Origin of the sequence: Amycolatopsis sp. WAC 01375 (assembly GCF_003947325.1) — a bacterium.
In the GTDB taxonomy this organism is placed as follows: domain Bacteria; phylum Actinomycetota; class Actinomycetes; order Mycobacteriales; family Pseudonocardiaceae; genus Amycolatopsis.
Genome location: NZ_QHHW01000025.1, coordinates 1 through 56263, shown reverse-complemented (window position 1 = coordinate 56263; position 56263 = coordinate 1). Strand labels below are relative to the sequence as shown.

Genomic DNA, 56263 nt, shown 5'->3' with positions numbered 1-56263 from the left:
CCTCGCCGCCGACGACGCCGATCTCGACCTCGAGGATGATGTTCGCGGCCGCGGCCTTGGCGAGCAGTTCCTGCGCGATCTCGAGGTTCTCGTCGAGGTCGATCGCGGAGCCGTCCCACATGTGGCTCTGGAACAGCGGGTGCTGACCGTTCTTGACGCGCTCCGCCGAGATCTCGATCAGCGGGCGGACGAAGCCGTCGAGCTTGTCCTTCGGGCAGTGGTCGGTGTGCAGCGCGACGTTCACGTCGTACTTGGCGGCGACGACCTGGGCGAACTCGGCGAGCGCGACCGAACCGGTCACCATGTCCTTGACCTTCTGGCCGGACGCGAACTCCGCGCCGCCGGTGGAGAACTGGATGATCCCGTCGCTCTCCGCCTCGGCGAACCCGCGGATGGCGGCGTTCAGGGTCTCCGACGAGGTCACGTTGATGGCCGGGTAGGCGAATTCGTTCGCCTTCGCCCGGTCGAGCATCTCCGCGTAGACCTCGGGGGTGGCGATGGGCATCGTTTACTCCTCCTCGAAGCAGGCTGGTGCACCTCTCGGCCGCATCGTACGAGGTCGGCCGGGAGGTGCCTACAGCCGTCGCGTCAGAGGAGGACGCCGGCGAGCGCCCGGTAGACCGGCAGGGGGTCTTGGTTCAGTACCTGGATGTTGACGTGGTCCGCCCCGGCTTCGAGATGCGCGGTGACGCCGCGGGCGACCGTCTCGGCGTCGCCGTGGACGGCCAGCGCGTCGACCAGCTTGTCGCTGCCCTCGCCCGCCAGGTCCTCATCGGTGAAACCGAGTTTCCGCAGGGAGTTCGTGTAGTTGACGAGGCCGAGGTAGAACTTGACGGTGCCCCGCCCGATCTCGCGGGCCTTCGCCGGATCGGTCTCGAGGACGACCTTCTGCTCGGGTGCGAGCAGCGGTCCTTCGCCGAGGATCTCGCGCGCCTGGCGGGTGTGCTCGGAGGTCATCAGGTACGGGTGGGCTCCCGCTGTGCGGTCTCCTGCGAGTTTGATCACCTTCGGGCCGAGAGCGGCCAGCGCGAGGCCCTCGACGGGCACTCCGGCGGCGTCGAGCGCGTCGAGGTACTCGACCAGCGCGGCGTACGGCTTCTTGAACTCCGCGGTGTGCTCCCGGTGCCCCGCGCCGATACCGAGCAAGAACCGGTCCGGGTGCTTCGCGGCGACGCGCTTGTACGACTCGGCGACCGTGGCCGCGTCGTCCTTCCAGATGTTGACGATGCCGGTGGCCACCTTGATCGTCTCCGTCGCGTCGAGGATTTCCTCCGCCTTCGCGAGGTCGCCCGACGGCGAGCCGCCGAGCCAGATCGCGCCATAGCCGAGTTTCTCCAGCTCACGGGCCAGCGCCGGGGTGAAAACGGATTCGTGCTGCCAGATGCCGATCCGGCCGAGTTCGATTCCCATGTACCGGGCCAACGCCGCGGACGGCCGATGTCTTCCCTTAAGTTCGGGGTATGGCGAAACTCGGCAACACCGACCTCGACGTCCGGGGGATCAACCTGGGCGGGAACGTTTTCGGCTGGACCGCGGACCAGGAGCAGTCCTTCGCCGTCCTCGACGCCTACACGGCGGCGGGCGGCAACTTCATCGACACCGCCGACCTGTACTCCAAGGGTGGCTCCGAGACGATCATCGGCGACTGGCTGGCCCGCCGCGGCCGCCGTGACGACATCGTCATCGCGACCAAGACCGGCATGTGGGACGAGCGGAAGGGGCTGTCCGCGGCGAATATCGCGGCGGCCGCCGAAGACTCGCTGCGCCGGCTCCGTACCGGCCACATCGACCTCTACTACGCGCACATCGACGATCCGGAGACCCCGATCGAGGAGACTTTGCGTGCCTTCGACGCGCTCGTGCGCGCGGGCAAGGTCCGCTACGTCGCGGCGTCGAACTACTCGGCCGAACGGCTGAGCGAGGCACTGTCCATTTCGGACCGTGAGGGGCTGGCGAAGTACGTCGCGCTGCAACCGCACTACAACCTCGTCGAGCGGGACTACGAGCGGGACCTGGCGCCGACGGTCGAACGCGAGAACCTGGCCGTCCTGCCGTATTTCTCGCTGGCCAAGGGTTTTCTCGCCGGGAAGTACCGGTCGAAGGACGATCTCGGCGACAGTCCGCGCGCTGCCCGCGCATCGTCCTATTTGGACGAACGTGGCGAGCGGGTGCTCTCGGCGCTCGACGAGATCGCGGCCGCCCGCGGCGTCTCGGTCGCGGCCGTCTCGCTCGCGTGGCTGTTCGCCCGGCCGACCGTCACCGCGCCCATCGCGAGCGCCCGCTCGGTCGAGCAGCTGAACGACCTCCTGCCCGCGGCCGACCTGGACCTCACCCCTGCCGAAGTCGACGCCCTCACCACTGCGTCGCGCTGACAACCCCCGCAATTCGTCACCTACTTGCGCGCACCCCCTATCGCAAGCAGGTGACGAATTGCGTACTTACTTGTGGGTAGCTTACTCCGGGTAGGTTGAGGTACCGTCCGAAAGCCTTAGGGCTCGGACGAGGAGGCAACGTGGCCAAGAACAGCGTGAACGGCAAGGTCGTCCTGATCACCGGCGCCGCGAGGGGCATCGGCGCGGGACTCGCCGAACGCCTGGCCGCGCAGGGCGCGAAGGTCGCATTGGTCGGCATCGAAGCCAAGGAACAGCAGGCGGTCGCCGACAAGATCGGCCCGAGCGCGCACGCGTGGGAAGCCGACGTCACCAGCTGGGACGACCTCGAGCGGGCCACCGCCGGCGTCGTCGAGCACTTCGGCGGGATCGACATCGTCATCGCGAACGCCGGCATCGCGACCTCCGGTTTCGTCCGGTCGGTGGATCCGGCGGCCTTCGAGAAGGTCATCGAAGTCGACCTCCTCGGCGTCTGGCGCACCTTCCGCGTCACCCTTCCGCATGTCCTCGACCGCAAGGGCTACCTGCTCGCGATCTCCTCGCTGGCCGCGATCACCCACGCGCCCGGCATGGCCAACTACGCCGCCGCGAAGGCGGGCGTCGAGGCGTTCTGCAACAGCTTCCGCGCCGAAGTCGCCCACCTCGGCGTGAAGGTCGGCGTCGCGCACCCGACCTGGATCCGCACCGACCTCGTCGAGAGCGCCGACCAGCACCCCGTCTTCGGCAAGCTCCGCACCGGCATGCCCGGCCTGCTCGGCAAGACCTATCCGCTGTCCGTCGCACTCGACCACCTCCAGGCCGGGGTCAACAAACGCGCCCGCACCGTGCACGTGCCGCGCTGGGTCGGCGGGCTCAAGCTGATCCGCGCGTTCCTGCCGCCGATCATCGAGATCGGCGCGAAGAGCCGGATCAAGAAGGCGGACGCGGCCGCACTCGTGGACATCGAGGAGCGCGGCGCGTACGAATCTTCAATAACCGGTCAGGCAGGCCGGGCCGCCACACGGAAGGGCTGACGTATGTCCCGTCGCGACCAGATCCGCATGACCCCCGACGAACTCACCGCGTTCTTCGACGAGCAGAAGGTCATCAACGTCGCGACGATCGGCCCGAACGGCCGCCCGCATCTGGCGCCGCTCTGGTACTACCCGCACGAGTCCGGCGTCGCGACCTGGACGTATGGCACCTCCCAGAAGGCGAAGAACCTGGAGCGCGACCCGCGCGCCACCGTGCTCATCGAGGACGGCGAAAGCTACGACAAGCTCCGCGGGATCTCCCTCGAAGCCGATGTCGAGGTCATCACCGATACGGCCGTGGTCACCCAGATGGGTATCAAGCTCATGCAGCGGTACGCGGGTGCGAAGCCGGGCGATCCCGTTCCGGACGAGCTCACGGGCTTCATCGGCAAGCAGGCCCCGAAGCGGATCGGGCTGATTTTCCGGCCGACGAAGATCGTGAGCTGGGATCACACGAAGCTCGGCGGCACATACTGACGGGTAGGTAGTACTAGCAAGTAACTGTTACTTGAGGTAACGTCATCTGGGCACGAACGCCTCGAAGTGGAGGATTGCCAGATGACCGAGCGATTCAAGGTCGTGATCGTGGGCACCGGTTTCTCCGGGCTCGGCCAGGCCATCCAGCTCGAAAAGGCCGGGATCTCCGACTACGTGATCCTGGAGAAGGCGGACGAAGTCGGCGGTACGTGGCGCGACAACTCGTACCCCGGCTGCGCCTGCGACGTGCAGTCCCACATGTACTCGTTCTCGTACGAGCAGAACCCGGACTGGTCGCGGTCGTTCTCGCCCGCCCCGGAGATCTTCCAGTACCTCAAGGACGTCACCGACAAGTACCGGCTGCGGCGCAAGATCCGGTTCGGCGTCGAGCTCACCGGCGCCACCTGGGACGACACCGCGCGCCGCTGGCACGTCCACACCAAATCCGGCGAGGACATCGAGGCTCAGTTCGTCGTCTCGGGCGTCGGCGGCCTGCACATCCCGCAGGTGCCCAAGCTGCCGGGGATCGAGAAGTTCAAGGGCCAGACCTGGCATTCCGCGCAGTGGAACCACGAATACGACCTGCGCGGCAAGAAGGTCGCCGTCGTCGGCACCGGCGCGAGCGCGATCCAGTTCGTCCCGAAGATCGCCCCCGAGGTCGACGAGCTGACGTTGTTCCAGCGCACGCCGCCGTGGATCATGCCGAAGCCCGACCACGCCATGCCCGGCTGGGCCAAGACCGCGTTCCGCCGCATCCCCGGCGTGCAACGGCTTTACCGCAACGCGCTCTACTGGTTCCTCGAAGTGCGTGCCGTCGGCTTCAACGGCCACCCCGCGATCATGAAGGCGGGCGAGGCGATCGCGAAGCGCCACATCGGCAAGGCCATCAAGGATCCGAAGCTGCGCAAGAAGGTCACCCCGGACTACACCATGGGCTGCAAGCGGGTGCTGATCTCCAACGACTACTACCCGGCGATCAATCGGTCCAATGTGGACGTCAACACCGAAGGCGTGCGCGAGGTCAAGGCGCACAGCGTCGTCGATGGCGACGGCGTCGAGCACGAGGTCGACGCGATCATCTACGGCACCGGCTTCAAGGTCACGGATGCCTTGGAATACCTGGACGTCACCGGGGTCGACGGCCGCAACCTCGCCAAGGAATGGGCCACCGAGGGGATGCACACGCACAAGGGCATCACCGTTTCCGGCTTCCCCAACCTGTTCTTCCTCCTCGGCCCGAACACCGCGCTGGGCCACAACTCCGTGGTCTTCATGATCGAGTCGCAGGCGCGGTACGTCGTCGACGCGATCGAACTCGCCGATTCGCGTGGTGCGGCCGCGCTCGACGTCCGCGCCGGCGTGCAGGAGAAGTTCCAGCGCGAGATCCAGGACAAACTCGTCAAGGGCGTGTGGACCCAGGGCGGCTGCAAGAGCTGGTACCTCGACGCGAAGGGCGTCAACCGGACGATCTGGCCCGGGTTCACCTGGCGCTACTGGCTCGAAACCCGCAAGGTCGACCCGAGCGACTACGAGCTCAGCGGGAGGTCGTCGTGACCGACCACGAACAGGTCGTCCTGCACGCGCGTGACGTCGAGTTCGACTGGGCGTCGCTGCCGATGCACTGGATCCCGGGCGAACCGCAGGCGACGCATACGATCAACGTGCTGCATCTGGCGCTGCCGGAGGGCGAACGCTGGTTCGTCGAGGTGTTCAAGCAGGCCGTGCCGCTGATCCGCGACGAGCGGCTCAAGGAGGACGTCCTCGGCTTCATCGGCCAGGAGGCCATGCACGCCGAGGCGCACGACGGCGCCGCGGAACACCTCGAAGCGGCGGGCGTCCATGTGCGGCCGTACATCGCGCAGATGGAGTGGATGTTCCGCCGCCTGCTCGGCGATCGCGAGCTTTCCGCCAAGCGGCGGGAGGAATGGCTGATCGAGCGGCTCGCCATCATCGCCGCGATCGAGCACTACACCGCTTTCCTCGGCCAGTGGATCCTCGACGCCGAAGCGCTCGACAAGGCGGGCGCCGACCCGACGATGCTGGATCTCCTGCGCTGGCACGGTGCCGAAGAGGTCGAACACCGCTCGGTCGCCTTCGATCTGTTCATGCACCTCGACGGTCGCTACACCCGCCGCGTGCGCAGCATGCTCGTGGTGACGCCGGTGCTCGCGTGGGTCTTCTTGCGGGGCACCAGGTTCCTCATGAAGAACGACCCGACGCGGCCGGGCAAGACGAGTTTCCGGACCTACCTGCGCGTCGCGAAGCTCGGTCTGCTGCCCTCGGGCAGGCAGCTGCGGCGCGAGATCCGGCCTTACTTCCGGAAGTCCTATCACCCCACCGAAACCGGCAACACCGATCAGGCCGTCGCGTACCTCGCGAGTTCCCCGGCCGCGCGGGCCGCCGACGAACCACAGTGACGCCGCCGACGCCGCCGACGCGGCCGACGCGGCCGCTGCGGCTCGACGGCAGCGGGCGGACCGACCGCGCGATGGCGTCGCTGACCGGTGTCGTCGCGCTGTACCGCAGGCTCAGCGGGGTGAGCGGGCGCCGTCGTCCGCCGGTGTCCACGGTCGACCGTGATCTTCCGCTGGTCGTCGACGATGTCCGTGCCGAAGCCGACGGCGTGGCCGGGCTGCGGTTGGTGCATGAACGCGGCGAACCGCTGCCGCGATGGCGGCCCGGCGCGCATATCGACCTCGCGCCGCGGCCGGGGCTGGTCCGGCAGTACTCCTTGTGCGGCGACCCGGAAGACCGCTCTGCCTACCGCGTCGGCGTCCGGTCGCTCGGCGAGGGATCGACAGCGGTGCACGCGCTGAAGAAGGGCGCTCGGATCACCGCGCGGGGCCCGCGCAACGCGTTCCCGTTCGTCGCGAGCCCGGCGTACCTGTTCGTCGCGGGCGGTATCGGGATCACGCCGATCCTGCCGATGGTGCGGCAAGCCGCCGCGGCGGGCGCGGACTGGCGACTGGTCTACACCGGTCGCGACGAGGCCTCGATGCCGTTCCTGGACGAATTGTCCCGCTTCGGCGACCGTGTCCGGATTCGTCCGGACACGGACTACGGAATCCCCGCTTCCGGCGCGGAACTCCTCGAAGGGGCACCGGAAGGCGCGCCGATCTACTGCTGCGGCCCGGTTCCGATGATCATCGGTGTCCGGACGGACGCGGCGCTGCGTGCTTCGGGGCCGGTGTTCTTCGAACGGTTTTCGCCGCCGCCGATCGTCGGCGGCGAGCCGTTCCGCGTCGAACTGGCCCGCAGCGGCCGGATTTTGGACGTGCCCGCCGACCGGACGACGCTCGACGTCCTGCGCGAAACCGTGCCCGGCATCGCTTATTCGTGCCGTCAGGGGTTTTGCGGGACGTGTGAACTGCCGACGGTGACCGGCGACCGCGTCCGGGTCTGCGTCGAACGCGAGCCGGTCATCCTCGATCTCTGAGCTGTCAGGCTTCCTTGGGGATCCAGGAGCCGATCACCGGCTTGAACTCGCGGACGGTCCGCTCCGCGACGACACCTTCGAGGTGGTACGGGTCCTTGTCGATGATCTCGAGCAACGCCGCTTCGTCGGCCGCCTGGTACATCGAGATACCGCCGGAGCCGTCGCCCAGCGGGCCGCCGAGCGCGACGACGCCCTGGTCGGCGAGGGCGGACAGGAATTCCCGGTGCCGGGGGCGCACATCCGCCAGCTTCTCCTGCACGTACGTGATCTCCACCAGGAACCAGGCCATCGACATCTCCAAGGTCGCTCCAACAGACGCCCCAGCTTCTCAGGAACCGATCAGGCAGGACGCCCGCCCCACCCGATACGCTGACCTGGCGCCACGCACAGGTTGTGCATCAAAGGGGTAAATGAACAGGTAGGGGCACATGCTCGAGGGCAATGCGGAACGCAGTGTCGAGGCGACCCTCGGCCATCTGCGCACCATGGACGGACCGGTCACGCCACCGCCGCCTGCGGCACCGCTGACCCTTGAGGATCTCTATCGCCAGCACCGGATGCGGCTCGTCCGGCTGGCCATCCTGCTCGTGGACGAACCGGCGACCGCCGAAGACGTCGTCCAGGAGGCCTTCACCGGGCTGCACCGCAACTGGGGGCGCCTGCGCGACGCCGCCGCGGCCGTCGGATACCTGCGCACGGCCGTGGTCAACGGATCACGCAGTGTGCTGCGCCGCCGCAAGACCGCCCGCGAGTACGTCGCGCCGCACGCCGTCAACGCGCGTTCGGCCGAAAGCCTCGCCATGCTGTCGAGTGAACATCAGGCCGTGGTGAGCGCTTTGTCCAAACTGCCCCCTCGCCAGCGCGAGGTTTTGGTCCTCCGTTACTACGGTGGGCTGAGTGAGGCCGAAATCTCCGAGGCCGCCGGGATTTCGAAAGGTACCGTTAAGTCAACCGCCAGCCGGGCGCTGGAGGCACTGCAGAAAGCGATGCAGTCGCCGAACTGACACCCGGCCTTAATCTCGAGCGCTGGGTTGTGCCGCCATGCTTGGTCCAGACCAATATATGCTGGGGGGCGTGAGAGGCGCCGGAGATTTCGTGATCGTGGGCGGCCGGGTCGTCGCCCCGGACCGTGTACTCGACGACGGCTGGCTGGCTATCGCCGGCGGCAGGATCGTCCAAGTCGGTTCCGGGGCACCCCCGGACATCGATCGCGTCGATGTCGACGGGTGCCTGGTCGTGCCCGGCTTCGTCGACACCCACTGCCACGGCGGTGGGGGCGGGTCGTTCTCCAGTGCGAACCCCGAGGAGCTGTTCCGCGCCATCCGCGCGCACCGGCGCCACGGGACCACGACCATGCTCGGCAGTCTGGTCTCGGACCCGGTCCCGGTGCTCAGGGACCAGATCGCGGCCCTGCGTGAGCTGGTCCAAGAGGGTGAACTTGCCGGAATTCACCTTGAAGGACCCTTCATCTCGAAGGCTCGTTGCGGAGCGCACGACCCGGCGACGCTGATCGAGCCGGACACGGCCACGGTCGACGCGCTGCTCGGCGCCGGCCGCGGCGACATCCGGATGGTCACCCTCGCCCCCGAACTGCACGGCGGGATCAAGGCGGTCCGGCAACTGGCCGAATCGGGCGTCATCGCCGCCATCGGGCACACCGACGGCGTCGAGGACCAGATCGTCCCCGCGATCGACGCGGGCGCCTCCGTCGCGACCCACCTCTTCAACGCCATGCGGCCCCTCCACCATCGCGAGCCGGGCCCGATCGGCGCCCTCCTCGACGACGAGCGGATCACCGTCGAGCTGATCTGCGACCTCGTCCACGTGCACCCGACCGTGCTGCGGCTCGCCGCACATCACGCGGGCAAGGGCCGGACGGTGCTCATCACCGACGCCATGTCGGCCACCGACGCCGCCGACGGCAGTTACATCCTCGGCCGCCTCGAGGTCGACGTCCGGGACGGCGTCGCCACCCTCGCCGGGAACGGTTCGCTGGCCGGCAGCACGCTGACCATGGACGCGGCCTTCCGCAATCTGGTCCGCGGCGCGGGCATCGACCTGCTCGACGCCGTCCGCGCGACCTCCGGACGGCCCGCCGAACTGCTCGGCCTCGCCGACCGGACCGGGTCGCTGCGCGCCGGGCTCGCGGCCGACGTCGTCGTGCTCGATCGCGACCTCCGGCCGGTCAAGGTGCTGCGCCAGGGCGAATGGGTCAAGGACGACGCTGCGGCTACATTGAGCGCCACGGCCCCGCTGAGCGGCGCGGTCGAAGGCGGTGTGTCGGTCAGCGACGGGTAGCGGCGAAGGGAGTCCGGATGAGCGAGCCCAAGGACCCGGAGAAGCTCCTGGCCGACGCCTTGCGCGCACAGGCGGTCTTCGCTCCTTCGGCGGAACGCATCTCCGAATCGACTACGGACAAACCAGTCGAAACGGACACGAAGAGTAGCGTTCCGGACGTCCCTTCCGGCAAGAGCGAACTGCCCCCTCAGTACGGACTGCTCTCGGGTGCCGGAGCCGACTCGCTCGAACGGGAACGCGTCGCGCTCGAGGACGCCGAAACGGCCAGGCTGGCGGAGCGGCCGACGCCGCCTCCAGCGCCTTCGCCGAGCAGCCCGCCTCTGCCCGCGTACTGGGTGCTGCTGCTCGCCGTGCTGCTGGGGCTGGCCGCCGGTTCGGTGATCGGGCTGCTCACGCTGATCTGAGCCGCCTCTCCCGTCGGGTCAAAGCACTCAGCGTCACCCTGTACCGTTTTGGTGTGATCCTGGCGCAGAACAACGTGACGACGATGGGCCTCCTGCCGGAGTGGCTGGACCCGCAGCACCTGCTGAGCGGGCTGACCGTTCCGGTCATCACCGTGCTCTGCCTGATCATCTTCATCGAGAGCAGCATCTTCCCGGTGCTGCCCGGTGACTCACTCCTGTTCACCGCGGGCCTGTTCATCGCGAACGGTTCGATCGAGGCGCCGCTGTGGCTGGTGTGCGTCCTGGTCACCGTCGCCGCACTGGTCGGCAACGCGGTCGGCTACGGCCTCGGCTGGAAGGTCGGTCCCTGGCTGTTCCGCAAGCCGGATTCGAAGTTCTTCAACAAGAAGTACGTCGACCAGACCCACGCCTTCCTGGAGAAACACGGGCCGAAGGCGGTCGTGCTGGCGCGGTTCGTGCCGTTCGTGCGGACGTTCATCACCTGGATCGCCGGCATCGGCAAGATGGACCCGAAGAAGTACTTCACCTACACCGTCATCGGCGGCATCCTGTGGGCCGCCGGGATCACCGCGCTCGGCCACCTGCTCGGCGGCGTCGCGTTCATCCGCGACAACGTCGACGCGATCTTCATCCTGATCGTGCTGGTCTCGGTGGTGCCGATCGTGATCGAATACCTCAAGGCCCGCCGCGAGAAGAAGCACGCGGACACCGCGACCGGCCTCGTCGCCGAGGCCGCCGAGGACATCACGCAGCAGATCCCGCGCATCCGCGACTGACCCCTCCGGACGCATCGCCCCGTGCAATGAAGGGGCCTTTCATCGCAAATTTTGCAATGAAAGGCCCCTTCATTGCGACTAGAGGGAGAACATCGAACCGGGGTTGAAGAGGTTCCCCGGGTCGAGGGCCCGCTTGATCTGGCGATGCACCCGAAGGCCGACTTCGCCGATCTCCTTGACGAGCCACTCGCGTTTGATCCGGCCGATGCCGTGCTCGCCGGTGACCGTGCCGCCCAGCGACAGGCTGACGTCGAGGATCGCGTCGAAGGCCGTCCGCGCGCGGGCGAACTCCTCCTCGGAATCCTGCGCGTAGACGATCGTCGGGTGCATGTTGCCGTCACCCGCGTGGCCGACGACGGCGATCCGCAAGCCCACTTCTTCGCTGATCCGCTCGCAGCCGGCGATCAGTTCGGCGATGCGCGTGCGCGGCACGCAGACGTCGTCGGTCAGCCAGACGCCGTACATCTCCAGCGCGGTGAGCACGACCCGCCGCGCCTGCAGCAGCATCTTGCCCTCTTCGATGTCCTCGGTGGCGTAGGCCAGATCCGCGCCGCAGTCGACGCAGATCTGTTCCAGCGCGGCGAGTTCCCGGCGCGCGACCTCGCCGCCGGAGTCGGATTGCGCGAGCAGCAAGGCTTTGCAGTCCGAGCTCGTGCCGAGGTCGGTTTTGAGGTAGGCCTCGGCGGCCTTGATCGACGTCGCGTCCATGATCTCCAGCAGCGACGGCACCAGCCCTTCGCGCACCACCCGCGCGACGGCCTCGCCCGCGGCCTCCGTGCTGTTGAAGGCGGCGACGAGGGTCGCGGGTAACTGCGGCAACGGTTTCAACGCGACGGTCGCCTGGGTGATCACGCCGAGCGTGCCCTCGCTGCCGACGAAGAGCCGCGCGAGGTCATAGCCCGCGACACCCTTCACCGTGCGGCGCCCGGTCTTCAGCAGTGAGCCGTCGGCGAGCACGACTTCCAGTCCCAGCACGGAATCCGTGGTGACGCCGTACTTCACGCAGCACAGCCCACCGGCGTTGGTGGACAGGTTCCCGCCGATGGTGCACCAGTCGTAGCTGGACGGATCCGGCGGGTAGAACAGGCCGTGCTTCTCCACCGCGTTGCGGAAATCGAGGTTCACCACGCCGGGCTGCACGACGGCGAGCCGGTTGCCTTCGTCGATCTCGACGATCTGGTCGAGTTTGGTCAGCACCAGCACGACACAGCCGTCGATCGCGTTCGCGGCGCCGGACAGACCACTGCCGGCGCCGCGGGGCACGATCGGCACCTCGAACTCCGCGCACGCCTTCACCACGGCCTGCACACCCTCCGTGTCGGACGGCAGCACCACCGCGAGGGGTTTGCCGCTGGCGGCCAGCGGCATCATGTCGCGCGAGTAGGCGTCCGTGACGTCGGTGTCGGTGAGCACCGCGGCGTCGCCGAGATGCTCGCGGAGCCGGGTGACCAGGGCATGGTTGTTCATGCCCTCATCGTAGGCGCCATTACGTCCGCACTGCGGAAATTTTTTTCCGATCGAGCAGGATGAACGCCTGAATACCTGTATAGACGAGCACGGCCACACCCGCCCATGCGGTCACGTGCACCCCCTGGGTGAAGGCCTCGCGAGCCGATTCCAGGAGCGCCCGTCCCGCGACAGGGTCGAGCTGCTGCGCGGTGGCGACGGCGCCGCCGAGCGTGTCCCGGGCGGCGTCGGCCGTCCCTTCCGGCAGACCGGACCGGTAGACCGCGGTCGCGACACTGCCGAGGATGGCCGTGCCGAGCGCGCCGCCCAGCTCGAACCCGGTCTCGGAGATCGCCGACGCGGCTCCGGCCCGTTCGGCCGGAGCGGCCGAGATGACCAGGTCGTTCGTCAGCGTTTCGGACAGGGCGACACCACCGCCGAGCAGCGTGAACGACACCACGACGTACGCGAGCCCGCCGCCGGAAGACACCTGGGTCAACGCCAGGAACCCGATCGCGGCGACCAAAAGACCGGCACTGACCAGCACGGATACCCGGATCCGCTTCGCGAGCCAGGCCGCGAGAAGCGCGCCGGCGACACCGGCGACCGTCGCCGGGAGCATCCACAGCGCGGCGACGACCGGGGTCAGCCCGAGCACCAGCTGCAGGTACTGCGGCACCAGGAACAGCAGGCCGACCATGGCGAACACGCCGAGCATGTTCGTCACCACGGAACCACTGAAGGCCCGGTTCGAGAACAGCTTCAGGTCGAGCATCGGCTCGTCGAGGCTGTTCTGCCTGCGGACGAACACGACACCGAGCGCGAACCCGATCAGCATGCTGACCGCGGCCTTCCAGGTTAAGCCGTGTTCGGCGACCAGCTTGATGCCGTAGACCACCGGCAGCATCGCGGCCAGCGACAACAGCGCCGACAACGGATCGAAGCGGCCCGGCTTCGGGTCACGCGCCTCCGGCAGCAGGAACGGGCCGACGACCAGCAGGATCACCATCACCGGGACGTTGATGAGGAAGACCGAACCCCACCAGAAGTGCTCCAGCAACCAGCCGCCGAGCACCGGCCCGAGCGCCATCCCGCCGGAGAACCCGGCGCTCCAGACGGCGATCGCGGTCCGGCGCTGTTTGGCGTCGACGAAGATGCTGCGGATCAGCGACAGCGTCGACGGCATCAGCGTCGCGCCACCCACACCGAGCAGCGCCCGCGCGATGATCAGCATGAACGCGCTGGTCGAGAAGGCCGCGAGCACCGACGCGGCACCGAACGCGGCGGCCCCCATGAGCAGCAGCTTGCGACGGCCGATGCGGTCGCCGAGCGTGCCCATCAGGACCAGCAGGCCGGCCAGCATGAACGAATAGATGTCGACGATCCACAGCTGCTCCGCACCGGTGGGCGCCAGATCCTCGGACAGGAACGGCAGCGCGAACCCGAGCACCGTCATGTCCACGCTGATCAGCAGCACCGGAAGCACCAGTACCGCCAACGCCCACCACTGCTTGCGCCCCGCCATGGCGCACTCTCCTCAGTTAGATAAACCGTCCGGACGGTACAGTTACCGCCCTGGATCGAAGGTAAACCGTCCAGACGGTATAGTCAACTGATATGGCGAAGACCTCGGCGAAGGAACACATCCTCGACTCGTACGAGGAAATACTCATCGAACAGGGCCCCGGCGGGGTCACCCTGGAAGCCGTCGCCGCCCGCGCCGGAGTGTCGAAGGGCGGCCTGCTCTACCACTTCGGCTCGAAGGACGCCCTGGTCGAAGGCCTGATGGAACGTCTCGCAACCCTGTCGGACGAAGACCTCGAACAGGCACGGACGGCGCCTGAAGGCGTTGTTTCCTGGTACCTGCGCACGGCCATCACCGACGTGACCCAGCGCAAGCCACTGCACCGCACGACCATGGCGACGATCCGGATCATGCTCAACGAGCCGAGGGTCGCCGAGGTCGTCCAGGTCTACAACCAGAAGATCCACGACCTGATCAGCGAGCACGTCAGCGACCCGCTGTCCGCCGAACTGATCATCCTGGTCGGCGACGGCCTCTACCTGCGCGCGGCACTCGGCCGGGACGACGCGAGCTCCCTGCTCGACCGGATCGACGAGATCAAGGCCCGCATCCAGCGCGATTAGTCACCTACTTGCGCCGGATGCGAGCACGCGGATCCCGCCCTCTTCCGCAAGCAGGTGACTAATTGCGGGAGAGGCCGTAGACGCGCTCGATCGGGATGGTGAGCAGAACGCGCTGGTCGGCGACCATGGCGTCGCGGAACTCGGCCCAGTCCGGATGCTCGCCCCGCGCCCGCCGGTAGTGGTCCACCAGCGCGTCCACGGTCGCGTCATCGCGCGAAGCGGCGGTCGGTGTCAGCACCGCGGGCCCCTCGACGACGACGTAGCCGTCACCGCTCTCGGTCGAGACGTGGAACGTCGCCCGCGGGTCGCGCTGCAGGTTCTTCGTCTTGGCGCGCGGCGCGGTGATCGAGATCAGGATCGCGCCGGCGTCCGCGTCGTAGAGGTAATTGACGGTCGACAGCTGAGGCCTGCCGTCGCGCTTGATGGTGGCGAGGGTGCCGAAGTTTCGGTCGGCGAGGATCGCGTAGAGCGCGGAGTCGGTCATGCCTCCATCAAAGCAAAAGCGCAGCTCAGCGACCCAAGCCGGGCGAACCGGACAAACATGCACGAATAAATGTGCTTGCATACGGCAACTAAAGTGTTGTCCGACACACAACGTCACTTTCTTCTTGCGAAGCTCTCTTGAGAGGAACATCCTTGCTCTAGGCAACTAGTTGCAGTGACCAAGCAACCGGCGAGAGAGACGGCGATGACACCCACGACACCCGGCACCAGGTCGAAGGCCGACCTCGACCTGGCCGACACCCTCGGGCACGAGCTCGTGCGGCTCGTCCGCCTGGTCAACCGGGCCAAGTCCCAGGTGTCCAAGCAGGGACCGGACGGCATCGAGCGGGCCGCGTACGCGATCCTCTTCTGCCTCATCCACGTCGGCCCCCAGCGGACCAGCAAACTCGCCGAATTCCTGCACTCCGAGATCTCGACCATCAGCAGGCAGTCGAGCTCTCTCGTCCAGCACGGGCTGGTCGAGCGCCTGGCCGACCCCGAAGACGGCCGCGCCTGCCTGCTCGCACCGACCGCCGAAGGGCATCGGGTGTTCGAGGAGAACCGCAAGCAGCGGAACCAGTGGCTCGCCGAGGTGCTCGGCGACTGGTCCGACGACGACCGGAAAACCCTCAACTCGCTGTTCCACCGGCTGAACGACGACCTCGAAAAAACATCTCCACAGTTCGCCGACCCCGCGTCGGCGTCGAAGGCCAAGGGGGCCTGAAGCAATGAGTTCCACCGTAGAAAGTCCACCAGCCGTCGAAGAAGACGGACCCCGGCTCAGTCACCGTCAGATCGTCACGATCCTGATCGGCCTGATGTCGGGTATGTTCCTGGCGGCGCTCGACCAGACGATCGTTGGCACCTCGATCGTCCGCATCGCGAATGACCTCAACGGGTTCGACCTGCAGGCCTGGATCACCACGGCCTACCTGATCACCTCGACGATCGTCACGCCGATCTACGGCAAGCTGTCCGACATCTACGGGCGCAAGCCGTTCTACATCGCGGCGATCTCGATCTTCCTCATCGGCTCGATCGCCTCGGCGTTCGCGACGTCGATGTACGAACTGGCCGCGTTCCGCGCGATCCAGGGCCTCGGCGCCGGCGGTCTGATGTCGCTGGCGATGACGATCATGGGCGACATCGTGCCGCCGCGGGAACGTGCCCGCTACCAGGGTTACTTCCTCGCCGTGTTCGGTATCTCCACGGTGCTCGGCCCGGTGCTCGGCGGGTTCTTCGCCGACTTCGACAAGCTCGGCAGCGTCTTCGGCTACGACATCGCCGGCTGGCGCTGGGTGTTCCTGATCAACGTGCCGATCGCGATCGTCGCGCTGTTCGTCGTCGCCCGCGTGCTCAACGTGCCGCATCAGCGCCACGACCACAAGATCGACTGGTGGGGCGGGCTCGCGCTCGTCGTCGCCGTGGTGCCGTTCCTGATCGTCGCCGAGCAGGGCAACAAGTGGGGCTGGGGCTCGCAGAACGCCATCATCTGCTACGTCATCGGCGCCATCGGCGTGGTCGCCTTCATCTTCATCGAGAAGCTGATGAAGGACGCGGCGCTGATCCCGTTGCGGCTGTTCAAGAACTCGACCTTCACGGTCGCGATCGTCGGCGGCGTCATCGTCGGTGTCGCGATGTTCGGCGCGATCATGATGATCCCGCAGTACATGCAGGTGGTTCTGGAGTTCTCGCCGACCGAGTCGGGGCTGCTGATGATCCCGCTGATGGCGGGCATCATGAGCGGTTCGATCATCTCGGGCCAGATCACCAGCAAAACCGGTCGCTACAAGGTGTTCCCGGTGGTCGGCACGCTGCTGATCGCGGCGGGCTCGTTCTTCTTCGCGCAGGTCGAGTACAACAGCCCGCTGTGGCACCCGCTGGTCGCGGCCGCGATCATCGGTCTCGGCCTCGGTGCCTGCATGCAGACGCTGATCATCGCGGTGCAGAACGCGGGCCCGCGCAGCGACATGGGCGTCTCCACCGCTTCGGCGACGTTCTTCCGCCAGATCGGTGGTACCGCGGGTGTCGCGGTGTTCCTGACGATCCTGTTCAACGTCCTGCCGGGCAACATCACCAAGGCGTTCGGCGGCAACGCGCCGACCGGTGAAGGCGCCGCGGCGCTGGGTGACATCACCACGAACACGAGCGGTATCGCGAACCTGCCCGAGGCCATCAAGACCCCGGTGCTGATCGGCTTCACCGAGTCGATCACCACGGTGTTCTACGTGGCGGGCGCGGTCGCGCTGCTGGCGACGCTGGTCCTGATGTTCATGAAGGAGATCCCGCTGCTCGGCGGCTCGGCTCCTTCGGCGGCTTCGGCTCTCGAAGGCGGCGAAGCACTCCTCGAGGAGGACGACGCGCCTGTCGAAACGGCCTCCGAGAAGACGATCGTGACCGCGCCCGTCGAACCGGGCAAGCACGCGATGACCAACGGGAACGGGGCATACCGGGCCGGATCCGCGCAGATCAGCGGGCATGTCCGCCGGGACGACGCCACGAACGTCGCGGGTGCGGCGCTGACCCTGATCGACCACAACGGCAATCAGGTGGCCAGGACGCACACGAACGAGAACGGCGTCTATTCGTTCGCCGGCATCGTGGGCGGGCGGTACACGCTCGTCGCCAGCGGCCGCTGGTTCCGGCCGATCGCGGCGACGCTGACCGCCACCGGGGCCGGGGTGCTGCGCCACGACTTCGAACTGGTCAGCACGATCCTGCTGAGCGGCGTCGCCCGCACCGACGGCGACCGGGTGGTACCGGACGCGCGGATCACCGTGCTCGACTCCTCGGGCGGCGTCGCCGCCGTGGCGAGGACCGACGCCGAGGGCAACTACACGGTCAGCGACCTGCCCGCCGGGACCTACACGGTGATCGCGAGCGGCTACCCGCCCGCGACCAGCCGGGTGGAACTGCTGGGCGGTGACCAGGCCGAACACGACGTCCGGCTGAGCTACGACCAGGCGCTCGACGAGCTCGTCGAGCACTAGTCAGGCTGAGATGAAGGGGCCTTTCATTGCAAATTTTGCAATGAAAGGCCCCTTCATTGCGCTTGCGGGGCTGGCGGGCGCCGGTGTGGGTCCGAACGTCGCCGACCGCGAAGAACGGACCGTCCTGGCGTATCCGGAGCAGGTGACCGGGCCGCTGACACTCCGATTCCATGGTTCGGCCGCGTGCGGTTCTCGAAGTACACGTAGGCTCGCGTCGTGACTGAGGTGTACACCGAGGCCGCGGGCATCGGCGTGAGCTGGCTCGACACCGCCGGGCCGGTGCTCGTCTGGGTGATCGTGCTGAGCTTCATCTTCGTGGAGTGCGCGCTGATCATCGGGCTGTTCCTGCCCGGAGACTCCCTGCTGTTCGCGGCCGGGGTCGTCCTCGCACAGCACGGCTCGGACCTGAACGCGTGGCTGTTGTCGGCCGCCGCGCTGCTCGTCGCGATCCTCGGCAACCAGGTGGGGTACTACATCGGCCGGTCGACGGGCACGAAACTGATCGCGCGCCGCGGCGGCAAGGTGCTGAACCGGCACAATCTCGATCGTGCCAGGACATTCCTGGATCGCAGGGGTTTCTTCGCCATCGTGGCCGCGCGCTGGATCCCGTGGATCCGCACGCTGGCGCCGCTCATCGCGGGGACCGCGCGGATGGATCCGCGCCGGTTCGCTCTCGCGACGGCGCTGGGCGGGCTGCTCTGGGTGCCGACGCTGGTGCTGCTCGGCTACTACGGCGCCGGTCTGCTCGACCAGCTGCCGTGGGTCAAGACGGCGGCGCTGTGGATCAGCATCGCGTTCTTCGTGGTGGGCACGGCCTACGGCGTGATCCGCTACCGCCAGGAGATGCGGCGGCCCGCCGAAGAGACCGAAGAGAGCGCCGCCTAGTCCATCCATGCCCCCGCCGCCCTCAACGGAGCAGCTGCGTTCCCACGCCTACAGCTCCGGGTCGGCCCAGATCTCCAGCTGGATCCCGTCCGGGTCACGGAACACGATGACCGACGAGCCTTCCAAGGTCCGCGAGCCCTTCGAAGGTGTGTAGAAGACGCCGTATTCGGACAGCCGCGCTTCCCATTCGGCCAGTTCCGATCGCGAAGAAACCTTGAACGCCACGTGGTCCAGACCTGTCCGGCGTTCGTCGAACCGCGGCCGCTCGGTGTCCTGGTGCTCGACGAGCACGACCGCGAAACCCTCGCTCGGCGACCTGAGCACGACCTTCCGAAGACCCGTTTCGGGGTCTTCGCGACGTGTGAACTCTTCGAGTTCGAGCACACGGGCGTACCAGGGCACGCTCCGGTCCACATCGGTCACGGTGAGTGCCAGGTGGTGCACAGACATGAGCTTGGACATCGGGGATGACCGTCCTGATCAAGAGCTTGGGGGCGCCACCAGGGTGACACAGGCGCCTGTGACGACGAGGTGATCCGCCGACTTCCCACATGAATCGTGATATCCGCCGGGAAAAAGTGTTAAAAAGTGGCTGAACCGCACGCGGACCCGATATCACCTCGTGACCGCTCCGTGGTCCGGGTGTCAACGTCCTCCGCCGACGGTCAGCACCGTCCCGGTGGTGTACGACGCGGCCGGGGAAAGCAGCCACAGCACGGCTTCCGCGACTTCGCCGGGTTCGCCCGCCCGTCCCATCGGAATGGTCGGCGCGATCCGCTCCATGCGATCGGGCATTCCCGCCGCGGCGTGCAGTCCGGTGTGGATCATGCCTGGCGCGACCGCGTTGACCCGAATGGATTCTTTCGCGACTTCTTGCGCGACGCCGTAAGTCATCGTTTCGACCGCGGCCTTGGTGCCCGCGTAGTGGACCCATTCGCCGGGCGAACCGGTCCGCGCGGCGGTGGAGGACAGCGTCACGATCGCGCCGCCCTCGCCGCCGTACCGGGTGGACATCCGGCGGATGCCCTCGCGGACGCACAGGAAGACACCCGTGATGTTGACATCGACCACGCGACGGACGACGTCGACGTCGTATTCGTCGAAGCGGCCGGGGGTGTTGCCGGTGATGGCCGCGTTCGCGACCACTCCGGCGAGGGGGCCGAGCTCGACGGCGGCGTCGAACAGGGCCACCACGTCGTCCTCGGACGCCACGTCGCCGCGCTGGGTGATCGCCCGGACGCCGTGCTGCCGGACGCGCGAAGCGACGTCTTCGGCCGCTTCGGCGTCACCCGCGTAGTTGACGACGACGTCGTAACCGCGCGCGGCGGCCAGTTCACAGACCGCCGCGCCGATGCCTTTGCTGCCGCCGGTGACGATGAGAACGCCTGTCATATCGCGAAGTTGACCAGCGGCAGGTTCTCGAGGACCAGGTCGGCCCGGCTGCTGGTGGAGGCGATCAGATCGGCGTTGCGCTGGTCGGAACCGAGCGCGCGGCGACGCGCGTCGACCAGCGAACGGCCGTAGCGGCGGTGCCGTGAGACGAGCCGCTCGATGCGCTCGGGTTCGTCGGGCGCGAGGAACCACGACTCGGCGAGGATCGGCTTCACACCGCTCCACGGGTCGTCCTGCATGAGCAGGTAGTTCCCCTCGGTGATGACCAGCGGGACGTCCGGCGTGACCGCGACGGCACCGGCGATCGGCTCCTCGATCTCCCGGCGGAATTCGGGCGCGTAGACCGTCTCGCGGCCTTCGGCGAGCCTGCGCAGCAGGTGCACGTACCCGGCGGCGTCGAAGGTGTCCGGCGCGCCCTTGCGCTCCGCCCGCCCGAGCCGCTGCAGCTCCACCTGAGCCAGGTGGAAGCCGTCCATCCCGACCACCGCGGCCCTCGTGCCCAGCGCCTTCGCCAGCCCCCAGGCCAGCGTCGTCTTGCCGGACGCGGGGGCGCCGACGATGCCGAGCACGCTGCGCTGTCCCGGCTTCGCCAGCGTCTGCGCCCTGCTCAACAGGTCCTCGAACACCGGAGGCATGGCTGTCATGGCAGTACTTCTCCCATCTTCGCGACCGCGGCCGTCCACGACCTCGGTCCTTCATGCCGCACCCGTTCGGCGGCCACCTCGTTGGCGAACTCGATCCAGCGCGGCAAGTCCCCGACGTTCTCGGTTCCTTGACACTGCGCGACCGCGTACGCGAAAGCCCCGTGCCACACGTCGCCCGCACCCAGCGTGTCACGCGCCCGGGTGCCCGGGACGGGGACCGCACCGGATCCGTCCGCCGTCGACCAGCGCACCGGATCGGGGCCCGCGGTCGTGATGACCACCGGCACGCCGTGCTCGCGGGGGTCGTCCCCGCGGTACAGCGAGGAGCAGGCGGCGATGTCGACGAGCGGCAGGAGTTCGGGGAAGACCGGCTTCCAGCTCCCGGCGTCGAGCACCACCGGTATCGCGCGCTCCCGTGCCCAGCGCGCGACCTCCAGCGCCACCTCCGGATGATGCCCGTCCAGCAGCACACACCCCGGCAATTCGTCACCTACTTGCGATAGCTGCGCGCGCAAGGATCGCAAGTAGGTGACGAATTGCGAGGAGGCGTGGGCGTTGCGCGAGACGACGGTGCGCTCGCCGTCGGAGTCACGGACGACGATGGCGCTGATCGCGGGTGGATCGGGCCGCTCGGGATCGAGGTCGACCAGGTCGACGCCGTGCGCTTCGAGGTCGGCGCGGGCGAGTGCCGCCAGCGGATGCGCACCGGCGACCGTCAGGAGCGTCGCCCCGGCGCCGAGCGCGGCCACGGTCACCGCCGCGTTCGTCGCCGGCCCCCCGGCGGCGACGTCCATCGACAGCGAACGCACCTTCTCACCCGGCGCCGGGATTTCGGCGACGCGCTGAACCTGGTCGACGGTGCACAAGCCCGCCAGCAGCACCCGCACTAGCATCGAAGTACTTTTTCCCGCTGAGATGCCATCAGCTCAGCCCCGTGTGGACGGCTGAAGCGACCTCTTCGACTTCGCCGTTCTCACCGATCTTCAGCGCACCCGTGAGCAGGCCGACGACCTGGTTCATGGTGTGCGTCTTCGGCGAGACGACCGCGACCCGTTTGCCGAGGCGGTGCACGTGGATGCGATCGGCGATGTCGAACACATGCGGCATGTTGTGGCTGATCAGCACCACCGGCAGGCCGCGTTCGCGGATCCGGTTGATCAGGTCGAGCACCTTGCCGGATTCGGCGACGCCGAGAGCGGCGGTGGGCTCGTCCATGATCACCGCTTTGGTGCCGAACGCGGCCGCCCGCGCGACCGCGACACCCTGGCGCTGCCCGCCGGACAACGTCTCCACGGGCTGCGTGATCGACTTGATGTTGATGCCGAGTTCGTCGAGGATCCGCTGCGCGTCGGCCCGCATGGCGGCGCTATCCAGTTTGCGAAACACTCTCCCGAAGAGGTCCTTACGCCGCTTTTCCCGGCCGAGGAACATGTTCGACGCGATGTCGAGCGCGGGCGCGACGGCGAGATCCTGGTACACCGTCTCGATCCCGTAGTGCCGAGCGTCCAAAGGGGACTTGAAGTGGACGGTCTGACCGTCCACTTTGATCTCACCCGAATCCGGGATCACCGCGCCCGAAAGAGCTTTGATGAGGCTTGACTTGCCGGCGCCGTTGTCGCCGACGACGGCGAGCACCTCGCCGGGGAACAGCTCGAAGTCGGCGCCGTCGATGGCGGTGACCCGGCCGTAGCGTTTGACCAGTCCTTGAGCGGACAACGTGGGCGTCGTCATGACTGCTGCCTCCTCGCGAACCGGTCGACGCAGACCGCGCCGATGAGCAGGGCGCCGGTGGCGACGTCCTGGTAGAGCGCGTCCACCCCGAGCTGGGTCAGCCCGGACCGCAGGACCGCGACGACCAGCGCGCCCATCATCGTGCCGAGTACGGAACCCCGGCCGCCGAACAGGCTCGCGCCGCCGAGCACCACCGCCGTGATGGAGTCGAGGTTGCCGAGCTGGAAGGCGTTCGGGTCGGCGTTCGGCACGCGGCCGAGCGCCTGCCAGGCGGCGATCCCGACGATCACCCCGGCGACGATGTACACCGAAAGGATCGTGCGGTTGACCTTGATCCCGGACAGCCGCGCGGATTCCGGCGCGTTGCCGACCGCGTAGACGTGCTTGCCCCACGGCGTCCGCGTGAGCGCGTACCAAAGGCACAGGTACATCAGCAAAGCGAGCGTCATGCCGTAGGTGATCGGGATGCCGCCGAACAGGTACCGGCGGGTGCCGAGCCATTTGAGCAGTTCGTCCGCGACCGGGACGGCCTGGCCGTCGGCGAACAGTTTCGCGGCCGCGGTGAGCACCGTCAGCAAGCCGAGCGTGACGATGAACGGCGGCAGTTTGATCCGGGTGACCAGCGAACCGGTGACCATCCCGATCACCACCGTCGCCACGATTCCCAGCAGCAGCGCCCAGATCCCGGAGACGCCGCCGACCACGAGCTTCGCCATGATCAGCGTCGCTAGCACCATCGCGGCCGCGTTGGCCAGGTCGATGCCCGCGGTCAGGATGATCAGCGTCTGCCCGAGCGCGAGCGTGCCGACCACCAGGGACTGTTGCACCACAAGGGAAAGGTTGTCGAGGTCGAGGAACGTGTCCGTCGAGAGGGAGAACACCACGATCGCGACGAGCAGGGCCAGCGCGGGCCCGACGGCCGGTGCGCGCAGGAAGAACTCACCGATCGACGGGCGTTCGTTGCCTTTCAGGGTTGCAGTCGTCACTTCGTCCCCCAGCAGTTCTCGAGGCCCCACTTGGTGTCCTGGCTTTCCACGCCGGGGATCGGCTTGTCGGTGATCACCGCGGACCCGGTGTCGACGAACCCGCTCGGCTTCTTGCCGGTCTTGGCGTATTCGACGGCGGCGAGGACGCCCTGCTCGGCCATCTTCTTGGGGAACTGCATGACCGTGGCGGCGTACTGGCCGTCGCGCACGTTCTTGACGCCTTCGCAGCCGCCGTCGATCGAGCCCATCACGATCTGGTTCACCAGGCCGCGGGCCTGGAGCGCGGCGTAGGTGCCGCGGCCCATCGGCTCGTTCATCGTGTAGACGGCGTTGATTTCGGTGGTGCGCTGAAGCAGGTTCTCGACACCCTGCTGCGCGAGGCTTTGGTCGCCGTTCGCGGGCGTCTTGCCCTTGATCTCCGGCGAAGCGTCGGTCAGCCCGATGCCCTTGAGGAACCCGGTGTGCCGCTGAGTGTCCACTGTAGACCCCGCGGTGCCGTCCACCATGAACAGCTTCGGCGGCTTGCCTGCCAGCGCGGCCTTGACGTACGCGCCTTGGCGGCGTCCGGCCTCGAAGTTGTCCGTGGCGAAGGTGGCGTCGACGGCGGTATCCGGCTCGGTCGCCGTGTCGAGCGCGATGACCAGCACCCCGGCCTTGCGGGCGCGGTCGATGGCGTCGAGGACACCGGTCGACGAACTCGGCGTGATCAGGATGGTGTTCGCACCCTGCTGCATGAGGTTCTCGATGGCCCGGACCTGGCCGTCGTTGTCACCGTCGAACTGGCCGGCGAGCGCGCTGAACTCCGCGCCGTTCGCCTCGGCGGCGGCCTTGGCGGACGCTCTCAGTTCCACGAAGTAGGGATTGGTGTCGGTCTTCGTGACCAGGCCGACCTTGGCCTTGCCACCGCCGCCCGCGTTCGAGCCGCCACCCCAGTGGCGTTCGACGGTGCACCCGGCCGAGGTCACCGCGAGTGCGGCGGCCATGGCGAGCGCGGCGAGACTGCGCTGTCTCATGGGGATGCCCTCCGATTCAAGGCTGTCCGTGATGGACCGGAAGGTAGACAGGGTTATGCTCACTCGCAAGCGTTTGCGCAAACGCTTGCCCCCAGACTCTCTCGACAGAGCACTCACCGAGGATTGGTAATGCCGCCGTCTCGCTCGTCCCGTCCCACCCAACGCGACATCGCCGAGCTGGCGGGAGTCTCGATCACCACTGTTTCCCACGTGGTCAACGGGACAAGGGCGGTGGCCGAAGAGACCAAGCTGGCCGTCCTCCGCGCGATCGAGCAGACCGGCTACACCGGTGACGCCATCGCCCGCTCGCTGGTGACCGGCGGGACGAGGTCGATCGGCGTCGCGATCTCCCTGGTCGCGAACCCGTACTTCGCCGTCCTGATCCAGGCGATCGAACGCGAAGCCGCACTGGCCGGGTACACGGTCTTGCTCGCCGACACACACGACACCGTCGACACCGAACGTGAGACCGTGCGGACCCTGCGTTCGCGCCGCGTCGACGGGCTGCTGATCACGCCGTCGCCTGGAGACGGTTCGGTGATCGGCGAACTCGTCTCGCTCGACGTCCCGACCGTGCTCATCGACCGGCTCTCCACCCGCACCGACGTCGACCAGGTCGGCGCCGAGAACATCCAATCGACGTCCGCGCTGACGGCGCATCTGGCGTCGCTCGGGCATCAGCGGATCGGCATGATCAGCGGCACGGCCGGGCTGAGCACCAGCGAAGAGCGGATCCTCGGCTATCGCTTGGGGCTCGGCCGTTCGGGTTTGACCTGGTCGGAGGACCTGGTCGCGTGCGGGCAGTCCTCGCAGGCTGGCGGGGCCCTCGCGCTGAGCACACTGCTCGCGCTGCCCGAGCCGCCGACGGCGCTCGTGGTCGCCAACGACACCATGATGGTCGGCGTGCTGCACGAGTTGCGGCGGCGCGGGCTGCGAGCGGGCGTCGACCTGCCGGTCGTGGTCTACGACGACGTCGAATGGGCCGATCTGGTCGATCCGCCGCTGACCACGATGGCGCAGCCGATCGAGGAGATCGGCACACAGGCGGTGCGCCTCCTGCTGGCGAGGATCAACGATCCGGGACGCAAGGCCCAGACGATGCGTATTCCGCCTACGCTCCGCCATCGCGCGTCCTGCGGATGCGCTCTCGTTCACTCGTATTGATGATTGTTGGGAGACTTTCCGGTCTTGCCGCCGAGCGACGCTCCGTCAGCCGTTACCGTCGTTCAGGCTCGGATGAAGGCGTGGAGCGATGACCGCATTGTCCCCGGCGTTACCCCTGTGGGAGGACACCCCTGTCACCCACCGGTTCGGGGTGGCCATGGCGATGCACGCGAACCCGTATTCGGGTGAACTCGTCCGCGCCATCCGCCGCGCCGCACGCCGTCACGGCTGCGAAATCACCCTCGCCGACACCGGGGACAGCGTCGCCGAAGAAGCCGCGGTCATCCGCGCGCTGCGGGCGGACCGTGTCGACGGTGTGCTGCTCGTCCCGGCGGCCGGCGACGAAGCGGTGGTCAACGGACTGGTCCGGATGGGCGTGCCGACCGTGCTCGTCGACCGGATGGCCGGCCGCAACGACGTCGACCAGGTCGGCTCCGAGAACATCCAGGCCGTGTGCGCGCTCGTGCGGCACCTCGCCGGGCTGCGGCACCGCAAGATCGGCTTCATCTCGGGCGAAGAGGACATGACCACCTACGAGGAGCGGGCACTGGGCTACCGGCTCGGCCTCGGCCGCTCCGGCCTCCGGTGGACGTCGCAGCTGGTCGCGTGCGGGCAGTCGACCCCTGGCGGGGCCGCCGCCGCGACCGCGAAACTGCTGGACAGCTGGCCGTCGCCGACCGCGCTCGTGGTGGCGAGCGAGGCGATGATGATCGGCGTCCAGTACGAGGCGCACCGGCTCGGCATCCGGATCGGGCGCGACCTCGCGATCGTCGGCTACGGCGACATGGAGTGGGCGGGGCAGGTGACCCCGGCGGTCACCACGATGGCGCAGCCGATCGAGGAGATCGGGCGCAAGGCCGTCGAACTCCTGCTGGCCCGGATCACCGACCCTGAGCGACGGCCCGAATCCGTACGGCTCGCACCGCGGTTCATACACCGTCAGTCGTGCGGCTGCTGAATCACTACAGCGCCGATTGGATCCTCAGCGGTAGAGAGTGCTTCGGATCTCGCTGGTGAGAAGCCCGCCGCCGGGTGATGATGGCGGAATGACCGACCTGTGGACCGTGCACACCGCCGACCTCGGAGCAGACGTGCTGACCGCGGCACGCGCTCTGCTGGACGACGCTTTCGACGGCGATTTCAGCGACCACGACTGGGAGAACGCCCTCGGCGGCATGCATACGCTGGTGTGGGAGAGCGGCGAACTCGTCGGGCACGCGTCACTGGTCCAGCGGCGGCTGGTGCACGACGGGCGGACCCTCCGGACGGGTTACGTCGAGGCGGTCGCCGTCCGGTCGGATCACCGGCGACGCGGGCACGGCGCCGCGATGATGGACGCGCTGGAGCGGGTCCTGCGGAAGGCGTACGACCTCGGGGCGCTCTCGGCGTCCCACGAGGCTCTGGAGTTCTACGCGTCGCGCGGCTGGCTGCTGTGGCGCGGGACTTCGTCGGCCATGACGCCTTCGGGCGTGGAACCGACGAAGGAGGAAGACGGGTCGATCCACGTGCTGCCGGTGGGCGTCACCCTCGATCTGGACGGGGAGATCACCTGCGACTGGCGTGCGGGCGACGTCTGGTGACGCAATTAGTCACCTACTTGCGTCGTCCCCTCGCGTTGTACGCCTGGCGCGCGTCGCAAGTAGGTGACTAATTGCGGGGGTCGAGGGTCGCTGCGGCTTCGAGGAGCATCCACGCGCTCACCTGAACGGACAGGTCACGTTCCGGGGCATCACCCGCGAGGGGCAGCGAAGGCGCCGGAGTCGCCCAGTCGGCGCTGAAGAGCGGCCCGTGCGGCGTCTCGGCGGCACCGGACCAGCAGGCCTCAGCCGACCGGATGACCAGGTCGCGCGCGATCCCGCTCGGCAGCGTCGGCGCCGCGAGCGCCAGGTACCGGGCCAGGATCCCGCCGAACAGGCCGCCGTCGCCGCCTTCCTGCCCTCGGATCACCCCGTTCGGCGCGACGTGTTCCGCGACCGCGCGGACCGTGCGCTCCACACTGTCCAGTTCGGACAGTTCGAGGCAAGCGCCGAGATAAACCCCTTGGCAGTACGTGAAAATATGTTTGACCAGTTCGCCGCTGCCGACCCGCAGGCCGTCCCACACCAATCCGGAATCCGGGTCGACGAGCCGCTCGGTCATCCAGTCGGTCAAACCACGAGCGTGCTGCGTCGCACCTTCGCGGGCATGGAAGATCGCGGCCGGGCCGTTCGCGGGGGCATTCTTGAAATCGTCGCCGACGCGCCACCAGATCCCGCCGCCGGCGTCGTCGGTCCAGCCTTCGCGCAGCCGTGAGCTGATCGCCTCCAGCCCGCCGCGGACGTCCGGCCCGAGCTGCCCGACGCGTTGCAGCGCGAGGCCGAGCCAGGCGATGTCGTCGTAGTAGTCATTGATCCACTTGCCGAAGTTGCGCAACCGCACGGACAGCACGAACCGGTCGATCAGCTTCAGCCGATCCGGTGAAGGGTCCCGCAGCTGCGCGTCGACGAGGGTGTCCAGCAGATGTGCCTGCCACCAGTAGTTCCAGTGCCAGTGGACGCGCTGGCCCATCGAGGGCGGCCAGCCGCTGCGGCCGAGCACGGTGCCGGGCAGTCCCCAGACACCGCGCAGATGCCGGTCGCGGATCGCGCGCTCGGCGGCCGCGGCCCGGTCGGCGAGAGCAGTCATCGCGCCATCATCCCTTGCCCGCCGACATACCGCTCAGTATGTTGGGAGTACTCCCGAACCCGCGAGGTGCTTCATGACCACGGCGCACGTGACCTGCCCGCTCTGCGAAGCCACCTGCGGGCTGGAGGTGACGATCGACGAGAAGAGCCTGGTCACCCGCGTGCAGGGTGACCAGGAGGACGTCTTCTCGAAGGGCTACATCTGCCCGAAGGGCGCTTCGCTCGGCGCGCTGCACCACGACCCGGACAGGCTCACAGCGCCGCTGGTGAAACGCGACGGCGAGTTCGTCGAAGTCACCTGGGACGAGGCCTTCGCCGAGATCGACCGGCGGCTCCGGCCGATCATCGACGAGTACGGCAAGAACGCCGTCGCGGTGTACTCCGGCAACCCGACGGTGCACAACGCGGCACTGGTGCTCTACGGCCGCGTGTTCTTCAAAGCCTTGGGCACCAAGAACTTCTATACCGCGACCACGGTCGACCAGATGCCGAAGCACTTCTCCTCCGGCTACCTCTTCGGCGACCCGCAGACCATTCCCGTCGCCGACCTCGACCGCACCGGGCACCTGCTCATCCTGGGCGCGAACCCGTTGGTGTCCAACGGAAGCCTGATGACCGCGGCCGACACCAGGGGCAGGCTGCGCGGGATCCGGAAGCGCGGCGGCAAGATCGTCGTCCTCGATCCTCGCCGCACCCGGACCGCCCAGCTCGCCGACGAACACCACGCGATCCGGCCCGGTACCGACGCGTTGTTCCTGTTCGCGCTGGTCAACGTCCTGTTCGCGGAGAACCGGGTCGATCCGGGAGAGCACGTCAACGGCGTGGACGAGGTTCGCGTGCTCGCGGAGCCCTTCACCCCGGAGGCGGTCGCGCCCGCGACCGGGATCGACGCCGCCGAGATCCGCCGCATCGCGCTCGAACTCGCGGACGCCGAGCGCGCCGCGGTGTACGGCCGGATGGGGACCACGACGCAGTCGTTCGGCACCATCGCGAGCTGGCTGGTCGACGTCGTCAACACGCTCACCGGCAACCTCGATCGCGAAGGCGGCGTGATGTTCCCGCTGCCCGCGCTCTGGCGGCCGCGCCGGTCCTCTCCGTTCACCAGCGGCCGCTGGACGAGCCGGGTGCGCGGGTATCCCGAGGTGCTCGGCGAACTGCCGGTGGCCACGCTCGCGGACGAGATCGAGACACCCGGCGAGGGCCGGGTGCGGGCGCTGGTGACCATCAGCGGCAACCCGGCGCTGAGCACACCCAACTCCGCGCGGCTCACGGAAGCGTTGCGGCAGCTGGACTTCATGGTCTCGCTCGACGTGTACCTCAACGAGACCACGCGGCACGCCGACGTCATCCTGCCCGGCCCTTCACCGCTGGAGCGGCCGCATTACGACGTCGCGCTGTACGCGCTCGCCGTGCGCAACGTCGCGAACTGGACTCCGCCGCCGCTCGAAACGGACCTGCCGCAGGAGTGGGTGACCCTGCTGCGGATGGCCGGGATCGCCGCCGGCCAGGGCCCGGACGTCGACGTCGCCGCCTTCGACACGATGGTCGCGGGCGAAACGGCGCGGCGCACCGGTGTCGACCTTTCGCTCGCCGAAGGCCGCACGGGACCGGCGCGGATGATCGACCTGATGCTGCGCGGCGGACCGTACGGGCTGAAGCTGGCGGACCTCGAAGCCGCCCCGCACGGCATCGATCTCGGCGCGCTGAAGCCGCGGCTGCCGGAGGTGCTCACCACCGCCAGTGGCAAGGTCGAGCTGGCCCCGGACGCGATCACGAAGGACGTTCCGCGGCTGCGAGCGGAGCTGGACAAGGCACCGGACGGCGGTCTGCTGCTGATCGGACGGCGGCACCTGAGCTCGAACAACTCGTGGATGCACAACCTGACGCCGCTGGTCCGCGGCGGGAACCGGTGCACCGTCCAGGTTCACCCGGACGACGCCTCCCGGCTCGGGCTGACCGACGGCGGGCTCGCGTCGGTGACGTCGCGGGCGGGGAAGCTGGAAGCCCCGGTGGAGGTCACGGCCGACGTCCGGCCTGGCGTGGTGAGCATGCCGCACGGCTGGGGTCACGACGTCGACGGCACGCGCACGCGGGTCGCGGCCGCGCACGCCGGGGTCAACTCGAACCTGGTCGCCGACGAGACCCTGCTCGACGTCCCGTCCGGAACCGCCGTGCTCAACGGCATCCCGGTCGAGGTCGCCCCCGTCTAGCCCCCGCAATTAGTCACCTACTTGCGGCCTGTGACTCGCGCTTGATCGCCCGCGGAACGACCGCAAGCAGGTGACTAATTGCGGGCGTTCGGGTCACCAGGCTTGGGTGAGGTCGGCGTGCTGCCGGATCCAGGCGTGCATGACGATCCCGGCGGCGACGCCGGCGTTGATCGAACGGGTCGTGCCGAACTGCGCGATCGAGACGACCAGCGCGGCCGTCTTCTGCGCCTCGGCCGACAAGCCGGGCCCTTCCTGGCCGAACAGCAGGACGCAGTCACGCGGCAGCTCGGCGGTCTCGACGGGCTGCGAGCCGGGGGTGTTGTCGACGGCGACCACGGCGAGCCCCTCCGTCGCGGCGAAGGTCAGCAGCCCGTTGACGTCCTCGTGGTGGAGAAGGTGCTGGTAGCGGTCGGTCACCATGGCGCCGCGCCGGTTCCAGCGCCGCCGCCCGACGATGTGCACCGCGGCCGCGGCGAACGCGTTCGCCGTCCGGACCACGGTGCCGATGTTGTGGTCGTGCTGGAAGTTCTCGATCGCCACGTGGAACGGGTGCCGACGGCTGTCCACATCGGACACGATGGCCTCGCGCCGCCAGTAGCGGTACGGGTCGACGACGTTGCGGCGGTCGCCGTTCGCGAGGAGTTCCGGATCGTAGCGTTCGTCCGAAGGCCACTCGCCCTCCCACGGACCGACGCCGACCTCTTCCTTCGCCACCCATTCGGTGGGACCGGCCTCTTCCGACAAGTTCACCCGAGGATTGTCACTCAGCCCATGCTGACGCGGTGCGCCGGTGCGTCCCCGTCGTGGTGGCGGTGACGCCAGCGCTGGTACGCGCCGATGTAGGAGATGATCACCGTCGCCATCGCGATCACGACGACGATCGGCAGCGACGAGCGCGGGAACACGGTGTCGTACAGGTAGTAGGCGTTGAAGCCGCCGGGCAGGTCGCCGAGACCCTGCTGGTGCCGGAAGTAGTTCTCGGCGGCCGTCAGCGGGCAAGGCCACGGGAAGACGTTGACGAGGACCCCCCATGCGGCGAAGAACACATGCACGAAGATCACCTTCGGCCACCGCCACGCGAGAAAACCACCGAATCCGATGAACAACAGCGCGAAAATGTGCACCGCGACTGTCACGTTCGCCAGGAAACCCGCCACCTCAAGCCCCCTTCACACCCCTACCTGCGACGTTACCCCTCTCGTATTGAGAAACGCTCACGAAAAAACGGGGCATCCTCCGTTCGCACAGAGGATGCCCCGTTCGGGAGGCTTTACTCAGGACAGACCGAGATCGTCCTTGTTCAGAATGTAACGGTATTCGAGGCCTTCCTTCTCGATGGCCTCGCGCGCTCCGGTGTCCCTGTCGACGACGGTCGCGACGCCGACCACCTTCGCTCCGGCCTCGCGCAGCGCCTCGACGGCGGTGAGCACGCTGCCGCCGGTGGTCGAGGTGTCCTCGACGGCCAGTACGCGCTGCCCGAGCACCTCGACGCCTTCGATCCGGCGCTGCATGCCGTGCGCCTTGGCGCCCTTGCGGACGACGAACGCGTCGAGCACGACGCCGTCGGTGGCCGCGGAGTGCAGCATGGCCAGCGCCACCGGGTCCGCGCCGAGGGTCAGGCCGCCGGCGGCGACGTAGTCCCAGTCGTGCGTGAGCTGACGAAGCAGCTTCCCGATGAGCGGGGCGGCCGCGTGATGCAGCGTCGCCCGCCGGAGATCGATGTAGTAGTCGGCTTCCTTGCCAGAGGACAAGGTCACCTTGCCGTGCACGACGGAGAGTTCGCCGACCAGTCTCGCCAGTTCGAGTTTCGCCGCTTGATCAACACCGGGGTACGCCACGGCCGAGAGTCTTACACACGGCTCGCGGCGCACCACCGGGGTGTTTCCCGCAGTGCGCTCAGTCACTGCCGGACGTCGCGGCGTCCACGGCCTGCCCGCGGGTCGCCAGCCAGGCCGGGACCAGGGTCGCCACCAGCGCGAGCGCCGCGGCGAGCCCGATGATGGACAGGTAGATCAGCGGGGAGCCCATCGGCAGCAGGGAATCGGTCGCCACCAGGCAGAACGGGACGATCGAGCCCGCCGCCACGACGGTGCCGAGCACGATCCCGAGCAGCGCGACGAGCCCGCCTTCGTAGCCTGCCATCCGCAGCACCTGCGCCCTGGTCGAGCCGGTGAGCCGCTGGAGACCGAACTCGCGGCGCCGCCGCACCGTCGCCATCACCAGCGTGTTGGCCACCGAAATCACCGTGTAGGCGATGATCATCCCGACCAGCAGGTAGTTCACCCACGCGCCGACGGCCTGGTCCTTGGCGTGCGCCGCGACGAGCGCGTCCCGGTCGCCGACGGACACCGGCTGCCCGGCCGTCGCCTCGCGAAGCCGTTCGGTGAGCGCTGCCGGATCGACGTCCGGGGCCGCGCGGACCAGCATCTGCGGGGCGAGTCCGGCGGTGGTGTGCGGGGCCAGCAGCCCGGCAGGGAGCAGCAGGCTCTCGAAACCGGGGCGCTGGCTGGTCACCGCGACGACCTTGACGTCGACCGGGGTGCCGTCGCCGAGCCGCAGGCTCAGCTTGTCGCCGACACCGCGGCCGAAGTCCTTCGCGAAGACCTCGGGGAGCGCGACGGTCATCCCGGTCAACGCCTTCAGGTCGCCCTGGGTCACCTTGGTGTCGGTGGTCGCGGCCGCGCCGGAGGCGGTGAGACCGATCGCCGGACGGCCCTCGTCTGAGGAGTCGTACGGCTCCTCGATGAACACGCTGCTGGTGACGTACTCGGACGCTCCGGCGACCCCGGGTACGGCCTGGATCCGCTGGACGAGGTCCGGGGACAGCCCGCCCGCCGCGGAAGCGATCACGGCGTCGGCGCGGACGTCTTCGGTGAACGCCTGGTTGGCCAGCTCCTGCTGGGTGGTCTGCAGGTAGATGTTCGCGGTCGCGATCCCGACGGCGAGCATGATCGGGGTGACCGCGCCGGCCGCCCGGACGATGCCGGCCCGGGTGTTGAGCACGGCGAGGTGCCCGGCGATCCCGCCGAACAGGCGCATCGGCCACCGCAGGATCGCCGTCATCACCTTGGCGACGCCGGGGGTGATCATCGCGACGCCGAGCGCCCAGAGGATCACCGCGGGTCCGGCGGTGCTGGCCGCGATCGGGCCGGTCATCACCGCGACGGTCACGATGGCCAGCGCGGTGCCGCCGCCGAAGCAGAGGACGGCGAACACGACCCGCGTCGGGGTCAGCCAGCGGCGGGTCACCGCGGCCTCGGCGAGCGCCTCGGTCGGCCGGATCTTCCCGGCGCGGCGGCCCGCGAAGAAGGCGGCGATGAAGACCGCGAGCATCGCGGCTCCCGCACCGACGACGGCGGGCAGCCAGCCTTGATAGAACCGCAGAACCCCGGGCACCACGCCGTTTTCGACGAGCTGCCCGAACAGCCACTCGCCGAGGAACGGGCCGAGGGCGGCGGCGAGCGCGGTGGCGAGCAGGCCGACGGCCAGCGCTTCGCCGAGCACCATGCGCCGGAGCTGGCGCGGGGTCGTGCCGATCGCCCGCATCAGCGCCAGTTCACGCGAACGCTGCTGGGTGGACAGACTGAGCGTGCTGGCGACGACGAACATCGCGACCATCACCGAAAGCCCACCGGACACCGCGGCGATGACGATCAGGTTCGCCCCGCTCGAATCGGCCTCGGGAAACTCCGCGACACCGCGGTCGATCCCGCTCAGGACGTTCGCCCCGGTCGCGACCTCGGCGACCTTCGCCTGCACCGCTTCGAGGTCGGCGCCCGGGTCGGTGAAGACGCCGATGACGTCGGCCTTGCCGGGGTACCCGGAGAGCCGGGCGGCGTCGGCGGCGGAGAAGAACATGGCGGCCTGCGTGATCGAACGCGGCGCACCGGCCACGCCCGACACCCGGAAGCCTTCGATTTCGCCGTGGGCGGCGACGTCGATCCGGTCGCCGGGTTTGAAGCCGGACGTCGACTCGACGACGACCTCACCCGCGGCGGGCGCGGCCCCCTCGGCCAGCGTGTACGGGGTCAGCGCGGCGGAGTCCCAAGCGTGGCCGAGTGCGGGCTTGCCACCCGCCGCGACCGGGAAGCTCACTTCACCGACGACGTCCGAGACACCCGGGACGGACCGCAGCCGGGAAACCAGCCCGTCGTCGAGCCGGACACGCTCGGGGAGCCGCGCGTCCTCGAATTTGCGCTTGTCATCGGCGTCGAGGGAGGCGGGGTCCGCCTTGGGCAGCTCGAAGGTCTGGCCGCCGGTGACGACGATCGGCGCGGCGGCGAGGCGCTGGGGTTCCGCGTTGCCGCGGATCCCGGTCTCCATCAGGCCTCCGCAGGAGGCGACGATCAACGCGCCGAAGAAGACGGCGATGAAGGTGCCGATGAATCCGCCCTTGCGCAGGCGCAGGGTCCGGAAGGCGAGTCGCAGCATCACGCACCCGCCTTGACCTGGCTGCCCCAGGCACCCAGGTGGATCATGCGTTCGGCGACGACGTCCGCCGTCGGCGCGTGCAGTTCGTCCGCGATCCGGCCGTCGGCGAGGAAGATGACGCGGTCGGCGTAGGAGGCGGCCATCGGATCGTGGGTCACCATGATCACCGTCTGGCCGGTCGTCCGGACCGAATCGCGCAGCAGCGCGAGGACCTCGGCGGCGGTGCGGGTGTCGAGCGCGCCGGTCGGCTCGTCGGCGAAGACCACTGCGGGCCGGGTGACCAGCGCCCGCGCGATCGCGACGCGCTGCGCCTGCCCGCCGGACAGTTCGCCGGGAAAGTGCTTGCGGCGGCCGGAAAGCCCGACCCGGGTCAGCATCTCCTCGACGACCCGGCGGTCCGGCTTGGCGCCGGCGAGCTGCTGCGGGAGCGTGACGTTCTGCTCGACCGTCAGCGCCGGAAGCAGGTTGAAGGCCTGGAAGATGAACCCGACCCGGTCGCGGCGCAGCTTCGTCAGCTTCGCCTCGTTCATCCCGGCCAGTTCCTGCCCGTCGAGTACGACGGACCCCGACGTCGGCCGGTCCAGCCCGGCCGCGCAGTGCAGGAAGGTGCTCTTGCCCGAGCCCGAGGGGCCCATCACCGCGGTGAAACCGCCGCGCGGGAACGCCAGCGTCACCCCGTCCAGGGCGACGACGCCCTTGCCGTATTCCTTGCGGACGCCGTCGAGCCGGACCGCGTCACCGTTCCACCCAGTGTTCATGGGGAAAACCCTAGGAATTCCCGGCCGGACACACCCTGGTGCGAACGTGCGTCTCCTTGGTAGGGCGGGCCCTACCGAACCCGGACGGCAAAGGCCGCACAGGCATACTCGGGTGAAATCACGAAAGGATCTTTCTGCATGCGGAAGCTCGTGTACTACGTCGCCACCACTCTCGACGGTTTCATCGCGGGCCCCGACGGCGCCGACCCCACCGGACCCGACGGGTTCTGGCCGATTCCGGCGGACTACCTGGAGTACCTGATCGCGGAGTACCCGGAGACGCTGCCCGGCCCCGCCCGCGCGGCGATGAACGTCACGGCGGAGGGCACGCACTTCGACACCGTGCTCGAAGGACGGCGCAGCTACGAAATCGGGCTGAAGGCGGGCGTCCCCGACGCCTTCCCCCACCTTCGTCACCTGGTCTTCTCCCGGACGCTCGCCGAGAGCCCGGCCCCCGCCGTGGAACTGGTCGCCGACGACCCCATCGGCAAGGTGCGGGAGCTCAAGCAGGAAGACGGCAAGGACATCTGGCTCATCGGCGGCGCCGAACTGGCGGGCGCGCTCTACCCGGAGATCGACCAGCTCGTGCTGAAGATGGCAACGCTGACGATCGGCACGGGGATCCCGCTCTTCTCCCGCAACGCCGCCTTCGACCCACGCGTCTGGAAGCTCACCGGGCACAAGCTGCTCGACAGCGGCGCGGCCTTCGTCACTTACACGCGTTGATCCGGCGGCAAGGGCCGCGCCTCAGGTGCGGCCCTTGCCCCCGAAACCGCCGCCGAGCTTCCGCAGCACCGCGCGCGGCAGCAGTCCGCCGACCGCGACGATCGCCTTGTACTGCAGGCTCGGCACCGAGATCACCTTGCCGCGGCGCAGATCCGCGAGTGCCTCGTCCACGACCTGCTCGACACGGAGCCAGAACGCTTTGGGCCCTGGCTTGTCCAGGCCCGCTCGCTGGTGGAACTCGGTGACGGTGAACCCGGGGCAGAGCGCCATCATGCGGATGTTCTTCGGCAGCGAGGCCGCGATGCCCTCGGTGAACGAGGTGACCCAGTTCTTGCTGGCCGTGTACGTGGAACCGCGGCCGCTGAAGAAGCCCGCGACCGAGCTGACGTTGATGATCGCGCCTTCGCCGCGGTCGATCATCCCCGGCAGCGCCGCGCGGGTGAGCCGCAGGACGGCGGTGACATTGACGTCGAGCTGACGTTGCAGCGCGTCCGGCGGGATGGTCCAGAAATCGCCGTTGAGCCCGAAGCCCGCGTTGTTCACCAGTAGGTCCACCGGCTCTTCGGCCAGCCGTGTCTCGACAAGCGCACGTCCGTCCACTTCGGACAGATCGGCGGGCAGGACGACGACGTCGACGCCGTGCGCATCGACCAGTTCCGCGGCGAAGCTCTCCAGCCGGTCGACGTCGCGGGCGACGAGCACGAGGTCGTACGCCTCGGCGGCGAGCCTGCGCGCGAACTGCGCGCCGATGCCGGCGGTGGCGCCGGTGATCAGTGCGGTCGGTGTCATGTCGCCGAACCTACTCCTCGGTCGGGTTCGGCGGAGAGTGTCTGAAGGGGCGAGTGTGGGGGTCACCCACCGTGGGGATTTGACGTGCAACCGCTCAAGTCGGGAAGTATCGTCCGGCCCCATGGGGAAGCACAGCAGGCGCAAGCCGGGCTACCTGCCCAAAGTCGCGGCCGGCGCGGCGCCGCTGGCCTTGTTGTTCGCCGGTCCGGCCGGCGCACTCGCCGCCCAGACCGATCCGTCGATCCCGCTTCCACTCGATCACCAGCGCGAAGGCACCCTCGATCGCGGTGTCGGCTTCACCAGCGAAGGCGACACATCCGTCTTCCGCGGTTTCCTGACCAACACCGAACGGAACGTCTTCAGCAAGGACGTCGGCGACGTCAAAACCATCGCGGACGTCCGCCGGTCGGTGAGCGAGACCGTCGAGACCCGCGACGGTGTCACGGCCAGTCCGGACAAGGTCGGCGTGCTCGCCGCAGCGAAGACCGCCGAAGCCGCCAAGCAAGGCCAGCGGGAAGCGGTGAAGCTCGACCGCCACGGCAGTGTCGTCGCCGGGAACGAGACAGAACTCGAGCGGACCGGCACCCGGCTGACCGAGGCCACGATCGACCCGCGCACCGGCGTCCCCACCCTTGTTTCCGAGGACAGCCGCGGTCTCCGCGCGGCCGAGGGGACCTATCACGCCGTCCGCCCGCTGCCCGGGGTCGGCGTGATCAACGAGACGGAACAGCACGTCGGCGGCGGCCTCGACCGGGCCATGCGGCTCGACGGCGGTTTCTCCGGTGACCTCGGCGGCGTGCTGGAGGCGGGCCGGTCTTCCGGGCACGCCGTCGACGTCGGCGAACTCGCCGCCGTCGGGACGACGTCGGCGCAGCACGGCAACGGCCGGTTCAAGGGTCTCCTGCCGCTGGACGTCGGCTCCGGCACCGGCTTCGGCCAGGAACACGCTCTCGGCGGCACCATCGGCCCGTCGTCCGGGCTGGTGACCACCGGAGAGGACCTGGAACTGGCACAGCATGGCGCCGGCATCACCGGGGCCGGTTCGCACCGGATCAGCGGAGACCTCGGAATCGGCGACGTGGCGTCCGCCCGCGGCACCACGACGACGACCTTGCGCGGAGTTCTGCCGACCACCGATCCCGCACAGGCGGGACGGGTGACGCAGTCCGGGACGCTCGATCTGACCGTGCTCGGTCAGTCGTGGCACACCGGCGCGACAGCCGGAGCGCTCCCGTTGGAACTCGAGCGGGCCTAGCGCCTAGCTCTGCGGCTCGATGTCGTCGGCGGCCTCGGCCTGCCAGTGGCGGCCCGGGGTCGAGGCGTTGTCGTACTCCTCGTCGAACGGGTCGACGATGTCGGCGATCTCGCCGAGGTCGCGCAGCAGCCGCTCGAGCCTCGACGGCCCGGCGTTGGGGGCGACGCTCGCGAGCACCCACTCGTTCTCCAGCCACGCCACGCCGACGTCGCCACCGAGTGAATCGGCCGCGTCGACGAGGTCCTGCGTGATCACCTTGCGGGCGCCCTCGGAGTCGTCGGCGAAGGCGTAGCGCTGGCCGATCGGGCCGAGCATCTCGGGCATGTCCTGGCGCTGGAACGGCACACTGGACAGCCACATCTCCAGCGGCACCTCGTGCACACGGTTGCACCGGACGGCGACCACGACCGCCGGGATCTGGCCCTCGGTCTCGATGTCGAAGATGAAGACCGGGCGCCGCCCGTCGGAGGTGAAGGTGGACCCGGCCACGACGTTGACCGCCAGCTGCGCGCCGAAGTACCCGATCGCGCCGTTGGACCACTGCCGCGGCAGCCGCTCGTCCTCTTCGACGAACTGCCAGCCGCGCAGCTCGGCCCAGCGCATTCGCTCGCGATTGCGCGAGCCCTCCTTCGCCCGGTCGGCCGCGAGCAGCGCCAGCCCCGCCACCAAGGCGACGGCGGCGATGACGAACCAGATCCACGCCGGAATACCCACGCCGGTCAGGGTATCCCCCTGCCCTCACCGGATGTGATCGCCGGGCGCCGTGTCGCGCCACCCCTTTCGGTTCCGCGCCCCGAAGACAGGGTGAAACGTCGACAAATCGCTGTGTCGCCAATGCAATGAAGGGGCCTTTCATCGCAAATTTTGCAATGAAAGGCCCCTTCATCTCAGCCGGCGGGTGACCGACCGGCCCGCGTCAGTCCACCCGGGTGACCGTGAGCGCGTCCGACGCCTCCTGGGCCGGGATGTCGACCCGGACCGTGTCGCCGTCCCGGATCTCACCGGCCAGCAACTGTTTCGCCAGCTTGTCGCCGATCGCCGACTGCACCAGCCGCCGCAGCGGCCGTGCGCCGTAGATCGGGTCGAAGCCGTTCAGCGCGAGCCACTCGCGTGCTCCGGCGGTGACGTCGAGCGTCAGGCGACGCCGCGAAAGCCGGGTGGCGAGCCGGTCGATCTGGATGTCCACAATGGACGTCAGCTCGTCGGTGCCGAGCGCGTGGAAGACCACGATGTCGTCCAGCCGGTTCAGGAACTCCGGTTTGAACTGCCGCTGCACCACCGACATCACCGCGTCGTTGCGCTGACGCTCGTCGAGCGCCGGGTCGGCGATGGCCTGCGAACCGAGGTTCGAGGTCAGCACCAGGATCGTGTTGCGGAAGTCCACCGTGCGGCCCTGGCCGTCGGTGAGCCGTCCGTCGTCGAGCACCTGCAGGAGCACGTCGAACACGTCCGGGTGCGCCTTCTCGACCTCGTCCAGCAGCACCACCGAATACGGGCGCCTGCGCACCGACTCGGTCAGCTGCCCGCCCTGGTCGTAGCCGACGTAGCCCGGAGGCGCCCCGACCAGGCGCGCCACCGAATGCTTCTCGGCGTACTCGCTCATGTCGATCCGCAGCATCGCGCGCTCGTCGTCGAACAGGAACTCGGCCAGCGCCTTCGCCAGCTCGGTCTTGCCGACGCCGGTCGGGCCGAGGAACAGGAACGAACCGGTCGGCCGGTCGGGGTCGGCGACGCCCGCCCGGGTGCGGCGCACCGCGTCCGAAACGACCTGCACGGCCTCCTTCTGCCCGACGACGCGTTTGCCGAGCTCCTCCTCCATCCGGAGCAGCTTGCCCGTCTCGCCCTCCAGCAGCCGTCCGGCCGGGATACCGGTCCACGCGCTGACCACGTCCGCGACGTCGTCCGCGCCGACCTCTTCCTTGAGCATGACGTTCTGCTGGCTGACCTCGCTGGCGGCGATCGCGGCCTCGAACTCCTTCTCCAGCGCGGGAATCCGGCCGTAGCGGAGCTCGGCGGCCTTGCCGAGGTCGCCGTCGCGTTCGGCGCGTTCGGACTCGCCGCGCAGCTGCTCCAGCTGCCCCTTGAGGTCGCGGACGCGTTCGATCGAGCCCTTTTCGTTCTGCCAGCGCGCCGTCAGCGCGGTCAGCGTCTCGCGCTTTTCGGCCAGCTCCGAGCGCAGCGCTGCGAGCCGGTCCTTGGAGGCGGCGTCGTCCTCTTTGGACAGTGCCATCTCCTCGATCTCCATCCGCCGCACGGCGCGCTCGACCTCGTCGATCTCGACCGGCCGCGAGTCGATCTCCATGCGGAGCTTCGACGCGGCCTCGTCGACCAGGTCGATCGCCTTGTCCGGCAGGAACCTGGCGGTGATGTAGCGGTCGGACAGGGTCGCGGCGGCGACCAGCGCGGCGTCGGTGATGCGCACCCCGTGGTGCACCTCGTACCGCTCCTTGAGCCCGCGCAGGATGCCGATGGTGTCCTCTGTGGACGGTTCGCCGACCAGCACCTGCTGGAAGCGCCGCTCCAGCGCGGCGTCCTTCTCGATGTGCTGCCGATACTCGTCGAGCGTGGTCGCGCCGACCATCCGCAGCTCACCGCGGGCGAGCATCGGCTTGATCATGTTGCCCGCGTCCATCGCTCCCTCGCCGGTCGCGCCGGCGCCGACGATGGTGTGCAGCTCGTCGATGAAGGTGACGACCTCGCCCGCGGAGTCGGTGATCTCCTTGAGCACGGCCTTCAGCCGCTCTTCGAACTCGCCGCGGAACTTGGCCCCGGCGACCATCGAGCCGAGGTCCAGCGCCACCACTCGCTTGCCGCGCAGCGATTCCGGCACGTCACCGGCGACGATGCGCTGGGCGAGCCCTTCGACGATGGCCGTCTTGCCGACACCGGGTTCGCCGATGAGCACCGGGTTGTTCTTGGTGCGGCGCGAGAGCACCTGCACCACGCGGCGGATCTCGGTGTCGCGGCCGATCACCGGGTCCAGCTCGCCGGCGCGGGCGCGTTCGGTCAGGTCGACGCCGTACTTCTCCAGCGCTTTGAAGGTGCTCTCCGGATCCGGGCTGGTGATCCGCGCGGAGCCGCGCACCTTGGCGAACGCGTCACGCAACGCGTCCGGGGTGGCGCCGTGCCGTTTGAGCAGGTCGGCCACCGGACCGCCCTCGGTGGCGAGGCCGACGAGGAGGTGCTCCGTCGAGACGTACTCGTCGCCGAGTTCGGTCGCGAGCTTCTGCGCGTGCGTCAGCGCCTTGACCGCGTGCGCGTCGAACTGCGGGCTCGACACGGTCGCGCCGGTCGCCGACGGCAGCGCCGCGATCAGCGGCTCCAGCTCCTTGTGCACCTGCTCCGGATCGGCCCCGACCGCGGTCAGCAGCGGTGCGGTGAGCCCCTCACCCTGCGCCAGCAGGGCGCCGAGCAGATGCGCGGCCGCCACGTGCGGGTTGCCCGCCATCGTGGCCGCCTGCGCCGCCGACGAGATCGCCTGCTGGGTCTTCGTGGTCGGGTTGAAAGCGTCCATCCCTCACCTCGTACTAGGTCCTGCGAAAGTCCGTCGACCGGTACAACGTCAACAAAGTTGAGTCTGTTCCGCTCAACTTGAGAAAAGTTCAGCCTCCGGTCGGCGAGACGGCCTCCGCGGGCAGACGCGGGCCCACCCGGCCGAGGCCGACGACGGCCGTGCAGGCGCACGCGGCCACGAGCACCCACGGGATCCAGAGTGCCACGGAGAACAGCGCGACGACGGCCGGAGCGATCACCGCGGCGAGCGTGAACGCGTACTGGAACGCCGCCAGATACCGGCCCCGCGCCTCCGGCGGCGCCGCGGCTTCGGCCAGCGCCCCGGATCGCGCACCGAACGCGAGATCGCCGGCGGCCAGCACGAGGGTCGCGCCGAGCAGGTAAACCGGCTGGAAGACCTTCGGCACGAACACCACCAGGAGGCACGCCAGGCACCACACCGCGAACAACGCCGAGCCCGCGCGCATCGCGGCGATCCGGGTCAGCCTCCGGGTGAGCCGCAAACCGACGACTCCACCCAGACTGGTGACGACGGTGAGCAGCGCGATGATCGCGCCGGGAAGCCATCGCGGGCCCTGCAGGGCGTTGAAGATGTACACCGGCATCCCGATGAGGAAGAAGTCCATCGTGAGCGCGAAGAGTCCGCTGAACACGATGAGCGCCAGGTACGGGCGGTTCCGCCAGACCCGCGCGGGCCCGGAGAGCCGGGGCAGGTGCCGCGGGACCGGCGGGACCAGCGTCGAGAGGATGGCCGCTGCGACGACGAAGGTCGCGACGTCGACCATCACGGCGACGTACAAGCCGTCGCGCCCGATCCACACCAGCAGTCCGGCCGCCGCGAGCCCGCCCAGCCCGAAGCCCGCGGAGCGGACCATCGCGGCTTCGGCGAACGGCCGGTCCTTCGGCCCTTCGCCCGCGACGTCGGCGATGAGCGAGAACTGGGAGCTGTAGAACAGCTGCTGCCCGGCCGCGAGCATGACGGACGCGCCGACGACCCCGGCGAAACCGTCGGCCACCAGGAAAGCGCTCGCTCCGGCGGCCTGGAGAACATGGGAGCAGATCATCACCGTCCGCGGGCCGATCAGATCGACGAGGCGCCCGGCGAGCGCGGGCACGAGCAGACCGGCGAGCGCACCGAGAGTGACCGCGGCCCCCGCCTGGGCGAGGGGCAAACCCACCACACGGATGACGAAGACCAACCCGAGCGGAAGGAAAAGTCCCGAGCCGAAGTTGTCGATTCCCAAGGCGACCAGCAACGCGACCCTGCTCCGCACAACATCGACGCTACCGGCGTGACAGCCAGGCGAAAGGTCCGTTCAGTCAAGACCGGCGGGTAGTAACGGCACCCGTCAGACGTCGCACGTCCGCACCGACAAGGCCGTGCGAAGGTCGGCGTTCATCTCGGCGAGGCGAGTGGTCAGGCCGAGGACCTTTTCGTCGTCCCAATCACCCAGCGCACGCTCCATGAACTCCAGATAACCGGCCCGCCTGCGGCCCAGTTCCTCGTGTCCGCGTTCGGAGATGCTGATGATCGACGCGCGGCCGTCCTCGGGCGCGGGGCGGCGGTCGACCATCCCCGCCGCGGACAGCTGGGAGATTTGACGGCTTACGACCGAAAGGTCCACAAAGCGTCGTTTGGCCAATTCCGAAGGGCGCGCCTCGCCGTGCTTCGCCAGGTCCGACAACAGCATCGCGGCCGCCGGATGCAGACCGGGGTCGTCCTGCCAGGCCTGCATGATCCAGGCGTGCTGCAGCTGGGAGGCGGCCTTCAACTCACGCATCAATTCGACCCTGGCGTCGTCTGCGGAGCTCATCTGCGCCTCCCGGCTACTTGTACAGTACAACTTTATTCGGCGACGCTTGCGTAAGACAACTGTTTACCTCGTGAGATCCCCCACTGCCGACCGGTTTCGAGTACACCCGTCCGGAGCAACGATGCAGGCAAAAAGGCTCTAGGCGGCTAGTCTCGCGAGCGAGCCGGAACCAGCCGACCGACCCGAAAGCCACTGACCGGAGAGGTGAATGACCCGTGAATTCTTCTCCAGTGGACCCTCGTTCGTGAACCTGGGGAACTGTCTTCCGGTATGCGCTTCCCGATCAGCGACTCCCAGCCCGTGACGGCCGACGCGGTCAGCCCGGTGCCGCGTTCCTCGGCACCGAGGGAAGCCCCGCCCGCGGTCACCGCGATGGTGCGGCTCATCCGGGACACCTGGGCGAAGTCGGAGCCCTTCATACCGGAGATCTCCCAGTTCTTCTACGGGATGCTGTTCACCCTCGCGCCCGCCACCCGCGACTTCTTCCCGATCAACATGGAGGTCCAGCGCGGCAGGCTGGTGCGCGCGCTGGTCCACATCGTGCAGATGGTCGACCGGCCGGACGACCTGGTGCCGTTCCTGACCCAGCTCGGCCGTGACCACCGCAAGTTCGGCGTCATCCCCCGGCATTACGAGGCCGTCGGCACCGCGCTGCTCGCCTCGCTCAAGAACCACCTGGGTCCGGACTGGACACCGGAGGTCGAGCGAGCCTGGGCGGAGGCCTTCACCATCGTCGCCCGCGCGATGCAGGAGGCCGCCGCGGCCGACGTGAACCCGGCGTCCTGGTCGGCGACCGTACTCGAGCACCGGCGGCTCACCTGGGATCTCGCCCTGGTCCGCGTCCAGCCCGAATTCCCGGTGCCGTACCAGCCCGGTCAGTACATGAGCGTCGAAGTCCCGCAGCGGCCGAGGCTCTGGCGCTATCTGTCGCCGGCGAACGCGCCGCGCGAAGACGGCGGCATCGAGTTCCACGTGCGCGCGGTCGACGGCGGCTGGGTGTCCCGCGCGATCGTGAGCCACACGCAGCCGGGCGACGTCTGGCGGCTGGGGCCGCCGCTCGGCAGGCTTTCGATCGACCGCACCGACGGCCGCGGCGTCCTGATGATCGCGGGCGGCACCGGCGTCGCGCCGCTGCGCGCCATTCTCGACGACCTCGCGCAATGGGGCGAGAACCCGAAGGTCCAGTTGTTCTACGGCGGACCGTCGCGTGAGGACCTTTACGACCTCGACGAGTTGCGCGCCCTCGCGGCCACCAACCCCTGGCTCACCGTGACCCCGGTGGTCGAGCGCGGTGAGGAAGCCCCGGGTTGCGTCCAGGGCACGCTCGCGGAAGCCGTTACACAGCAAGGGTCCTGGCCAGGGCACCGCATCCTCGTCGCCGGTTCGCCCGCGATGATCCGGGCGACGGTGTCCCGGATGCTGGTCGCGGGCAGCGCGCTCGACCAGATCGCGTACGACCCCTTCACCATCGACTAGGCGCTGTCGAAACCGTTTCCACAATGGTGGATCAGTCGCCGGACTCGTGTCGTTACGTGACGCGGTAATCACGGAGAAAAGCCACCCGATCGGCGGATCACGCGTGGCCGTCGAACTGGCGAAAACCACTGGTGAGCAAGGGAAACCCCCGCCTGCTTGATCACCTTTACTTAGTGCCAGACGGTGTTGACCGCGCGTATATCGTTTGCTCCGTTCGAGCGGGAAACAACCATTCGCGGATCCTTTTTCGACTTCCGGGCATACAGTCGGGAACCCTCGGGGGAACACGAGCAAGATGACATCGGGTCTGGAGAATATGCCCGATCCAACTGGAGAAAATCGTTCACCCATGACTGCCGAAACAGTGAAATACGAGCATCCACCGAGTTCGTCGAGATCCTCGCCGATTCCCGTTCCGCCACTGGTCGAAACACCCGCGGCGGACAAGACCGTCCGGATGGCCGAGCTCATCCGGGAAAGTTTCGCCGCCGTCGAAACGAAGGCAGAGGAGCTGTCCCAGTACTTTTACGGGGCGCTCTTCACTGTCGCACCGGACGCGCGGGCGTTGTTCCCGATCAACATGGCCACCCAGCGAAATCGTTTGCTGCGCGCGCTCGTCTACGTCGTACAGATGGTGGACCGACCCGACGAGCTGGCCACTTTCCTCGGCCAGCTCGGCCGGGACCATCGGAAGTTCGACGTCCTCGGCCGCCATTACGACGCCGTCGGTGTCGCGCTGATCGCCGCGCTGAAAAGATTCTTGAAGGACGACTGGACGCCCGAGGTGGAAGACGCCTGGGTCACCGCGTACGGCGTCATATCGAAGAGCATGCGCGAGGCCGCGGGCAAGGAGGTCGGGCCCGCGTGGTGGAAGGCGACCGTCGTCGAGCACCGGCTCGCCTCCCGCGACGTCGCCGTCATCAAGGTGCGCACGGACCAGCCGCTCCCATACCGGGCCGGCGGCTACGTCAGCGTCGAAGTCCCGCAGCGCCCGCGGATGTGGCGCTACTTCTCGCCCGCCACCGCACCGCACGACGACGGGACGATGGAGTTCCACGTGCACGCCGTGCGCGGCGGCTGGGTCTCGCGCGCGATCGTCCACCACACCCGGCCCGGCGACGTCTGGCGTATCGGCCCGTCGCTCGGCGCGCTTTCGGTGCACCACACGGAAAGCCGTCCGCTGCTGATGGTCGGCGGCGGCACCGGCGTCGCGCCGCTGCTCGCCCTGCTCGACGACATGTCGCGCTGGAGGAACAATCCGCCGGTGCACCTGTTTTTCGGCGGCCGGAAGCCGGAAGACCTCTACGCCCTCGACGAGCTCCGCGGGCTGGCCGTCACCTGCCCTTGGCTGACGGTGACCCCGGTGACCGAGGAAGGCACCATCACCGGCGGTGACCGCGGCACGCTGGCCACGGCGGTCACGCAGCGCGACGGCTGGAAGGACCGCGACGTCTACGTCGCCGGGTCGCCTTCGATGATCCGCGCGACGATCGCGAAACTGCTCGCCGCCGGCACGGATCTGGCGCGGATCAAATACGACCCCTTCACCCTGGACTGAGCGGGCACTCCGTTCGTATTAGGCCGATCGGCCGTACCACTTGGGCTCGACGCAGCAGTAGGTCAGTGAATCATTGACCGCGGTCACCGGCGGATTTATGGTCTAGACCACATTGCTCCCCATCACGGGAACACCGTCGTTCCATCCCCAGGAGCCGGCATGACCGTCAAAAGCAAGCTCGTGGCAGCCGCCGCCGGTGCGATCCTCGCCCCGATCGCCATCGTCGCCATCCCCCAGGCGGCCAGCGCCCACGGCTACGTGCTGTCCCCGCCCAGCCGCCAGGCGAACTGTGCCCAGGGCAAGGTTTCCGGCTGCGGTGCCATCGTCTACGAACCCCAGAGCGTCGAAGGCCCCAAGGGGCTCCGCAGCTGCAACGGCGGCCTTCCCGGATTCGCCGAGCTCAACGACGAATCGAAGCCGTGGCCCGCCGCCTCGGTCGGCAACAGCGTGACCTTCAACTGGAAGTTCACCGCCTACCACCGGACCACGAACTACGAGTACTACATCGGCGGCACCAAGATCGCCGACATCAGCGGGAACAACTCCGCGCCGAAGGACCCGACGTCGCACACCGTGAGCCTGAACGGCTTCAGCGGCCGCCAGAAGGTGCTCGCCATCTGGAACATCGCGGACACGCCGATGGCCTTTTACAGCTGCATCGACCTGCAGATCGGCGGCGGCAACCCGCCCACCACGAGCAACCCGCCGACCACCAGCAACCCGCCCACGACGTCGAACCCGCCGACCAGCACCAGCAACCCGCCCGCCGGCGGCACCTGGGCGGCCGGGACGGCCTACGCGGTCGGCAGCACGGTGACCTACGGCGGCGCGACCTATCGCTGCCAGCTGGCGCACACCGCGCTCCAGGGCTGGGAACCGCCGAACACCCCCGCACTGTGGACCCGGCAGTGAAGCTGGCCCTCGTTCTCGTCGCCGGTCTCGTGGCCCTCGCGGGCTGCGGGACCGGTGATGGCTCACCGACCACCGCCGGCGGCCCGATCTCCCCGGTCCCCCAATCCGCCGCCGCGGCGTCCGCCGAGTACAACGACGCCGACGTGATGTTCCTGCAGATGATGATCGCCCACAACAACCAGGGCGTTGAGATCGTCAAGCTGGTGAAGGCCAAGCAGGCGCAGAAGCAGGAGCTGAAGGATCTCGCGGCCGCCATCGAGGCGACGCAACAGACCGAGAGCACCGAAATGCGGAACTGGCTGAAGGGCTGGGGCAAACCCGAGACGGGTTCGGCCGATCCGCACGCGCACCACCATCACGGTGGCGACGGGCTCACGGACAAGGGACTGCTCGAAGCACTGTCCAAAAAGGATGGTTCGGAGTTCACCCTCGACTTCGCCGACATCTTCGTCGCGCACCAGCACAACGGGGTCGCGCTCGCGAGGACCGAACTGAAGGATGGCAAGAACCCGCAGGCGAAGGCGCTGGCCCAGCGGATCATGGACTCGCGCACCGGCGAGGTCCAGCAGATCCGGACCCTCGTCCCCGGCCAATAACGCAATTAGTCACCTACTTGCGAGCTTTCCGCCACCGGTTTCGCGTGATCGAAGCCGTAACTCACGTGATTGGAGCCGTCATTCGCGTGACTGGAGCCGTAACTCGTGAGTTACGGCTCCAGTCACGCGAGATACGCCTCCAGTCACGTGAGTTACGGCTCCAGTCACGTCGTCGACTCACGCCGCATTTAGGTGACTAATTGCGGCGTTTGGGCTTCCAGACGACCAGGGCCGTCTGCTGCCGCAGCGGGACGAGGTCCTTGCGGTAGGAGGCGTGCACGGCCGCGGCCGTCTGTTCGGCGGTGAGGTACGCCGCAGTGAGCTCTTCGGTCAGTTCGGCGATGCGCGCCCGGAGGGCGTCGACCTGGTTTTCCAGCTCGATGATCCGCTTGATGCCCGCGAGGTTGACACCGTCCTCTTGGGACAGTCGCTGCACTTCGCGCAGCAACGCGATGTCCCGCATCGAGTAACGCCGTCCACCGCCGGATGTCCGGCCCGGCGACACGAGACCCTGGCGGTCGTAGGACCGCAGGGTCTGCGCGTGCAGGCCGGACAGCTGCGCCGCCACCGAAATGACGAACACCGGCGTCTCCTCGTCCGCACCGTGCGGCAACCCGCCGAACATCGCGCTCACCTGCCTTCGAGAAGTTCGGTGATCTCCGGTCGTGGATCGTGGTCGGCCATGGCCTCGGCGTAGGCCTCCAGCGCTTCACGCGCCTTGTCGTCCAATTTGGCCGGGATGGCCGCCTGCAGGGTGACCAGGAGGTCGCCCTGCGAGCCGTCACGCTTCGCGATTCCCTTGCCGCGCACGCGAAGCACCCGGCCGCTCGCCGTACCTTGCGGCACCTTCAGCGACACCTTGCCCTCGAGCGTCGGCACGGTGATCGTGCCGCCGAGGGCCAGTTCCGCGAAGGACACCGGCACGGCGATCGTCAGGTCGAGGCCCTGGCGCCCGAACAACGCGTGCGGTGCGACGTGCACGCGGACGTACAGATCGCCCGGCTGCGCGCCGCCTCGGCCCGGTTCGCCCTGGCCCGCCAGGCGGATCCGCTGGTCGTCGGCGACGCCCGGCGGGATCCGCACGGTCAGCGTGCGGGTGCGGGTGCTGATGCCCTCGCCCGCGCATTCCGGGCAGGGGTCGTCGATGATCGTGCCGCGGCCGCGGCAGTCGCGGCACGGCTCGGAGAACGCGAACGCGCCCTGGCTCCGGCTGACCAGCCCGCTGCCCTGACAGGTCGAACACGTCCTCGGGGAGGTCCCCGGCTTCGCGCCGTTCCCGCCGCAGGTGGAGCAGGTCGCCGGGCTCGACAGCCGCAGCGGCAGGGTCGCGCCCTTGACCGCCTCGGTGAAGTCGATCCGGACGTCGGTCTCCACGTCCGAGCCGCGCTGCGGCCGGTTCGCGGTGGCACCGGCCGCCCCGCCGCGGCGGCCGAAGAGACCGCCGAGGATGTCGCCGAGGCCGCCGAAACCGCCCTGCTGCTGGCCTGCCTGGCCGAAGATGTCGCCGACGTCGAAACCGCCGCTGCCACCGCCGCCGCCCGGGAAGCCGAAGCCGCCGGGACCGCCGGAGCCGAAGAGGCGGCGAGCCTCGTCGTACTCCTTGCGCTTGGCCGTGTCGGACAGTACGCCGTACGCCTCGGAGACCGCCTTGAACTTCTTCTCGGCCTCCGCGTTGCCCGCGTTGGCGTCGGGGTGGTTCTCCTTGGCCAGCTTGCGATAGGCCTTCTTGATCTCGTCCGCGGTGGCGTCGGAGGAGACGCCCAGCTCACGGTAGAAGTCCTTACCGATCCATTCCCGTGCACTCACCGAACGTCTCCTCCTTTCACGCCGTATCGCCGATCAGCGGTTGTTCTCATCGAAAAGTTCGCCCTCGAGCGGCAGCTCGCCGCCGACGGGCGGGTCCACCGGGGCGTCCTGCGCCGCCGACGCGGGTGCCGGAGCGGCACCCGGCTCGTGGTCGGTGACCCCGACCAGCGCCGCGCGCAGCACGCGTTCGCCGAAGCGGTAACCGCGGCGCATGACCGTGGTGACCGTCGGCCCGGCGACATCCGGCGACGTGCTGTGCTGGACGGCCTCGTGCACGCTCGGGTCGAAGGGCTCGCCCTCCGCGCCGAACGGCTCGAGCCCCGACCGCTGCAGGCTCCCGACCAGCTTCTCGCCGACCGCCTTGAAGGCGCCCGTCAGATCGCCGTGCTGCTCCGCGCGCTCGAGGTCGTCGAGCAGCGGGAGCAGGTCACCGACGACCGACGCCTTCGCGCCGGCGACGACCTGCTCGCGGTCACGGTCGACGCGCTTGCGGTAGTTGGCGTACTCCGCCTGGAGGCGCTGGAGGTCGGCGGTGCGTTCCGCCAGCTCCTTCTCCAGCCCGGTCGCCACCGACACCGAGTCGTCCACAATGGACTCCCCGAGGCCGGGGCCCGCGTGTGCCGCGGGCTCCGGCTCCGTCGGGACAGCCTGCTCTTCGGCAGGAGCGGCGTGCTTCGGACCGTCCTTGGGTTCGGCCTCCGGGGCGGCCGAGCGGACCTCACCGGTCAGCGGATCGATCCGCCTGCGGTCCCGCACGACCACCGGTTCGTCCGGGCCCCGGCCCTCGGTTTCGTCGTAGCGTCCCGTCACTTCTTGTCCTTCTCGTCCTCTTCGACGATCTCGGCGTCGACGACGTCGTCGGCCTTGGCCTGCGAACCCGTGCCCGCACCCGCGGTCCCGGTCGCGCCTTCACCGGCGGCGGCCTCATCGGCGGCGTTGCCGGCCGCGTTGGCGTAGAGCGCGGTGCCCAGCTCCTGCGAAGCGGTGTTCAGCTTCTCGATGGACTCGCGGATCTTCGCCGAGTCGGTGCCCTTGAGCGCCTCGTTGGCCTCGTCGATCGCGGACTTCACCTTGCCCTTGAGCTCGTCGGGCAGCTTGTCCTCGTTGTCCTTGACGAACTTCTCGGTCTGGTAGACCAGCGTCTCCGCCTGGTTGCGGGTCTCCGCCTCCTCGCGGCGCTGCTTGTCCTCCTCGGCGTGCGCCTCGGCGTCCTTGACCATGCGCTCGATGTCGTCCTTCGGCAGCGCGGAGCCACCGGTGATCGTCATCGACTGCTCCTTGTTCGTGCCGAGATCCTTCGCGAGGACGTGCACGATGCCGTTGGCGTCGATGTCGAAGGTGACCTCGATCTGCGGCACGCCACGCGGGGCGGGCGGGAGACCGGTCAGCTCGAACATGCCGAGCTTCTTGTTGTGCGCCGCGATCTCGCGCTCACCCTGGAACACCTGGATCTGCACCGACGGCTGGTTGTCGTCCGCGGTGGAGAAGATCTCCGAACGCTTGGTCGGGATCGTGGTGTTGCGCTCGATGAGCTTGGTGAACACGCCACCCTTGGTCTCGATGCCCAGCGAAAGCGGGGTCACGTCGAGCAGCAGGACGTCCTTGACCTCACCCTTGAGCACACCGGCCTGGAGCGCGGCGCCGACGGCGACGACCTCGTCCGGGTTGACGCCCTTGTTCGGCTCGCGGCCGCCGGTCAGCTCCTTGACCAGGTCCGACACGGCGGGCATGCGGGTGGAACCACCCACGAGCACGACGTGGTCGATGTCGCCGACGGCGACACCGGCGTCACGGATGACGTTGTTGAACGGCTTGCGGGTGCGCTCGAGCAGGTCCGAGGTGATCTTCTGGAACTCGGCGCGGGAGAGCTGCTCGTCGAGGAACAGCGGGTTCTTGTCCGCGTCCACGGTGATGTACGGCAGGTTGATGCCCGCCGAGTTGGAGCTGGAGAGCTCGATCTTCGCCTTCTCGGCGGCCTCACGGATGCGCTGGAGCGCCATCTTGTCCTTGGTGAGGTCGATGCCGTTGGACGACTTGAACTTGTCGACCAGCCAGGTGACGATCCGCTCGTCCCAGTCGTCACCGCCGAGGTGGTTGTCACCGGAGGTCGCGCGGACCTCGACGACACCCTCGCCGATCTCCAGCAGCGAGACGTCGAACGTACCGCCACCGAGGTCGAAGACCAGGATGGTCTGTTCCTTCTCGCCCTTGTCCAGGCCGTACGCCAGCGCCGCCGCGGTGGGCTCGTTGACGATGCGGAGCACGTTCAGGCCGGCGATCTGCCCGGCCTCCTTGGTGGCCTGCCGCTGCGCGTCCTCGAAGTAGGCGGGGACGGTGATGACCGCGTCGGTGATGGTCTCGCCGAGGTACGCCTCGGCGTCGCGCTTGAGCTTCATCAGCACGCGGGCGCTGATCTCCTGCGAGGTGTACGCCTTGCCGTCGATCTCGGTCTTCCAGTCGGTACCGACGTGCCGCTTGACCGACCGGATGGTGCGGTCGACGTTCGTCACGGCCTGGTTCTTCGCCGGCTGGCCGGTCAGCACTTCGCCGTTCTTGGCGAAGGCGACGATGGACGGGGTGGTGCGTGAACCTTCCGAGTTGGCGATGACCGTCGGCTCGCCGCCCTCAAGGACAGCGACGACCGAGTTGGTCGTGCCGAGGTCGATGCCGACCGCTCGCGCCATGGTGTGATCCTCCTGCTAGTTTCGTGACCTGCACGTTCTCGCTCACCTTGAGCGGGATCAACGCAAGTTGTATCGGGCCGGTGCGGCTTCCGTCAAGCCGGACTTGAGCCGACCGCACTCAACCTTGTATCCGGCTCAACGAGCGGCACGGGCGTCTTGTTCCCGGGCTACCGGCAGACCGTGCCCGGAGCGGGTGTGACGCCGCTCACCAGGTATTTCACCTCTTGGGTGCGCACGCAGGCGGAGTTCAGCAGCCCCGTGTGCCCGTACCCGGCGTCGACGAGCAACGTCGAGTTCTCGATGTTCCGCGCGAGCCCCTTCGCCCACACGAGCGGCGTCGCCGGGTCGTGTTCTCCACCGACCACGAGGATCGGCGCCGCACCCGAGATCTTCTGCGGCCGCGGCAGGTACTCCGAGGGCACCGGCCAGCCCGCGCACCCGCTCGCGAAGTCCCAGAACTCCGAATACCGCCAACTGTGCGGCGCGAGGGTCTTCACCAGGCCCTGCATCGCCCTCATGTCAGGGTAGGAGGTGAACGGCGAGCCGAAGTCGTGGCAGCCGATCGAGCGGTACGCGCCGTAGGACGGGTCCAGCTGGGCGTACGGCAACAGCCCGTCCGCGTTCCCCGCTGTCGCGGCCTCGATGCCCTTCGCCACGTCCGGCCAGAACGCCGGCAGGATCAACCCGCCGTAGACACCGGCCGCGATCTCCTCGGCGGTCACGTTCCGCCCCAGTTGCTTCGATGGCACGCCGCCGGGCGTCCGCATGAGCTTGTCGTAGGTGGCGAGAACGTCCTTGGCGCGAAGCACGCAGTCGGAAGACGTCTTGCACCAGTTCGCGAAGTCGTTGAGCGCGCCCTCGGTCGCGATGGCCTCGTCGAGGATCGCCTGCCGCGTCGGCCGGGAGTGGTCGATGGCGCCGTCGAGCACCATCGTCCTGACGCGCTTCGGGTACTTCTCCGCATACACGGCGCCGAGTTCGGAACCGTAGGAGACACCGAGCCAGTTCACCTTCGGCTCGCCGAGGGCGACCCGGATCGCTTCGATGTCGTCGGCGGCGCGCCAAGTGTCCACAGAGGACAAAGCGGGCCCTGTCCTCTTGAGACACTCGTTGCCGGAGGCGCGGTTGTGCGCGATGAGCTTGTCGTAGTCCGCGCGGTTCCGCGGGAGACGGCTGATCGCCGGGTCGTGCAGGTTCGGCGCGCAGCTGATCGCGGGCCTGCTTTCCCCGACGCCACGCGGGTCGAACCCGATGACGTCGAACCGCTGCCGCACTTCGGCCATCTCCGGTTGATCCAGCGCGAACCCCCGGCCGCCGTACTTGAGCACGGTGACGCCGGCACCGCCCGGCCCGCCCGGGTTCGTCAGCAGCGAACCGACGCGGCGGGCGGGATCGGTCGCCGGCAGTTTCGCCAATGCGATGGAAAAGCCGCCGCTCACCGGAAGGTTCGCGCATTCCAGCGTCGGCGCGTACTCGGTCGCGCACGGCTTCCAGTCGATCCCGGGCGCGGCGGACGCGGGCACCGCGGAAAGCGGAAGCAGGGTCAGCGCGGTGATCGCGGCAAGGGTCTTCATGCGTGCTTCACCGTGATCGAGCCGGTGCCGGACTGGAGGTCGAGGACGTTCGCCGAAGCCTGGTCCTGCCGGACGCCGCCGGTCTCGACCTTGCCGACCTCCGCCTTCGCGCGCACCTGGTACGCGCCGTCGGGCACGGTGACGACGACCTTGCCGACCTCGGCGTTCGCGGTGACCGCGCCCGGTTTCGCGAGGCCGACCTCGATGTCACCGATGCCGGTGTGCAGGTTGACCGGCCCGGACGTGCTCAGCACCTTCAGGTCGCCGACGTCACCCTTCAGATCGACCGAAGTGGCGCGGGCGAGCGTGATCTTGCCGGTGCCGATGGACCCGGAGATCGCCAGCTCGCGCGGCACCACGACGTCGTAGTCCACGCCACACTGCTTGCAGCCGCCGAGGACAAGCGTGCCGTTCTCGACGCTGTACGTCTTGCCCGGGTTCTTGCCCGTGTACGTCACTTCGCGGCGCAGCGAGACCGGTGCGCCGTCCTCGACCCGGAGCGTGACCGCGCCGACCGGGACGTCCACCCGGATCGCGGTGACCTGCTCGGTGACGGGCGCGCCGTCGCTCAGCTTCTCGTGGCTTTCGGTGGTGCAGCCGACGATCCCGAAGGCGGTCAGCGCGCCGAGAGCGAGCGCGCCGAGGACGCGCTTCTCTGTGGTTCCCATGAAAAAGTGTTCCCCCGATGAATTCCGTCAGGCCGCTTTGACCTTGACGCTTCCGCTGTCGGTGTTGAGATCGAGCTTGTGCTGGGCCGAACCGGACTGGTTCACGTCGATGTCGCGGCGGCCGCTGTCGCTGGCGCCGGTGACGTTGTAGTCGCCGGCCGGGACGGTGACCTCGACCGAACCGCTGTCGGTCTGCGCGATGACGTCGGCGCCCTTGATCAGTTCGAGCTCGATGCGGCCGCTGTCGGCGCGGACTTCGACGTTGCCGCCGAGCCGCTCCCCCTTGATGGCGCCGGACGACGCCCGCACGGTGACGGCCTGTCCGATGTTCGCCAGTTCCACGCGCCCGGAATCCGACCGCACCTTCACGGTGCCCGGCACGTCGCGCACCTCGACCCGGCCGGAGTCGACCGTGACGTCCACAGTGGACACTCCGGCGATGTCGAGCGCCCCCGAGTCCAGGCTGCCCGTGACCGGGACGCCCGCCGGGACCACCACGTCGTAACGGACCTCGCAGTTGCTGCCGCAGCCGGCGAGGACCAGGGTGTCGCCGTCCACGCGGAACGAGTCGCCCGGTTTGTTCCAGCGGTACTCGAACTCCTGGTGGACCCGGACCGGCCCCTCGCCGGTGCGGATCTTGACGCCACCCTCGTCGTTCTCGATCCGCACGCTCCGGATCGGCTGGGTCACCTCCGCGGTGGCCTCCGCGTCGGACGGCCACCACCAGCCGAGGCCGGTGAGGACACCGACGCCGATCAACGCGATGCCTCCGATCGCGAGGAGTGGGCGCGCCATGGTCTTGAGTCCCTCCAGAGCAGGTTTCGTGTAGCTCGACGCTAAGGGCAGCACGGCGGGATGGACATAGGGGTAACCCCCGGAATCGTCCCTGATCCCGCACCGGGGTCCTCGGGGTCCTAGGTGCTGTCCTGCGAGTCATGTTCGCGGTCTCCGCGCCCAGGTGGCCCCTGACGGCACGGGCGGACGCGGCCGAGTACGACCCGGTACGAGGCCGATCCACCCGCACCGCCAGGAACCACCTGGATCACGAAGCCCATCGAACAGACTCACAGGACAGCACCTAGCCTGGCTTCGTCATCGGTTCCACGATCAGGAGGACGCATGCCGCAGGCACCCGATCCGTACGACTTTCTGCC

General features: G+C 68.6%; 55 protein-coding genes (1 of these 55 cut by a window edge). 24 read left to right on the top strand and 31 right to left on the bottom strand.

The annotated features are described in order from the left end of the window. A protein-coding gene (gene fbaA / locus DL991_RS14460) for a class II fructose-bisphosphate aldolase (protein ID WP_125784820.1) crosses the window boundary here: on the bottom strand, positions 1-505 show its 5' end (the start). The gene continues 524 nt to the left of window position 1, outside the view; the window shows 505 of its 1029 coding nt (coding positions 1-505); its start codon is at positions 503-505; its stop codon lies beyond the left edge, outside the window. Positions 506-588: 83 nt separating this feature from the next. Continuing rightward, positions 589-1410: an LLM class F420-dependent oxidoreductase gene (locus tag DL991_RS14455; RefSeq protein ID WP_125784819.1), complete on the bottom strand. Its 822-nt coding sequence runs from the start codon at positions 1408-1410 to the stop codon at positions 589-591. A gap of 50 nt (positions 1411-1460) precedes the next feature. Here DL991_RS14455 and DL991_RS14450 point away from each other — a divergent pair, with 50 nt between their 5' ends. The 6 genes from DL991_RS14450 to DL991_RS14425 all read left to right on the top strand — a co-directional run bounded on the left by DL991_RS14450 (position 1461) and on the right by DL991_RS14425 (position 7316). Further along, positions 1461-2372: an aldo/keto reductase gene (locus DL991_RS14450; protein ID WP_125784818.1), complete on the top strand. Its 912-nt coding sequence runs from the start codon at positions 1461-1463 to the stop codon at positions 2370-2372. Between the two features lie 140 nt (positions 2373-2512). Then, a complete protein-coding gene (locus tag DL991_RS14445) occupies positions 2513-3403 on the top strand; it encodes an SDR family oxidoreductase (protein ID WP_125784817.1) in 891 nt (296 codons plus the stop codon). A gap of 3 nt (positions 3404-3406) precedes the next feature. Beyond that, on the top strand, positions 3407-3880 hold the full coding sequence (locus DL991_RS14440; protein ID WP_125784816.1) for a pyridoxamine 5'-phosphate oxidase family protein: 474 nt from the start codon (positions 3407-3409) through the stop codon (positions 3878-3880). Positions 3881-3961: 81 nt separating this feature from the next. Next, a complete protein-coding gene (locus DL991_RS14435; RefSeq protein WP_125784815.1) occupies positions 3962-5434 on the top strand; it encodes an NAD(P)/FAD-dependent oxidoreductase in 1473 nt (490 codons plus the stop codon). After that, complete coding sequence (locus DL991_RS14430) at positions 5431-6297, top strand: metal-dependent hydrolase (protein WP_125784814.1); 867 nt, start codon at positions 5431-5433, stop codon at positions 6295-6297. The genes DL991_RS14435 and DL991_RS14430 overlap by 4 nt, the downstream gene beginning before the upstream one ends. 71 nt (positions 6298-6368) lie before the next feature. After that, entirely contained in the window at positions 6369-7316 is a 948-nt protein-coding gene (locus DL991_RS14425; RefSeq protein WP_125785003.1) for a PDR/VanB family oxidoreductase, read from the top strand. A gap of 4 nt (positions 7317-7320) precedes the next feature. On the opposite strand, the gene DL991_RS14420 is transcribed toward DL991_RS14425, so the two are convergent. Next, a complete protein-coding gene (locus DL991_RS14420) occupies positions 7321-7605 on the bottom strand; it encodes a YciI family protein (protein WP_125784813.1) in 285 nt (94 codons plus the stop codon). A 139-nt stretch (positions 7606-7744) separates the two neighbouring features. On the opposite strand from DL991_RS14420, the gene DL991_RS14415 reads away from it, so the two are divergent. The 4 genes from DL991_RS14415 (at position 7745) to DL991_RS14400 (ending at position 10794) form a co-directional block, all read left to right on the top strand. After that, positions 7745-8320, top strand: a complete 576-nt coding sequence (locus DL991_RS14415; RefSeq protein WP_007032484.1) for a SigE family RNA polymerase sigma factor — start codon at positions 7745-7747, stop codon at positions 8318-8320. A gap of 91 nt (positions 8321-8411) precedes the next feature. Next, positions 8412-9614, top strand: coding sequence for an N-acetylglucosamine-6-phosphate deacetylase (gene nagA, locus DL991_RS14410; protein WP_125785002.1), 1203 nt, complete (start codon positions 8412-8414; stop codon positions 9612-9614). Between the two features lie 17 nt (positions 9615-9631). Next, entirely contained in the window at positions 9632-10018 is a 387-nt protein-coding gene (locus tag DL991_RS14405; protein WP_125784812.1) for a hypothetical protein, read from the top strand. Positions 10019-10071: 53 nt separating this feature from the next. Beyond that, positions 10072-10794 (top strand): DedA family protein, encoded by a 723-nt coding sequence (locus DL991_RS14400; RefSeq protein ID WP_125784811.1) that lies wholly within the window; start codon positions 10072-10074, stop codon positions 10792-10794. A 78-nt stretch (positions 10795-10872) separates the two neighbouring features. Here the strand turns inward: DL991_RS14400 and DL991_RS14395 are convergent, their stop codons facing one another. Both DL991_RS14395 and DL991_RS14390 read right to left on the bottom strand, forming a co-directional pair. After that, positions 10873-12261: an FAD-binding oxidoreductase gene (locus tag DL991_RS14395; RefSeq protein WP_125784810.1), complete on the bottom strand. Its 1389-nt coding sequence runs from the start codon at positions 12259-12261 to the stop codon at positions 10873-10875. Between the two features lie 19 nt (positions 12262-12280). Continuing rightward, entirely contained in the window at positions 12281-13765 is a 1485-nt protein-coding gene (locus tag DL991_RS14390; protein ID WP_125784809.1) for an MFS transporter, read from the bottom strand. 92 nt (positions 13766-13857) lie between these two features. Between DL991_RS14390 and DL991_RS14385 the strand changes: the two genes are divergently transcribed. Beyond that, the gene (locus DL991_RS14385; RefSeq protein ID WP_125784808.1) at positions 13858-14388 is read left to right on the top strand and encodes a TetR/AcrR family transcriptional regulator; all 531 of its coding nucleotides are present in this window, start codon (positions 13858-13860) and stop codon (positions 14386-14388) included. A 58-nt stretch (positions 14389-14446) separates the two neighbouring features. On the opposite strand, the gene DL991_RS14380 is transcribed toward DL991_RS14385, so the two are convergent. Next, complete coding sequence (locus DL991_RS14380; RefSeq protein ID WP_125784807.1) at positions 14447-14872, bottom strand: PPOX class F420-dependent oxidoreductase; 426 nt, start codon at positions 14870-14872, stop codon at positions 14447-14449. Positions 14873-15076: 204 nt separating this feature from the next. On the opposite strand from DL991_RS14380, the gene DL991_RS14375 reads away from it, so the two are divergent. From DL991_RS14375 to DL991_RS14365, 3 genes are all read left to right on the top strand, one after another. Further along, complete coding sequence (locus tag DL991_RS14375) at positions 15077-15595, top strand: MarR family winged helix-turn-helix transcriptional regulator (protein WP_125784806.1); 519 nt, start codon at positions 15077-15079, stop codon at positions 15593-15595. 4 nt (positions 15596-15599) lie between these two features. Beyond that, positions 15600-17861 carry an MFS transporter gene (locus tag DL991_RS14370; protein ID WP_125784805.1) on the top strand — a complete coding sequence of 754 codons (2262 nt, stop codon included), beginning with the start codon at positions 15600-15602 and terminating at the stop codon, positions 17859-17861. Between the two features lie 216 nt (positions 17862-18077). Next, entirely contained in the window at positions 18078-18746 is a 669-nt protein-coding gene (locus DL991_RS14365; protein WP_125784804.1) for a DedA family protein, read from the top strand. Positions 18747-18794: 48 nt separating this feature from the next. Here DL991_RS14365 and DL991_RS14360 read toward each other — a convergent pair whose 3' ends face one another. The 7 genes from DL991_RS14360 to DL991_RS14330 all read right to left on the bottom strand — a co-directional run bounded on the left by DL991_RS14360 (position 18795) and on the right by DL991_RS14330 (position 24512). Further along, positions 18795-19208, bottom strand: coding sequence for a VOC family protein (locus DL991_RS14360; protein WP_125784803.1), 414 nt, complete (start codon positions 19206-19208; stop codon positions 18795-18797). Between the two features lie 183 nt (positions 19209-19391). Continuing rightward, positions 19392-20138: an SDR family oxidoreductase gene (locus DL991_RS14355; protein ID WP_125784802.1), complete on the bottom strand. Its 747-nt coding sequence runs from the start codon at positions 20136-20138 to the stop codon at positions 19392-19394. Continuing rightward, positions 20135-20782 carry a nucleoside/nucleotide kinase family protein gene (locus DL991_RS14350; protein ID WP_125784801.1) on the bottom strand — a complete coding sequence of 216 codons (648 nt, stop codon included), beginning with the start codon at positions 20780-20782 and terminating at the stop codon, positions 20135-20137. The genes DL991_RS14355 and DL991_RS14350 overlap by 4 nt, the downstream gene beginning before the upstream one ends. Further along, positions 20779-21675 carry a PfkB family carbohydrate kinase gene (locus DL991_RS14345; RefSeq protein WP_233598850.1) on the bottom strand — a complete coding sequence of 299 codons (897 nt, stop codon included), beginning with the start codon at positions 21673-21675 and terminating at the stop codon, positions 20779-20781. Before DL991_RS14345 ends, DL991_RS14350 begins: the two co-directional genes overlap by 4 nt. 28 nt (positions 21676-21703) lie before the next feature. Next, positions 21704-22513: an ATP-binding cassette domain-containing protein gene (locus DL991_RS14340; RefSeq protein ID WP_125784800.1), complete on the bottom strand. Its 810-nt coding sequence runs from the start codon at positions 22511-22513 to the stop codon at positions 21704-21706. Beyond that, a complete protein-coding gene (locus DL991_RS14335) occupies positions 22510-23499 on the bottom strand; it encodes an ABC transporter permease (protein ID WP_199746185.1) in 990 nt (329 codons plus the stop codon). Before DL991_RS14335 ends, DL991_RS14340 begins: the two co-directional genes overlap by 4 nt. After that, the gene (locus DL991_RS14330; protein ID WP_125784799.1) at positions 23496-24512 is read right to left on the bottom strand and encodes a substrate-binding domain-containing protein; all 1017 of its coding nucleotides are present in this window, start codon (positions 24510-24512) and stop codon (positions 23496-23498) included. Before DL991_RS14330 ends, DL991_RS14335 begins: the two co-directional genes overlap by 4 nt. Before the next feature lie 129 nt (positions 24513-24641). Between DL991_RS14330 and DL991_RS14325 the strand changes: the two genes are divergently transcribed. From DL991_RS14325 to DL991_RS14315, 3 genes are all read left to right on the top strand, one after another. Next, positions 24642-25676: a LacI family DNA-binding transcriptional regulator gene (locus DL991_RS14325; RefSeq protein ID WP_125784798.1), complete on the top strand. Its 1035-nt coding sequence runs from the start codon at positions 24642-24644 to the stop codon at positions 25674-25676. Positions 25677-25764: 88 nt separating this feature from the next. Further along, the gene (locus DL991_RS14320) at positions 25765-26634 is read left to right on the top strand and encodes a LacI family DNA-binding transcriptional regulator (RefSeq protein WP_199746186.1); all 870 of its coding nucleotides are present in this window, start codon (positions 25765-25767) and stop codon (positions 26632-26634) included. 88 nt (positions 26635-26722) lie between these two features. Then, positions 26723-27256, top strand: a complete 534-nt coding sequence (locus DL991_RS14315; protein ID WP_125784797.1) for a GNAT family N-acetyltransferase — start codon at positions 26723-26725, stop codon at positions 27254-27256. 67 nt (positions 27257-27323) lie between these two features. Here DL991_RS14315 and DL991_RS14310 read toward each other — a convergent pair whose 3' ends face one another. Beyond that, on the bottom strand, positions 27324-28340 hold the full coding sequence (locus tag DL991_RS14310; RefSeq protein WP_125784796.1) for a glycoside hydrolase family 76 protein: 1017 nt from the start codon (positions 28338-28340) through the stop codon (positions 27324-27326). Between the two features lie 73 nt (positions 28341-28413). On the opposite strand from DL991_RS14310, the gene DL991_RS14305 reads away from it, so the two are divergent. Beyond that, entirely contained in the window at positions 28414-30549 is a 2136-nt protein-coding gene (locus tag DL991_RS14305) for a molybdopterin-dependent oxidoreductase (protein ID WP_125784795.1), read from the top strand. A gap of 93 nt (positions 30550-30642) precedes the next feature. Here the strand turns inward: DL991_RS14305 and DL991_RS14300 are convergent, their stop codons facing one another. From DL991_RS14300 to DL991_RS14280, 5 genes are all read right to left on the bottom strand, one after another. Next, the gene (locus DL991_RS14300) at positions 30643-31293 is read right to left on the bottom strand and encodes a TrmH family RNA methyltransferase (protein WP_370306354.1); all 651 of its coding nucleotides are present in this window, start codon (positions 31291-31293) and stop codon (positions 30643-30645) included. Positions 31294-31313: 20 nt separating this feature from the next. After that, the gene (locus DL991_RS14295; protein WP_125784793.1) at positions 31314-31706 is read right to left on the bottom strand and encodes a DUF2784 domain-containing protein; all 393 of its coding nucleotides are present in this window, start codon (positions 31704-31706) and stop codon (positions 31314-31316) included. Positions 31707-31823: 117 nt separating this feature from the next. After that, positions 31824-32387 carry an orotate phosphoribosyltransferase gene (gene pyrE / locus DL991_RS14290; RefSeq protein ID WP_125784792.1) on the bottom strand — a complete coding sequence of 188 codons (564 nt, stop codon included), beginning with the start codon at positions 32385-32387 and terminating at the stop codon, positions 31824-31826. A 58-nt stretch (positions 32388-32445) separates the two neighbouring features. Then, a complete protein-coding gene (locus DL991_RS14285) occupies positions 32446-34980 on the bottom strand; it encodes an FtsX-like permease family protein (protein ID WP_125784791.1) in 2535 nt (844 codons plus the stop codon). Continuing rightward, positions 34980-35738 (bottom strand): ABC transporter ATP-binding protein, encoded by a 759-nt coding sequence (locus DL991_RS14280; protein ID WP_125784790.1) that lies wholly within the window; start codon positions 35736-35738, stop codon positions 34980-34982. The genes DL991_RS14285 and DL991_RS14280 overlap by 1 nt, the downstream gene beginning before the upstream one ends. A 138-nt stretch (positions 35739-35876) precedes the next feature. Between DL991_RS14280 and DL991_RS14275 the strand changes: the two genes are divergently transcribed. Further along, positions 35877-36464, top strand: a complete 588-nt coding sequence (locus DL991_RS14275) for a dihydrofolate reductase family protein (RefSeq protein ID WP_125784789.1) — start codon at positions 35877-35879, stop codon at positions 36462-36464. Positions 36465-36485: 21 nt separating this feature from the next. Here the strand turns inward: DL991_RS14275 and DL991_RS14270 are convergent, their stop codons facing one another. Then, the gene (locus tag DL991_RS14270) at positions 36486-37253 is read right to left on the bottom strand and encodes an SDR family oxidoreductase (RefSeq protein ID WP_125784788.1); all 768 of its coding nucleotides are present in this window, start codon (positions 37251-37253) and stop codon (positions 36486-36488) included. A gap of 121 nt (positions 37254-37374) precedes the next feature. Here DL991_RS14270 and DL991_RS14265 point away from each other — a divergent pair, with 121 nt between their 5' ends. Continuing rightward, on the top strand, positions 37375-38508 hold the full coding sequence (locus DL991_RS14265) for a hypothetical protein (RefSeq protein WP_125784787.1): 1134 nt from the start codon (positions 37375-37377) through the stop codon (positions 38506-38508). 3 nt (positions 38509-38511) lie between these two features. On the opposite strand, the gene DL991_RS14260 is transcribed toward DL991_RS14265, so the two are convergent. The 4 genes from DL991_RS14260 to DL991_RS14245 form a co-directional block, all read right to left on the bottom strand. Beyond that, positions 38512-39222 (bottom strand): hypothetical protein, encoded by a 711-nt coding sequence (locus DL991_RS14260; RefSeq protein WP_125784786.1) that lies wholly within the window; start codon positions 39220-39222, stop codon positions 38512-38514. Between the two features lie 202 nt (positions 39223-39424). After that, positions 39425-42022, bottom strand: coding sequence for an ATP-dependent chaperone ClpB (clpB, locus tag DL991_RS14255; RefSeq protein WP_125784785.1), 2598 nt, complete (start codon positions 42020-42022; stop codon positions 39425-39427). An 88-nt stretch (positions 42023-42110) separates the two neighbouring features. After that, positions 42111-43295 (bottom strand): MFS transporter, encoded by a 1185-nt coding sequence (locus tag DL991_RS14250; RefSeq protein WP_125784784.1) that lies wholly within the window; start codon positions 43293-43295, stop codon positions 42111-42113. A gap of 75 nt (positions 43296-43370) precedes the next feature. Beyond that, positions 43371-43835 (bottom strand): MarR family winged helix-turn-helix transcriptional regulator, encoded by a 465-nt coding sequence (locus DL991_RS14245; protein ID WP_125784783.1) that lies wholly within the window; start codon positions 43833-43835, stop codon positions 43371-43373. A gap of 270 nt (positions 43836-44105) precedes the next feature. On the opposite strand from DL991_RS14245, the gene DL991_RS14240 reads away from it, so the two are divergent. The 4 genes from DL991_RS14240 to DL991_RS14225 all read left to right on the top strand — a co-directional run bounded on the left by DL991_RS14240 (position 44106) and on the right by DL991_RS14225 (position 48377). Then, a complete protein-coding gene (locus DL991_RS14240; RefSeq protein ID WP_199746187.1) occupies positions 44106-45311 on the top strand; it encodes a globin domain-containing protein in 1206 nt (401 codons plus the stop codon). 457 nt (positions 45312-45768) lie between these two features. Further along, the gene (locus tag DL991_RS14235; RefSeq protein ID WP_125784997.1) at positions 45769-46869 is read left to right on the top strand and encodes a globin domain-containing protein; all 1101 of its coding nucleotides are present in this window, start codon (positions 45769-45771) and stop codon (positions 46867-46869) included. A gap of 159 nt (positions 46870-47028) precedes the next feature. Then, a complete protein-coding gene (locus DL991_RS14230) occupies positions 47029-47781 on the top strand; it encodes a lytic polysaccharide monooxygenase (protein WP_125784782.1) in 753 nt (250 codons plus the stop codon). Further along, entirely contained in the window at positions 47778-48377 is a 600-nt protein-coding gene (locus DL991_RS14225; RefSeq protein WP_125784781.1) for a DUF305 domain-containing protein, read from the top strand. The genes DL991_RS14230 and DL991_RS14225 overlap by 4 nt, the downstream gene beginning before the upstream one ends. 196 nt (positions 48378-48573) lie before the next feature. Here the strand turns inward: DL991_RS14225 and DL991_RS14220 are convergent, their stop codons facing one another. From DL991_RS14220 to DL991_RS14190, 7 genes are all read right to left on the bottom strand, one after another. Next, the gene (locus tag DL991_RS14220) at positions 48574-49002 is read right to left on the bottom strand and encodes a heat shock protein transcriptional repressor HspR (protein ID WP_125784780.1); all 429 of its coding nucleotides are present in this window, start codon (positions 49000-49002) and stop codon (positions 48574-48576) included. A 5-nt stretch (positions 49003-49007) separates the two neighbouring features. After that, positions 49008-50183, bottom strand: coding sequence for a molecular chaperone DnaJ (gene dnaJ / locus DL991_RS14215; RefSeq protein ID WP_125784779.1), 1176 nt, complete (start codon positions 50181-50183; stop codon positions 49008-49010). Positions 50184-50216: 33 nt separating this feature from the next. Further along, positions 50217-50993: a nucleotide exchange factor GrpE gene (grpE, locus tag DL991_RS14210; RefSeq protein ID WP_125784778.1), complete on the bottom strand. Its 777-nt coding sequence runs from the start codon at positions 50991-50993 to the stop codon at positions 50217-50219. Next, positions 50990-52867 (bottom strand): molecular chaperone DnaK, encoded by a 1878-nt coding sequence (gene dnaK, locus DL991_RS14205; protein ID WP_125784777.1) that lies wholly within the window; start codon positions 52865-52867, stop codon positions 50990-50992. Before dnaK ends, grpE begins: the two co-directional genes overlap by 4 nt. Positions 52868-53034: 167 nt before the next feature. Beyond that, entirely contained in the window at positions 53035-54441 is a 1407-nt protein-coding gene (locus DL991_RS14200) for an alpha/beta hydrolase (RefSeq protein ID WP_125784776.1), read from the bottom strand. Further along, on the bottom strand, positions 54438-55109 hold the full coding sequence (locus tag DL991_RS14195; protein WP_125784775.1) for a DUF4097 family beta strand repeat-containing protein: 672 nt from the start codon (positions 55107-55109) through the stop codon (positions 54438-54440). The genes DL991_RS14200 and DL991_RS14195 overlap by 4 nt, the downstream gene beginning before the upstream one ends. 27 nt (positions 55110-55136) lie before the next feature. Continuing rightward, the gene (locus tag DL991_RS14190; protein ID WP_125784774.1) at positions 55137-55904 is read right to left on the bottom strand and encodes a DUF4097 family beta strand repeat-containing protein; all 768 of its coding nucleotides are present in this window, start codon (positions 55902-55904) and stop codon (positions 55137-55139) included. Positions 55905-56263 lie beyond the last annotated feature (359 nt).

Bases quoted from the DNA above. Each gene is read 5' to 3' on its own strand.
- DL991_RS14455 (WP_125784819.1), bottom strand. From the start codon at position 1,410: ATGGGAATCGAACTCGGCCGGATCGGCATCTGGCAGCACGAATCCGTT.
- DL991_RS14450 (WP_125784818.1), top strand. From the start codon at position 1,461: ATGGCGAAACTCGGCAACACCGACCTCGACGTCCGGGGGATCAACCTG.
- DL991_RS14440 (WP_125784816.1), top strand. From the start codon at position 3,407: ATGTCCCGTCGCGACCAGATCCGCATGACCCCCGACGAACTCACCGCG.
- DL991_RS14435 (WP_125784815.1), top strand. From the start codon at position 3,962: ATGACCGAGCGATTCAAGGTCGTGATCGTGGGCACCGGTTTCTCCGGG.
- DL991_RS14425 (WP_125785003.1), top strand. From the start codon at position 6,369: ATGGCGTCGCTGACCGGTGTCGTCGCGCTGTACCGCAGGCTCAGCGGG.
- DL991_RS14420 (WP_125784813.1), bottom strand. From the start codon at position 7,605: ATGGCCTGGTTCCTGGTGGAGATCACGTACGTGCAGGAGAAGCTGGCG.
- DL991_RS14415 (WP_007032484.1), top strand. From the start codon at position 7,745: ATGCTCGAGGGCAATGCGGAACGCAGTGTCGAGGCGACCCTCGGCCAT.
- DL991_RS14405 (WP_125784812.1), top strand. From the start codon at position 9,632: ATGAGCGAGCCCAAGGACCCGGAGAAGCTCCTGGCCGACGCCTTGCGC.
- DL991_RS14395 (WP_125784810.1), bottom strand. From the start codon at position 12,261: ATGAACAACCATGCCCTGGTCACCCGGCTCCGCGAGCATCTCGGCGAC.
- DL991_RS14390 (WP_125784809.1), bottom strand. From the start codon at position 13,765: ATGGCGGGGCGCAAGCAGTGGTGGGCGTTGGCGGTACTGGTGCTTCCG.
- DL991_RS14385 (WP_125784808.1), top strand. From the start codon at position 13,858: ATGGCGAAGACCTCGGCGAAGGAACACATCCTCGACTCGTACGAGGAA.
- DL991_RS14380 (WP_125784807.1), bottom strand. From the start codon at position 14,872: ATGACCGACTCCGCGCTCTACGCGATCCTCGCCGACCGAAACTTCGGC.
- DL991_RS14375 (WP_125784806.1), top strand. From the start codon at position 15,077: ATGACACCCACGACACCCGGCACCAGGTCGAAGGCCGACCTCGACCTG.
- DL991_RS14370 (WP_125784805.1), top strand. From the start codon at position 15,600: ATGAGTTCCACCGTAGAAAGTCCACCAGCCGTCGAAGAAGACGGACCC.
- DL991_RS14360 (WP_125784803.1), bottom strand. From the start codon at position 19,208: ATGTCCAAGCTCATGTCTGTGCACCACCTGGCACTCACCGTGACCGAT.
- DL991_RS14355 (WP_125784802.1), bottom strand. From the start codon at position 20,138: ATGACAGGCGTTCTCATCGTCACCGGCGGCAGCAAAGGCATCGGCGCG.
- DL991_RS14350 (WP_125784801.1), bottom strand. From the start codon at position 20,782: ATGACAGCCATGCCTCCGGTGTTCGAGGACCTGTTGAGCAGGGCGCAG.
- DL991_RS14345 (WP_233598850.1), bottom strand. From the start codon at position 21,675: ATGCTAGTGCGGGTGCTGCTGGCGGGCTTGTGCACCGTCGACCAGGTT.
- DL991_RS14340 (WP_125784800.1), bottom strand. From the start codon at position 22,513: ATGACGACGCCCACGTTGTCCGCTCAAGGACTGGTCAAACGCTACGGC.
- DL991_RS14330 (WP_125784799.1), bottom strand. From the start codon at position 24,512: ATGAGACAGCGCAGTCTCGCCGCGCTCGCCATGGCCGCCGCACTCGCG.
- DL991_RS14325 (WP_125784798.1), top strand. From the start codon at position 24,642: ATGCCGCCGTCTCGCTCGTCCCGTCCCACCCAACGCGACATCGCCGAG.
- DL991_RS14320 (WP_199746186.1), top strand. From the start codon at position 25,765: ATGACCGCATTGTCCCCGGCGTTACCCCTGTGGGAGGACACCCCTGTC.
- DL991_RS14315 (WP_125784797.1), top strand. From the start codon at position 26,723: ATGACCGACCTGTGGACCGTGCACACCGCCGACCTCGGAGCAGACGTG.
- DL991_RS14310 (WP_125784796.1), bottom strand. From the start codon at position 28,340: ATGACTGCTCTCGCCGACCGGGCCGCGGCCGCCGAGCGCGCGATCCGC.
- DL991_RS14305 (WP_125784795.1), top strand. From the start codon at position 28,414: ATGACCACGGCGCACGTGACCTGCCCGCTCTGCGAAGCCACCTGCGGG.
- DL991_RS14285 (WP_125784791.1), bottom strand. From the start codon at position 34,980: ATGCTGCGACTCGCCTTCCGGACCCTGCGCCTGCGCAAGGGCGGATTC.
- DL991_RS14280 (WP_125784790.1), bottom strand. From the start codon at position 35,738: ATGAACACTGGGTGGAACGGTGACGCGGTCCGGCTCGACGGCGTCCGC.
- DL991_RS14275 (WP_125784789.1), top strand. From the start codon at position 35,877: ATGCGGAAGCTCGTGTACTACGTCGCCACCACTCTCGACGGTTTCATC.
- DL991_RS14270 (WP_125784788.1), bottom strand. From the start codon at position 37,253: ATGACACCGACCGCACTGATCACCGGCGCCACCGCCGGCATCGGCGCG.
- DL991_RS14265 (WP_125784787.1), top strand. From the start codon at position 37,375: ATGGGGAAGCACAGCAGGCGCAAGCCGGGCTACCTGCCCAAAGTCGCG.
- clpB (WP_125784785.1), bottom strand. From the start codon at position 42,022: ATGGACGCTTTCAACCCGACCACGAAGACCCAGCAGGCGATCTCGTCG.
- DL991_RS14245 (WP_125784783.1), bottom strand. From the start codon at position 43,835: ATGAGCTCCGCAGACGACGCCAGGGTCGAATTGATGCGTGAGTTGAAG.
- DL991_RS14240 (WP_199746187.1), top strand. From the start codon at position 44,106: ATGCGCTTCCCGATCAGCGACTCCCAGCCCGTGACGGCCGACGCGGTC.
- DL991_RS14235 (WP_125784997.1), top strand. From the start codon at position 45,769: ATGGCCGAGCTCATCCGGGAAAGTTTCGCCGCCGTCGAAACGAAGGCA.
- DL991_RS14230 (WP_125784782.1), top strand. From the start codon at position 47,029: ATGACCGTCAAAAGCAAGCTCGTGGCAGCCGCCGCCGGTGCGATCCTC.
- DL991_RS14220 (WP_125784780.1), bottom strand. From the start codon at position 49,002: ATGTTCGGCGGGTTGCCGCACGGTGCGGACGAGGAGACGCCGGTGTTC.
- dnaK (WP_125784777.1), bottom strand. From the start codon at position 52,867: ATGGCGCGAGCGGTCGGCATCGACCTCGGCACGACCAACTCGGTCGTC.
- DL991_RS14200 (WP_125784776.1), bottom strand. From the start codon at position 54,441: ATGAAGACCCTTGCCGCGATCACCGCGCTGACCCTGCTTCCGCTTTCC.
- DL991_RS14195 (WP_125784775.1), bottom strand. From the start codon at position 55,109: ATGGGAACCACAGAGAAGCGCGTCCTCGGCGCGCTCGCTCTCGGCGCG.
- DL991_RS14190 (WP_125784774.1), bottom strand. From the start codon at position 55,904: ATGGCGCGCCCACTCCTCGCGATCGGAGGCATCGCGTTGATCGGCGTC.